This window comes from Streptomyces sp. NPDC014656 (assembly GCF_043084305.1).
In the GTDB taxonomy this organism is placed as follows: domain Bacteria; phylum Actinomycetota; class Actinomycetes; order Streptomycetales; family Streptomycetaceae; genus Streptomyces.
Genome location: NZ_JBIBZN010000016.1, coordinates 1 through 57,148 on the forward strand (window position 1 = coordinate 1; position 57,148 = coordinate 57,148).

Annotated in this window: 51 protein-coding genes and 5 tRNA genes (1 of these 56 cut by a window edge); 38 read left to right on the plus strand and 18 right to left on the minus strand. The window is 72.6% G+C overall.

Features of this window, described 5'->3' with window-relative positions; translation table 11 throughout:
• Window positions 1-301 precede the first annotated feature (301 nt).
• A complete protein-coding gene (locus ACF1ED_RS29675) occupies window positions 302-1,885 on the plus strand; it encodes an acyl-CoA carboxylase subunit beta (protein ID WP_391765626.1) in 1,584 nt (527 codons plus the stop codon).
• Between the two features lie 24 nt (window positions 1,886-1,909).
• Entirely contained in the window at window positions 1,910-2,113 is a 204-nt protein-coding gene (locus tag ACF1ED_RS29680; RefSeq protein WP_391765628.1) for an acyl-CoA carboxylase subunit epsilon, read from the plus strand.
• Between the two features lie 89 nt (window positions 2,114-2,202).
• Here the strand turns inward: ACF1ED_RS29680 and ACF1ED_RS29685 are convergent, their stop codons facing one another.
• From ACF1ED_RS29685 to ACF1ED_RS29720, 8 genes are all read right to left on the minus strand, one after another.
• Entirely contained in the window at window positions 2,203-2,784 is a 582-nt protein-coding gene (locus tag ACF1ED_RS29685; protein ID WP_226651380.1) for an ATP/GTP-binding protein, read from the minus strand.
• Complete coding sequence (locus tag ACF1ED_RS29690) at window positions 2,765-3,298, minus strand: DUF742 domain-containing protein (protein ID WP_391765630.1); 534 nt, start codon at window positions 3,296-3,298, stop codon at window positions 2,765-2,767. Before ACF1ED_RS29690 ends, ACF1ED_RS29685 begins: the two co-directional genes overlap by 20 nt.
• 92 nt (window positions 3,299-3,390) lie before the next feature.
• Complete coding sequence (locus tag ACF1ED_RS29695) at window positions 3,391-3,804, minus strand: roadblock/LC7 domain-containing protein (protein WP_030496939.1); 414 nt, start codon at window positions 3,802-3,804, stop codon at window positions 3,391-3,393.
• Between the two features lie 7 nt (window positions 3,805-3,811).
• On the minus strand, window positions 3,812-7,042 hold the full coding sequence (locus tag ACF1ED_RS29700; protein WP_391765632.1) for a nitrate- and nitrite sensing domain-containing protein: 3,231 nt from the start codon (window positions 7,040-7,042) through the stop codon (window positions 3,812-3,814).
• A 351-nt stretch (window positions 7,043-7,393) separates the two neighbouring features.
• On the minus strand, window positions 7,394-7,975 hold the full coding sequence (locus tag ACF1ED_RS29705; RefSeq protein ID WP_383465335.1) for an ATP/GTP-binding protein: 582 nt from the start codon (window positions 7,973-7,975) through the stop codon (window positions 7,394-7,396).
• Window positions 7,956-8,366: a DUF742 domain-containing protein gene (locus ACF1ED_RS29710; protein ID WP_030496941.1), complete on the minus strand. Its 411-nt coding sequence runs from the start codon at window positions 8,364-8,366 to the stop codon at window positions 7,956-7,958. Before ACF1ED_RS29710 ends, ACF1ED_RS29705 begins: the two co-directional genes overlap by 20 nt.
• A 157-nt stretch (window positions 8,367-8,523) precedes the next feature.
• Window positions 8,524-8,937 (minus strand): roadblock/LC7 domain-containing protein, encoded by a 414-nt coding sequence (locus tag ACF1ED_RS29715; RefSeq protein ID WP_030496942.1) that lies wholly within the window; start codon window positions 8,935-8,937, stop codon window positions 8,524-8,526.
• A 9-nt stretch (window positions 8,938-8,946) separates the two neighbouring features.
• Window positions 8,947-12,924, minus strand: coding sequence for a nitrate- and nitrite sensing domain-containing protein (locus tag ACF1ED_RS29720; RefSeq protein WP_391765635.1), 3,978 nt, complete (start codon window positions 12,922-12,924; stop codon window positions 8,947-8,949).
• Between the two features lie 571 nt (window positions 12,925-13,495).
• Here ACF1ED_RS29720 and ACF1ED_RS29725 point away from each other — a divergent pair.
• The 9 genes from ACF1ED_RS29725 to ACF1ED_RS29765 all read left to right on the plus strand — a co-directional run bounded on the left by ACF1ED_RS29725 (window position 13,496) and on the right by ACF1ED_RS29765 (window position 18,118).
• On the plus strand, window positions 13,496-13,693 hold the full coding sequence (locus ACF1ED_RS29725; protein ID WP_391765637.1) for a hypothetical protein: 198 nt from the start codon (window positions 13,496-13,498) through the stop codon (window positions 13,691-13,693).
• Window positions 13,694-13,805: 112 nt separating this feature from the next.
• Window positions 13,806-14,591, plus strand: coding sequence for a fumarylacetoacetate hydrolase family protein (locus tag ACF1ED_RS29730; protein ID WP_391765639.1), 786 nt, complete (start codon window positions 13,806-13,808; stop codon window positions 14,589-14,591).
• A complete protein-coding gene (gltX, locus tag ACF1ED_RS29735) occupies window positions 14,584-16,059 on the plus strand; it encodes a glutamate--tRNA ligase (RefSeq protein WP_391765641.1) in 1,476 nt (491 codons plus the stop codon). Before ACF1ED_RS29730 ends, gltX begins: the two co-directional genes overlap by 8 nt.
• Before the next feature lie 710 nt (window positions 16,060-16,769).
• A complete protein-coding gene (locus tag ACF1ED_RS29740; RefSeq protein WP_391765643.1) occupies window positions 16,770-17,495 on the plus strand; it encodes an HAD family hydrolase in 726 nt (241 codons plus the stop codon).
• A 92-nt stretch (window positions 17,496-17,587) separates the two neighbouring features.
• Window positions 17,588-17,659: transfer RNA gene (locus tag ACF1ED_RS29745), tRNA-Gln, on the plus strand.
• 41 nt (window positions 17,660-17,700) lie between these two features.
• Window positions 17,701-17,773 (plus strand) — tRNA-Glu (locus tag ACF1ED_RS29750).
• Between the two features lie 61 nt (window positions 17,774-17,834).
• Window positions 17,835-17,907 (plus strand) — tRNA-Glu (locus ACF1ED_RS29755).
• 22 nt (window positions 17,908-17,929) lie between these two features.
• Window positions 17,930-18,001: transfer RNA gene (locus ACF1ED_RS29760), tRNA-Gln, on the plus strand.
• 44 nt (window positions 18,002-18,045) lie between these two features.
• Window positions 18,046-18,118, plus strand: a tRNA-Glu gene (locus tag ACF1ED_RS29765).
• Between the two features lie 149 nt (window positions 18,119-18,267).
• Here ACF1ED_RS29765 and ndgR read toward each other — a convergent pair.
• On the minus strand, window positions 18,268-18,984 hold the full coding sequence (gene ndgR / locus ACF1ED_RS29770; RefSeq protein ID WP_017235973.1) for an IclR family transcriptional regulator NdgR: 717 nt from the start codon (window positions 18,982-18,984) through the stop codon (window positions 18,268-18,270).
• Between the two features lie 139 nt (window positions 18,985-19,123).
• Here ndgR and leuC point away from each other — a divergent pair, with 139 nt between their 5' ends.
• From leuC to ACF1ED_RS29790, 4 genes are all read left to right on the plus strand, one after another.
• Window positions 19,124-20,548 carry a 3-isopropylmalate dehydratase large subunit gene (gene leuC / locus ACF1ED_RS29775; RefSeq protein WP_391765645.1) on the plus strand — a complete coding sequence of 475 codons (1,425 nt, stop codon included), beginning with the start codon at window positions 19,124-19,126 and terminating at the stop codon, window positions 20,546-20,548.
• Between the two features lie 6 nt (window positions 20,549-20,554).
• Window positions 20,555-21,148: a 3-isopropylmalate dehydratase small subunit gene (gene leuD, locus ACF1ED_RS29780; RefSeq protein ID WP_391765647.1), complete on the plus strand. Its 594-nt coding sequence runs from the start codon at window positions 20,555-20,557 to the stop codon at window positions 21,146-21,148.
• A gap of 104 nt (window positions 21,149-21,252) precedes the next feature.
• Window positions 21,253-21,480: a hypothetical protein gene (locus ACF1ED_RS29785; protein ID WP_391765649.1), complete on the plus strand. Its 228-nt coding sequence runs from the start codon at window positions 21,253-21,255 to the stop codon at window positions 21,478-21,480.
• Between the two features lie 143 nt (window positions 21,481-21,623).
• Window positions 21,624-22,319 carry an HU family DNA-binding protein gene (locus ACF1ED_RS29790; protein ID WP_391765651.1) on the plus strand — a complete coding sequence of 232 codons (696 nt, stop codon included), beginning with the start codon at window positions 21,624-21,626 and terminating at the stop codon, window positions 22,317-22,319.
• An 86-nt stretch (window positions 22,320-22,405) separates the two neighbouring features.
• Here the strand turns inward: ACF1ED_RS29790 and ACF1ED_RS29795 are convergent, their stop codons facing one another.
• Together ACF1ED_RS29795 and cofC are read right to left on the minus strand one after the other, a co-directional pair.
• Window positions 22,406-22,615 (minus strand): hypothetical protein, encoded by a 210-nt coding sequence (locus ACF1ED_RS29795; RefSeq protein WP_391765653.1) that lies wholly within the window; start codon window positions 22,613-22,615, stop codon window positions 22,406-22,408.
• 10 nt (window positions 22,616-22,625) lie between these two features.
• The gene (gene cofC / locus ACF1ED_RS29800; RefSeq protein WP_391765655.1) at window positions 22,626-23,273 is read right to left on the minus strand and encodes a 2-phospho-L-lactate guanylyltransferase; all 648 of its coding nucleotides are present in this window, start codon (window positions 23,271-23,273) and stop codon (window positions 22,626-22,628) included.
• A 127-nt stretch (window positions 23,274-23,400) separates the two neighbouring features.
• On the opposite strand from cofC, the gene ACF1ED_RS29805 reads away from it, so the two are divergent.
• The 3 genes from ACF1ED_RS29805 (at window position 23,401) to ACF1ED_RS29815 (ending at window position 26,388) form a co-directional block, all read left to right on the plus strand.
• Window positions 23,401-24,153, plus strand: coding sequence for a lysophospholipid acyltransferase family protein (locus ACF1ED_RS29805; RefSeq protein ID WP_391765657.1), 753 nt, complete (start codon window positions 23,401-23,403; stop codon window positions 24,151-24,153).
• The gene (locus ACF1ED_RS29810; protein WP_391765659.1) at window positions 24,150-25,151 is read left to right on the plus strand and encodes an NAD(P)H-dependent glycerol-3-phosphate dehydrogenase; all 1,002 of its coding nucleotides are present in this window, start codon (window positions 24,150-24,152) and stop codon (window positions 25,149-25,151) included. The genes ACF1ED_RS29805 and ACF1ED_RS29810 overlap by 4 nt, the downstream gene beginning before the upstream one ends.
• Before the next feature lie 97 nt (window positions 25,152-25,248).
• The gene (locus ACF1ED_RS29815; protein ID WP_391765661.1) at window positions 25,249-26,388 is read left to right on the plus strand and encodes a D-alanine--D-alanine ligase family protein; all 1,140 of its coding nucleotides are present in this window, start codon (window positions 25,249-25,251) and stop codon (window positions 26,386-26,388) included.
• Between the two features lie 43 nt (window positions 26,389-26,431).
• Here ACF1ED_RS29815 and ACF1ED_RS29820 read toward each other — a convergent pair whose 3' ends face one another.
• Together ACF1ED_RS29820 and ACF1ED_RS29825 are read right to left on the minus strand one after the other, a co-directional pair.
• Window positions 26,432-26,920, minus strand: a complete 489-nt coding sequence (locus tag ACF1ED_RS29820; protein WP_391765663.1) for a DUF3515 domain-containing protein — start codon at window positions 26,918-26,920, stop codon at window positions 26,432-26,434.
• 20 nt (window positions 26,921-26,940) lie between these two features.
• Window positions 26,941-27,174, minus strand: a complete 234-nt coding sequence (locus ACF1ED_RS29825; RefSeq protein WP_030496958.1) for an Lrp/AsnC family transcriptional regulator — start codon at window positions 27,172-27,174, stop codon at window positions 26,941-26,943.
• A 233-nt stretch (window positions 27,175-27,407) separates the two neighbouring features.
• Between ACF1ED_RS29825 and ACF1ED_RS29830 the strand changes: the two genes are divergently transcribed.
• Entirely contained in the window at window positions 27,408-28,370 is a 963-nt protein-coding gene (locus ACF1ED_RS29830; protein WP_351108858.1) for a thiamine-phosphate kinase, read from the plus strand.
• A complete protein-coding gene (gene thiD / locus ACF1ED_RS29835) occupies window positions 28,367-29,167 on the plus strand; it encodes a bifunctional hydroxymethylpyrimidine kinase/phosphomethylpyrimidine kinase (RefSeq protein ID WP_391765666.1) in 801 nt (266 codons plus the stop codon). Before ACF1ED_RS29830 ends, thiD begins: the two co-directional genes overlap by 4 nt.
• Before the next feature lie 137 nt (window positions 29,168-29,304).
• Here thiD and rpmB read toward each other — a convergent pair whose 3' ends face one another.
• Entirely contained in the window at window positions 29,305-29,490 is a 186-nt protein-coding gene (gene rpmB / locus ACF1ED_RS29840) for a 50S ribosomal protein L28 (RefSeq protein WP_003957616.1), read from the minus strand.
• Window positions 29,491-29,721: 231 nt separating this feature from the next.
• Here rpmB and ACF1ED_RS29845 point away from each other — a divergent pair, with 231 nt between their 5' ends.
• The 9 genes from ACF1ED_RS29845 (at window position 29,722) to mutM (ending at window position 39,785) form a co-directional block, all read left to right on the plus strand.
• A complete protein-coding gene (locus ACF1ED_RS29845; protein WP_391765668.1) occupies window positions 29,722-31,401 on the plus strand; it encodes a DAK2 domain-containing protein in 1,680 nt (559 codons plus the stop codon).
• 61 nt (window positions 31,402-31,462) lie between these two features.
• Complete coding sequence (locus tag ACF1ED_RS29850) at window positions 31,463-34,678, plus strand: helicase-related protein (RefSeq protein ID WP_391765670.1); 3,216 nt, start codon at window positions 31,463-31,465, stop codon at window positions 34,676-34,678.
• 68 nt (window positions 34,679-34,746) lie between these two features.
• Entirely contained in the window at window positions 34,747-35,328 is a 582-nt protein-coding gene (gene rsmD / locus ACF1ED_RS29855; protein WP_391765672.1) for a 16S rRNA (guanine(966)-N(2))-methyltransferase RsmD, read from the plus strand.
• A 26-nt stretch (window positions 35,329-35,354) separates the two neighbouring features.
• Window positions 35,355-35,834, plus strand: a complete 480-nt coding sequence (gene coaD / locus ACF1ED_RS29860) for a pantetheine-phosphate adenylyltransferase (protein ID WP_391765892.1) — start codon at window positions 35,355-35,357, stop codon at window positions 35,832-35,834.
• 110 nt (window positions 35,835-35,944) lie between these two features.
• Entirely contained in the window at window positions 35,945-36,979 is a 1,035-nt protein-coding gene (locus tag ACF1ED_RS29865; protein WP_391765674.1) for an ATP synthase F0 subunit B, read from the plus strand.
• 148 nt (window positions 36,980-37,127) lie between these two features.
• Window positions 37,128-37,766 (plus strand): YceD family protein, encoded by a 639-nt coding sequence (locus tag ACF1ED_RS29870; protein ID WP_391765894.1) that lies wholly within the window; start codon window positions 37,128-37,130, stop codon window positions 37,764-37,766.
• A 2-nt stretch (window positions 37,767-37,768) separates the two neighbouring features.
• Entirely contained in the window at window positions 37,769-37,942 is a 174-nt protein-coding gene (gene rpmF / locus ACF1ED_RS29875; RefSeq protein ID WP_043229344.1) for a 50S ribosomal protein L32, read from the plus strand.
• A gap of 20 nt (window positions 37,943-37,962) precedes the next feature.
• Window positions 37,963-38,766, plus strand: coding sequence for a ribonuclease III (gene rnc / locus ACF1ED_RS29880; RefSeq protein ID WP_391765677.1), 804 nt, complete (start codon window positions 37,963-37,965; stop codon window positions 38,764-38,766).
• A 155-nt stretch (window positions 38,767-38,921) separates the two neighbouring features.
• Window positions 38,922-39,785 (plus strand): bifunctional DNA-formamidopyrimidine glycosylase/DNA-(apurinic or apyrimidinic site) lyase, encoded by an 864-nt coding sequence (mutM, locus tag ACF1ED_RS29885; protein ID WP_391765679.1) that lies wholly within the window; start codon window positions 38,922-38,924, stop codon window positions 39,783-39,785.
• 4 nt (window positions 39,786-39,789) lie between these two features.
• On the opposite strand, the gene ACF1ED_RS29890 is transcribed toward mutM, so the two are convergent.
• Both ACF1ED_RS29890 and ACF1ED_RS29895 read right to left on the minus strand, forming a co-directional pair.
• Window positions 39,790-40,185: a winged helix-turn-helix transcriptional regulator gene (locus tag ACF1ED_RS29890; protein ID WP_391765681.1), complete on the minus strand. Its 396-nt coding sequence runs from the start codon at window positions 40,183-40,185 to the stop codon at window positions 39,790-39,792.
• Between the two features lie 31 nt (window positions 40,186-40,216).
• Window positions 40,217-41,182, minus strand: a complete 966-nt coding sequence (locus ACF1ED_RS29895; RefSeq protein ID WP_391765683.1) for a CAP domain-containing protein — start codon at window positions 41,180-41,182, stop codon at window positions 40,217-40,219.
• A gap of 227 nt (window positions 41,183-41,409) precedes the next feature.
• Here ACF1ED_RS29895 and ACF1ED_RS29900 point away from each other — a divergent pair, with 227 nt between their 5' ends.
• The 4 genes from ACF1ED_RS29900 (at window position 41,410) to ACF1ED_RS29915 (ending at window position 47,674) form a co-directional block, all read left to right on the plus strand.
• The gene (locus tag ACF1ED_RS29900; protein ID WP_391765685.1) at window positions 41,410-41,691 is read left to right on the plus strand and encodes an acylphosphatase; all 282 of its coding nucleotides are present in this window, start codon (window positions 41,410-41,412) and stop codon (window positions 41,689-41,691) included.
• A gap of 419 nt (window positions 41,692-42,110) precedes the next feature.
• Entirely contained in the window at window positions 42,111-42,326 is a 216-nt protein-coding gene (locus ACF1ED_RS29905; protein WP_043229353.1) for a hypothetical protein, read from the plus strand.
• A gap of 256 nt (window positions 42,327-42,582) precedes the next feature.
• Window positions 42,583-46,134 (plus strand): chromosome segregation protein SMC, encoded by a 3,552-nt coding sequence (gene smc / locus ACF1ED_RS29910; protein WP_391765688.1) that lies wholly within the window; start codon window positions 42,583-42,585, stop codon window positions 46,132-46,134.
• Window positions 46,135-46,240: 106 nt separating this feature from the next.
• Window positions 46,241-47,674, plus strand: a complete 1,434-nt coding sequence (locus ACF1ED_RS29915; protein ID WP_391765690.1) for a sugar porter family MFS transporter — start codon at window positions 46,241-46,243, stop codon at window positions 47,672-47,674.
• Window positions 47,675-47,685: 11 nt separating this feature from the next.
• On the opposite strand, the gene ACF1ED_RS29920 is transcribed toward ACF1ED_RS29915, so the two are convergent.
• Complete coding sequence (locus tag ACF1ED_RS29920; protein WP_391765692.1) at window positions 47,686-48,657, minus strand: LLM class flavin-dependent oxidoreductase; 972 nt, start codon at window positions 48,655-48,657, stop codon at window positions 47,686-47,688.
• A gap of 148 nt (window positions 48,658-48,805) precedes the next feature.
• Here ACF1ED_RS29920 and ftsY point away from each other — a divergent pair, with 148 nt between their 5' ends.
• Complete coding sequence (ftsY, locus tag ACF1ED_RS29925; protein ID WP_391765694.1) at window positions 48,806-50,032, plus strand: signal recognition particle-docking protein FtsY; 1,227 nt, start codon at window positions 48,806-48,808, stop codon at window positions 50,030-50,032.
• Window positions 50,033-50,122: 90 nt separating this feature from the next.
• On the opposite strand, the gene ACF1ED_RS29930 is transcribed toward ftsY, so the two are convergent.
• Window positions 50,123-50,776, minus strand: a complete 654-nt coding sequence (locus tag ACF1ED_RS29930; protein WP_391765696.1) for a bifunctional DNA primase/polymerase — start codon at window positions 50,774-50,776, stop codon at window positions 50,123-50,125.
• Window positions 50,777-51,215: 439 nt separating this feature from the next.
• On the opposite strand from ACF1ED_RS29930, the gene ACF1ED_RS29935 reads away from it, so the two are divergent.
• From ACF1ED_RS29935 to ACF1ED_RS29950, 4 genes are all read left to right on the plus strand, one after another.
• Complete coding sequence (locus tag ACF1ED_RS29935) at window positions 51,216-52,691, plus strand: hypothetical protein (RefSeq protein ID WP_391765698.1); 1,476 nt, start codon at window positions 51,216-51,218, stop codon at window positions 52,689-52,691.
• A gap of 355 nt (window positions 52,692-53,046) precedes the next feature.
• Window positions 53,047-54,393, plus strand: coding sequence for an ammonium transporter (locus ACF1ED_RS29940; protein WP_391765700.1), 1,347 nt, complete (start codon window positions 53,047-53,049; stop codon window positions 54,391-54,393).
• Window positions 54,390-54,728 carry a P-II family nitrogen regulator gene (locus tag ACF1ED_RS29945; RefSeq protein WP_015036464.1) on the plus strand — a complete coding sequence of 113 codons (339 nt, stop codon included), beginning with the start codon at window positions 54,390-54,392 and terminating at the stop codon, window positions 54,726-54,728. Before ACF1ED_RS29940 ends, ACF1ED_RS29945 begins: the two co-directional genes overlap by 4 nt.
• 74 nt (window positions 54,729-54,802) lie before the next feature.
• Window positions 54,803-57,148, plus strand: partial view of a [protein-PII] uridylyltransferase gene (locus ACF1ED_RS29950; protein WP_391765702.1) — the 5' portion only. The gene runs 105 nt beyond the window's last position; only the first 2,346 of its 2,451 coding nucleotides appear in the window; it begins with the start codon at window positions 54,803-54,805; its stop codon lies beyond the right edge, outside the window.

The following is a 57,148-nucleotide window of genomic DNA, read 5'->3' on the forward strand; positions in this document are numbered from 1 at the left end:
ACGGCTCCCCGCAGTGGAAGTCCGGCGCCGGCAACGTCTACGCCGACGAGGGCAACCACTGGGACGTGACCTTCTACAACTGCGGCGGCTGCTGAACCACGCCCCACCACCGCGCGCGGGCCCCCGTCACCCCGGGGGCCCGCGTCCTGCGTTTGTAGGCCCTCCACAAGCAAAGGGGGCTCCCGGCTGTCGACTCGCTCCGGTGGCCCCCAGGTTCTGTCCGTCCCCACCAGGAATCGACACGCGAGACTGTACGGAGTCGACGGCGGGGTTTCCTTGGTCGAGTTCGTAGGGTCGGTACATGACCCTTGTCGACGAGATCCCGAGCGAGCCCACCGACGCACGTGGCCGCGTCGCCGAACTCCACGTCCTGCGCGAGCGGGCACTGGCCGGCCCCAGCGAGCGCGCGACCGAGGCCCAGCACGCGAAGGGCAAGCTGACCGCGCGCGAGCGCATCGAGCTGCTCCTCGACCCGGGTTCCTTCAACGAGGTCGAGCAGCTCCGCCGGCACCGCGCCCAGGGCTTCGGCCTGGAGGCGAAGAAGCCGTACACCGACGGCGTCGTCACCGGCTGGGGCACGGTCGAGGGCCGCACCGTCTTCGTCTACGCGCACGACTTCCGGATCTTCGGCGGCGCCCTCGGCGAGGCCCACGCCACCAAGATCCACAAGATCATGGACATGGCCATCGCGGCCGGTGCCCCGCTGGTCTCCCTGAACGACGGCGCCGGCGCCCGCATCCAGGAGGGCGTCTCCGCCCTCGCCGGCTACGGCGGCATCTTCCAGCGCAACACCCGGGCGTCCGGCGTCATCCCGCAGATCAGCGTGATGCTCGGCCCGTGCGCCGGCGGCGCGGCCTACAGCCCCGCCCTCACCGACTTCGTCTTCATGGTCCGCGAGACCTCGCAGATGTTCATCACCGGCCCGGACGTCGTCAAGGCGGTCACCGGCGAGGAGATCAGCCAGAACGGCCTCGGCGGCGCCGACGTGCACGCCGAGACCTCCGGCGTCGCGCACTTCGCGTACGACGACGAGGAGACCTGCATCGCCGAGGTCCGCTACCTCCTGTCGATGCTCCCGCAGAACAACCGCGAGAACCCGCCGACCGTCGCCTCCGAGGACCCGGCCGACCGCCGCTCCGACGTCCTGCTCGACCTCGTGCCCGCCGACGGCAACCGCCCGTACGACATGCACAAGGTCATCGAGGAGCTCGTCGACGACGGCGACTACCTGGAGATCCACGAGCGCTGGGCGCGCAACATCATCTGCGCGCTGGCCCGCCTCGACGGCCAGGTCGTCGGCATCGTCGCCAACCAGCCCCAGTCCCTCGCCGGCGTCCTCGACATCGAGGCCTCCGAGAAGGCCGCGCGCTTCGTCCAGATGTGCGACGCCTTCAACATCCCGATCATCACCCTTCTGGACGTCCCCGGCTTCCTGCCCGGCGTCGACCAGGAGCACGGTGGAATCATCCGGCACGGCGCCAAGCTGCTCTACGCCTACTGCAACGCCACCGTGCCCCGGATCTCCCTGATCCTGCGCAAGGCGTACGGCGGTGCCTACATCGTCATGGACTCCCAGTCGATCGGCGCCGACCTGACGTACGCCTGGCCCACCAACGAAATCGCGGTCATGGGCGCCGAGGGCGCCGCCAACGTGATCTTCCGCAAGCAGATCGCCGAGGCCGAGGACCCCGAGGCCATGCGCGCCCGCATGGTCAAGGAGTACAAGGCCGAGCTGATGCACCCGTACTACGCGGCCGAGCGCGGACTCGTCGATGACGTCATCGACCCCGCCGACACCCGCCAGGTGCTCGTCCGGTCCCTCGCCATGCTCCGCACCAAGCACGCCGACCTGCCGTCCCGCAAGCACGGCAACCCGCCTCAGTAAGACCCGGCACAAGGAGTCCACGAAGTGACCACGCCTGCCACAGCCAACCTTCTCCGCGTCGAGAAGGGCCACGCCGACCCCGAGGAGCTGGCCGCCATCACCGCGGTCCTGCTCGCCCGCGCCGCCGCGCAGCCCGAGCCGGCCGCCGCCCACCACGGCCGCACCGCCGCCGGCTGGCGCCGCCTGGAGCGCGAGAGCGGCTTCCGCGCCCCGCACAGCTGGCGCTGACGCCCCGGACAGACGGGAAAGGGCCCCCGCTCCTTCGAGGAGCGGGGGCCCTTTCCCGTGGCGGTGCTGCCGACGAGCCGTCGGGACGGTTACCGCAGGCGGGCCATGAGGGCGTGCTCGACGAGGGTGATGAGCGCGCTCTTGGCGTCCGCGCGGTGGCGGGCGTCGGTGGTGATGATCGGGGTGTCGGGCCCGATCTGGAGGGCCTCGCGGACCTCCTCCGGGTTGTAGGGCTGGTTCCCGTCGAAGCCGTTGAGGGCGATGACGAAGGGGAGGCCCGAGTTCTCGAAGTAGTCGACGGCCGGGAAGCAGTCGGCGAGGCGGCGGGTGTCGACGAGGACGACGGCGCCGATGGCGCCGCGGACCAGGTCGTCCCACATGAACCAGAAGCGGTCCTGGCCGGGGGTGCCGAACAGGTACAGGATCAGGTCCTGGTCCAGCGTGATGCGGCCGAAGTCCATGGCGACGGTCGTCGTCGTCTTGTCGCCGGTGTGGGTGAGGTCGTCGATGCCCGCGGACGCGGACGTCATGACGGCCTCGGTACGCAGCGGGTTGATCTCCGAGACGGCGCCGACGAACGTGGTCTTGCCCACGCCGAAGCCACCCGCCACCACGATCTTCGCGCTGGTGGTTGAACGGGCCGCGCCGCCGCTAGAGCTTGCGAAGTCCACTGAGCACCCTTTCGAGCAGTGTCACGTCTGGCTGACCGCCGGCGGCCTCGTCGCCGCCGGGCTGGTGAATGGCTACGAGTCCGGCCTCGGCCAGGTCGGCGACGAGGATCCGGGCAACGCCGAGGGGGATGGAGAGGAGGGCCGAGATCTCCGCGACCGACTTGATCTCGAAGCACAGTTGGCAGATCCGCTGGTGCTCGGGCAACTGCCCCTGCAGCCGGGCCGGTTCGGCCGTGGTGCTGACCAGCGCCTCGATGGCGAGCTGGTAGCGCGGCCGGGTCCGGCCGCCGGTCATCGCGTACGGGCGCACGAGCGGGTTGTGCCCGCCGCCGGAGCTCGACGAGCCCGCGGCGCGAGGTGCCACCGGCTGCGCCTGCGGCTGTCCGTAGGAGGGGGGGACACCCTGTCTGCTGGGTGCGGAAGGGAAGTTGTACCGGTTCTGCGCGGCGTCGCCCAGCGACGCCTGATGCGCGTCGAATCCGTTGTAGGGGTTCGCCCCCGGGGGTGTTCCCACGTCTCCTCCTCCTACTGCCTCGCGGCCCATGTCCCTTGAGCCGCGTCACCGCACCCTAACGGTGCGGTGACGAGAAACGCACTCCGTGTCTGTTAGTTGAGAAGGCTTCCCTGGAGTTCCGCCCGCAGGTCCGGGGTGAGGACGGAGCCCGCGCGGTCCACGAGCAGGGCCATCTCGTAGCCCACGAGGCCGATGTCGGACTCGGGGTGGGCGAGGACGGCCAGCGAGGAACCGTCCGAGACCGACATGATGAAGAGGAAGCCGCGCTCCATCTCCACCACGGTCTGGTTCACCGCGCCGCCCTCGAAGATCCGGGACGCGCCCGCGGTCAGCGAGGTCAGTCCGGAGGCGACGGCCGCCAGCTGGTCGGCACGGTCCCGGGGGAACCCCTCGGACATCGCCAGCAGGAGTCCGTCGGCGGAGACCACCACCGTGTGCGACACCCCGGGGGTGTTGTCCACGAAGTTGGTGATCAACCAGTTCAGATTCTGCGCCGCCTGGCTCATGCTCACACTAACGCTCCTGGTTGTAGGTACTACCCGGGCCGAAGCCCGATCCGTTCGTGTCCGTCCCCGCGGTGCGTCCCTGCTGGACGCCGCGGCGCAGGTTGCTCAACCTGCCCCGCACGTCCTCGGGCGCGCGGGAGACCTGGGGGCCGCCCTGCGGGGTCTGCTCCGCGGTGCCCTCGACCAGGTTGGCCTTGGGGACGCGCCGGGGGAGACCGGACGGAGTGACCCCGCCCGCCTTCGGCTCGCGGAGCTTCTTGGCCTGCTCCCAGCGCTCGTCATTGGCCGAGCGCCATTCCTCGGAGCCTTCGTTCTGCTGCTGCTCGTCCTGTCCCGCCGGCTGGGCGGGCTGGGCCGGCGGCACGGGCCGCTGCGCCTGGGACGCCTGCGGGGCGACACCGCCGCGGCGCGGCAGACCGGCGTCGGTCAGTCCGTGGCCGGTGTCCGGAGCGGGACTGGGAGCCGGAGCCGGACGGTCGAAGCCTACGCGCTCGGCGCCCTGTTCGGGAGCGGCCTGCGAAGATTCCGATTCCGGCCGGTAACCCTGGTCGAAAGCGCCCTGGTAGGAGCTCTGCTCCGGCCACCCGCCCTGGTGGGACTGGGGTTCGAACGCCTGGTCGTATCCGGTGGCGGCCGGGTCCTGGGCGCCGTACGCCGCTTCCGGATACGCCTGCTGCGGGTACGCCTCGCCCTGTGCGCCGTACCCCTCGTAGCCCTGCTGCTGGGGGTAGCCGTAGCCGTCCTGCGGCTGCTGCTCGTACCCCTGCTCCTGGGCGTACCCGGAGTCGTAGGCCTGGCCCTGCTCGTACCCCTGGGCGGGGTACTCCTGGCCGTAGCCCTGCTCCTGGGGGTACTCCGAGCCGTACGCCGGGGCCTGCTCGGGCTCCTCGCCGTAGAGCTGGCCGTCGGCGCCCTGCACCTGGGCCTCCAGGGCCGCGCGGCGCTCCTCGCGCATCAGCGAGCGGTTGACCGGGTCCAGCTGCTGGCCCTCGCCCGGCTGCTCGTAGCGCGAGTCGTCGAAGCCGAGCTCGGCAGCGGTCCGCATCGGGGCCACCGCGGGGTCGAAGCCGCCCTGCTGCTGGTTCGGGATGATCTGGGAGACCGTGAAGTCGTCCTGGACCGGCTGCTCGCCACCGCCACCGTGGGTGATCGCGTCCGGCAGCATGACCAGCGAGGTGGTGCCGGCCTGCTCGCCCGAGGGACGGAGCTGGACGCGGATGCCGTGCCGGTCGGAGAGCCGGCCGACCACGAAGAGGCCCATGCGCTGCGAGACGGCCGCGTCCACGGTGGGCGGGTTCGCCAGCTTGTGGTTGATGTCCGCGAAGTCCTCGGCGGTGAGGCCGATGCCCTTGTCGTGGATCTCGACCATCACCCGGCCGTCGGGGAGACGGGTCGCGGTGACGCGGACCTTGGTCTGCGGGGAGGAGAACGTGGTGGCGTTCTCCAGCAGCTCGGCGAGCAGGTGCACGAGGTCGGTCACGGCCTGGCCGTGGATCTCGGCGTCCGGCACGCCGGCGATCTCGATGCGCTCGTACTGCTCCACCTCGGAGGAGGCGGCGCGCAGCACGTCGACGAGCGGGACCGGCTGGTCCCAGCGGCGGCCCGGCTCCTCGCCGGCGAGGACCAGGAGGTTCTCGCCGTTGCGGCGCATGCGGGTCGCGAGGTGGTCCAGCTTGAAGAGGTTCTCCAGCTGGTCGGGGTCGGCCTCGTTGTTCTCCAGGTCGGTGATGAGGGTCAGCTGGCCCTCGATCAGCGACTGGTTGCGGCGCGAGAGGTTGGTGAAGATCGCGTTGACGTTGCCCCGCAGCATGGCCTGCTCGGCGGCGAGCCGCACGGCCTCGCGGTGGACCTGGTCGAAGGCGCGGGCGACCTCGCCGATCTCGTCCTGCGAGTCGATCGGGATGGGCTGCACCCGGGTGTCGACCCGGCCCGGCTCGGTGCGGGAGAGCTGGTCGACCAGCATCGGCAGGCGCTGCTCGGCGATGCCGAAGGCCGCGGTGCGCAGCTCGCGCATCGAGCGGCTCATCTGCCGGGCCATCATCCCGGCGAGGATGAAGGCGGCCAGCAGGGCCAGGACGACGCTGGCGCCGGTGACCCAGGCGTCCGTCTGCGCCTCGGAGGAGATGTCGGTGGCCTCGGCCACGGCCTTGTCGACGAGGACCTTCTCGACCTCGCTGTAGCCGTCGAACTTGGCGGTGGCGATCGCCATCCAGGTCTCGGCGGTGATGCCCTTGGCCCGCAGGGCCTTGATCGCGTCCGCGTCCTCGGCGGTGCCGATCAGACCGGCGACGCCGGTGTAGACCGAGCCGTCCTTGCCCTTGGGCAGGGTGACGTCGGCGGCCTGCATCTTCTTCTCGCCCTCGGCCGCCTTGCCGGCCATGACCTTCTTCAGGCGCTCGACGTCCTCGGCGGTGCCACCGGAGTTGTACTCGCCGAGGGCGATCTGCTCCAGGTAGTTGTACGAGTTGAACGCGACCGACTGCTGGGCGAAGACGGCGTCCTTGGCGCTGGGCCGGACGAGCAGGTGGGTGCCGATGGAGCGCTGGAGCGAACCGGCGGCCTGCGCGAGCTGGATGGCGTAGACGGTCCGGCCGTAGCTGGTGATGTTGCCGGTGCCCAGGCCGAGCTCGTTGGAGAACTCCATGAGGTAGTGCTGCACGCCGGTGTAGCCGAGCTGGGTGTTCACCGGGTCGAGCGCGGCCGTGTAGGCGGACTTGCGGAGCGCCGCGAGCTTGGGCTCCTCGTTCTTGAACGCCTGCAGACGGCGCTCCAGGCCCTGGCCCGAGGGCATGTTCCGGACGGCCTCGTCGAACTTGGCGCGGGCCGCGTCGGTCGCCGCGTAGGTCCGGGTGATGTCCTCGCCGGCCCGGTCCTTGCCGGCGAGCAGCGGGGCCGCCGTCAGGTCGCGCTCGTTGAGGAGGGCGGTGGAGTACTCCGAGGCGGCGCGCACGATGAGCGCCGTCTTCTCGGCGTCCTGGGCCTCCTGCCAGGTGTCGATCGACCCCTTGACCTGGAAGCCGCCCATGACGAGGCCGACGAGCACGGGTATGAGGAGGATCGCGTTCAGCCGGGTGGGCACGCGCCAGTTGCGCGGGGACAGCTTGCTGGAGCTGCCCCGGGGGGCGGGCGCGGGCACGGGAGTCACCGGTACGTCCGCGGGCGACACGGCGCCGCGCGACGGCGGGGTGAAGTTGCCCCGCGTCTCCTGCTCCGCGGAGCCATCCATGCTTCGCCTCACTCGACCAACAACCTCTCCGCGTCGGCACCTACGTCGTGCCGGTGTTTCGTTCAGGGCCGTACTACTCGGGAGTTCATGAATTGCAGCACGTGAAGGGGGTCCGTTCCAAACAGTGGGACCGGGCCGCTTCCAGTGGTCCACGCCTCACGTAAAACGGGCATAAAGAGCGAGCCCCGCCAAATGGCGGGGCTCACGTGAGCGCAGTGACACTGATCGGATGCGTCGGGTGTCCGAGGCGCCCGAATTCTCTGTCGAAATGTTATGAAGCCCCGGGAGGGCCGTGTCGAAGGCCACAGACCGCCTCCGGCCGCCCCGGTGCGGCGGCCCCGGACAACTGTCCTGGCGAAAAACCTACTTGAGGCGGGCCATGAGGGCGTGCTCGACGAGGGTGATGAGCGCGCTCTTGGCGTCCGCGCGGTGGCGGGCGTCGGTGGTGATGATCGGGGTGTCGGGCCCGATCTGGAGGGCCTCGCGGACCTCGTCCGGAGTGTACGGCTGGTGGCCCTCGAAGCCGTTGAGGGCGATGACGAAGGGGAGGCCCGAGTTCTCGAAGTAGTCGACGGCCGGGAAGCAGTCGGCGAGGCGGCGGGTGTCGACGAGGACGACGGCGCCGATGGCGCCGCGGACCAGGTCGTCCCACATGAACCAGAAGCGGTCCTGGCCGGGGGTGCCGAACAGGTACAGGATCAGGTCCTGGTCCAGCGTGATGCGGCCGAAGTCCATCGCGACCGTGGTGGTGGTCTTGCCACCGGTGTGGGTCAGGTCGTCGATCCCGGCGGAGGCCGCGGTCATCACGGCCTCGGTACGCAGCGGGTTGATCTCCGAGACGGCGCCGACGAACGTGGTCTTGCCCACGCCGAAGCCACCCGCCACCACGATCTTCGCGCTGGTGGTCGATCTGGCCGCGCCGCCGTTAGAGCTTGCGAAGTCCACTGAGCACCCTTTCGAGCAGTGTCACGTCCGGCGTGCCGCCGGCTTCTCCGTTGCCGGGCTGGTGAATGGCCACCATGCCGGCCTCGGCGAGGTCGGCCACGAGGATCCGGGCGACACCGAGCGGCATCGACAGCAGGGCGGACACCTCGGCCACCGACTTGACCTCACGGCACAGGTGGCAGATGCGCTGGTGCTCGGGGAGGAGCGTGGCGAGGTGCGCCGGGTCGGCCGTGGTGCTGACCAGCGCCTCGATGGCGAGCTGGTAGCGCGGCCGGGTCCGGCCGCCGGTCATCGCGTACGGACGGACCAGCGGCTGGTCGCCCTCATGACCGTACGGATCGTCCAGGGACGAGCCGCCGTACGGATCGTGAGTGGCGGGGGGCGGGGTCATGAATCCTCCGGGCGTGACAGCAAGACTTCTGCCGTCTGATGGGGCCGGTGGGGGGCCGGATGGGGCGGCCGGACGATGAACGGTGCCGGGGGCGGTACGGAATGGGGGGTGTACCGCCCCGTCGAGGGGGGGCAGGTGCCGCGGGCGGGTGGGGCCGCTAGTGCAGCAGGCTGCCCTGGAGCTCCGCACGGAGATCCGGGGTGAGAACGCTGCCGGCCCGGTCGACCAGCAGCGCCATCTCGTAGCCCACGAGGCCGATGTCGCACTCCGGGTGCGCGAGCACGGCGAGCGAGGAGCCGTCCGAGACCGACATGAGGAAGAGGAAGCCGCGCTCCATCTCCACCACGGTCTGTGCCACGGGACCGCCCTCGAAGATCCGGGAGGCGCCCGCGGTCAGCGAGGTGAGCCCGGACGCGACCGCCGCCAGCTGGTCGGCACGATCGCGGGGGAATCCTTCGGACATGGCCAGCAGAAGGCCGTCGGCGGAGACCACCACCGTGTGGGACACCCCGGGGGTGTTGTCCACGAAGTTGGTGATCAACCAGTTCAGATTCTGCGCCGCCTGGCTCATCGCGCTCAACTATCGCTCCTGCTGGTGGTTCGGACCGAGGTGGAAGCTACCCGTGGTCGAGTTGCCCGCCTGCCGGCCCTGCTGGATGCCGCGGCGCAGGTTGGTGAGCCGGCCGCGGACGTCGTCGGGTGCACGCGAGACCTGGGGGCCGGCCGTGTGGGCCTGCTCCTGTGCGGTCCCGGGTACGAGGTTGGCCTTCGGCACACGGCGCGGAAGACCGGAGGTGGTGACCCCGCCGGCGGAGGGCTTGCGCGCCCGCTCGGCCTGGCGCACCAGATCGTCGTTGGGCGAGGGCCGCCAGTTGGCCGGCCGTCCGCCGTCGGGGGCCTGGCCGGGGGCCGGGCGCTGCGCCGCCGGAGCGGGCTGCTGGACGACCGGGGTCTGCATGGTCCGGTCGACCTCGGGCGCCCGCTGCTGCTGCGCCTGCGGGGCCGGGGCCTGGGCCTGCTGCTGACCCTGGTCCTGGTGGAACCAGTTGGTCTCCAGCGTGTCGTACAGCGGGGTGCGCCCGTCGCCCGCGGTCGGCGCCGGGGGCAGGGCCTCCGGACGGCGCGGCCGGCCGAGCTGCGGCTGGCGCGGCTCGGGAGCCTGCGGCGCGGCCTGCTGCGGGCCGGCCTGCGCGAAGCCGGGCTGCGGCGCGGCGAACTCGTTGCCGGTGCGCTGGCGCGGGGCCGGGGGCTGCGGGGCCTGCTGCTGGTGCTGCGGCTGCGGAGCCATGGGCGCCTGCGGTACGAAGGGCTGGCCGCCGTACGACGGCTGGGCCTGGTACTGCGGGGCCTGGGGCTGGGGCGCCTGCGGGGCCTGCGGGGCACCGAAGTCCGGCCGCGGGAACTGGCCCGTGGAGCCCGGACCCTGCGGAGCCAGGGGCGCCTCGTAGTCCGGCCGCGCGAACTGCGCGGTGGACGCCGGGTCCTGGTACTGCTGGGCCTGGTACTGCGGGGCCTGGGGGACCTGCGGGGCCTGGGGCGCCTGCGGCGCACCGAAGTCGGGGCGCGGGAACTGGCCCGTCGAACCCGGGCCCTGCGGGGCGCCGGGCGCGGCGAACGAGCCCGTGGTCTCCGGGTCCTCGTGGCCGCGCGGGGCGTCCAGCGGCGTCATGTCCTGCTGCGGGCGGCGCACCGGCTGCTGCTGGGCCGGGTCGCTGCCCCAGCTCGCGGCCTGCGGGCGCTGCGGCTGGGGGTTGCCGCCGGGCAGCTCGGCGCGCGGGAAGCCGTTCGGCGCGCCCAGCGGGTCCTGCTGCTGCGGGGCCTGCGGGGCCTGCTGGTTCGGAGCCTGCTGGTTCTGCGGGCTGCCGCCCCACACGTCCGTACGGGACGGGATGGCACTGGCGGCACCGCCGATGAGACCGGCGCCGGGGCCGGGCTGCGGAGGCTGGGGGAGCTGCGGCAGCTGACCGGTCTGCTCCAGCTGGGCGTTGGCCGGCTGGGGCTGCTGCGGCCGCTGCGGGGCCTGGGGCGCGCCGTCGCGGGCGGGCAGCGCGGTGCGCGGTCCGCCACCCGCCGGGCCGACCTGCGGACGCGCGGCACCCGGGCCGGCGCCGAGGCGGCCGGCCGCGGCCGGGGGGCCGCCGAGGCCCGGACGTCCGGCACCGGGACCGCCGGCACCCGGGGCGCCGGGGCCGCCGGCCGCGCCGGGACCGCCGGGAAGCCGCCCGCCGGGGGCGTTGCCGCCCTGCGGAGCGGCGCCCTGGGAGCCGGGACCGGCCTTCGGGGCCGGCTTGCGGCCGCCCTGGGCGACGTCGACCGGGAGCATGACGAGCGCGGTGGTGCCGCCCGAGTCGGACGGGCGCAGCTGGATGCGGATGCCGTGTCGCAGGGACAGGCGGCCGACCACGAAGAGGCCCATGCGGCGGGAGACGGAGACGTCCACGGTGGGCGGCGAGGCGAGCCGCTCGTTGATCGCCGCGAGGTCCTCGGGGGACAGGCCGATGCCGGTGTCGTGGATCTCGACCAGCACGCGGCCGTCGGGCAGCGCGTGACCGGTGACCCGGACCTTGGTCTGCGGGGAGGAGAACGAGGTGGCGTTCTCCAGCAGCTCGGCGAGGAGGTGCACGAGGTCGTTGACGACCCGGCCGGCGACGTCGGTCGCCGGGACCGCGGCCAGCTCGATGCGCTCGTACTGCTCCACCTCGGAGGCGGCGGCGCGAAGGACGTCGACCAGCGGGACCGGGCGGGTCCAGCGGCGGCCCGGCTCCTCGCCGGCGAGGACGAGGAGGTTCTCGCCGTTCCGGCGCATGCGGGTCGCGAGGTGGTCGAGCTTGAAGAGCGAGGAGAGCTGGTCCGGGTCGGCCTCGCGGGACTCCAGCTCGGAGATGAGCGAGAGCTGGCGCTGGATGAGGCCCTGGGAACGGCGCGAGAGGTTGGTGAACATCGCGTTGACGTTGCCCCGGAGGAGGGCCTGCTCGGCGGCGAGGCGGACGGCCTCGCGGTGCACGTCGTCGAAGGCCGCGGCCACCTGGCCGATCTCGTCCCGGGAGTGCACGCCGACGGACTCGACGGAGGTGTCGACGTCCTGCGGGTCGGACTCGGAGAGCTGCTTGACCAGCTCGGGCAGGCGTTCCTGGGCGACCTTGGTGGCGGTGTCCTGGAGCCGGCGCAGCGAGCGGATCATGGACCGGGCCACGACGAAGGCGCCGACGAGCGAGACGCCGAGGACGAGCAGGATCAGCGCACCGTTGATGATGGCCTCGCGCTGCGACTCCTGCCGCAGCTCACGGGCCATCGTCTCCATCTCGCCGAGGAGCTGGTTCTCGATGCGGCTCATCGCCGCGATCTTGGTCTCGTACTCGTCGGTGAAGTTGAGGTAGCCGCGCCGCGGGCCGCCCGGCATGGTCTCGTCGGCCTTGAGCACGCGCTCGGCGTACTTCTCGGCGTCGACGATGGTCGGGTTGCCGGAGTGCAGCGAGTCGGTGAGGTCGGTGGCGTCGCCGCCGGTCGCCTCGTAGATCGCCGTGAAGGACTTGAAGGCGTTGCTCTCGCCGTTGAGCGCGGCCTCGCCGTAGAGGCGGTCACCGGGCTGGATCCGGCCGGAGGTCTTGTCGCTGGCCGGCAGGGCGCCCGCGATGATCGCCTGCTGGATGGAGGCGTACTCCTTGGCGGACGAGAACGCGGCGAGCGCGCGGGTCCGCTTGATCATGTCCGGGTTGCTGGTCGCCTGGGCCATGTCCTGGGACAGGCTGAGCAGCGAGCGGATGAGACGGCTGTACGCCTCGACCGTCACCGAGTGCGAGACGCCCTTCTTGTAGGCGCTCGTCCGGATGTTGTGGAGGTCGATGACCTGCGACGCGATCGTGTTGACGTTGGAGCGGATGCTCCGCAGCGCCTCGTCGTCCTGGCCGTTCGGGATGGCCCGGGTGGCGTCGAGGAAGGCGTCGTACTGGCGGTCGGTGCGGCGGCGCGGGTTGGCGACCTGGTAGTCGCTGACCGGACGGCCGTTGGCGAGCGGACCGGCGGACAGGTCGCGCTCGGCCTGGAGGGCCTGCGCGAGCGCGGTCGCCTCACGGGTCAGCTTGGTGAGCAGCTGCATGTGGTCGAGCTGCTGCATGTCCTGGAGCGACTCGCTGATGCGGATGCCGCCGAGGCTGGTGGCCGCGACCACGGGGAGGGTCAACAGCGCCACCAGACGCGTGGAGATGCGCCAGTTGCGGAGGGCTATTCGGGAGCCGGTGGAGTTCTCGGGCGTCGAGGGCGCGGTGCCCTTCTCGCCGCGTGACGCGCCGGCCGCGCCGGACTGCTCGCCGGGCGCGGCGGACGGGCCGGAACGGCGCGCGGAGCCCTCGCCGGACTCGCCGTTCGGCCGCGCGGCCTTGTTCTTGCCCTTGCCCTGGTTCCTGCCCTGGCCGCCCGGGCCGGGCGCCTGCTGGGTGGAGTGCGGGGCCGCGGGGCCGCGGTCGGTCCCGGCACGCGGTTCCTGCTCCGACGGAGCCTCCGCACGGCCCTTGCGGGCCTGGGCAGAGCCCGCGCCATCCCTCTTGAAACGTCCCTGCACTAGCGTCGCAACCTCTGGACCAGGCGTCCTTCCGGGTGGAACCGGAACGGACGGTGTCGGCGTCGTCGGGACGCGTCGGTGCGCCCCAGGTGGTCGTCGGTGACCGGCGCAGATCCCCCTTCCCCGCCACTCGGCCGGCGCTGCGTTGCGCCCCCTGCGTGCCGGCTTCGAACCCGCGGCGGTGCGTGGAATTCCAGCACAGTGCCGGAACTCCAACAAGGGCTGCGGTCTGTACCGCAGAGGGGATGACCAGCTGTGCGCGGAGGATCACGGGGCGTAGAAGATGATCGCGGAGGTTTCGGACTTTTCCCCTCCAATGACCCGGCGACCCCGAGTGTCCCAGTAGCGATGATCAGGAGCGGAATAGCGGGTTCAGTGGCGGAATGTCCCTTTCCGTGACTTGACATGCCTGTCCGTAATGACCGGAAAATCCACCCAGTGGTGAGCAAACTCACACGGGAATGGATGTCTCAGCCATGCATTCGAAGGGAACTCCTTGATTTAGCCTGACGCTTTACACCATTCTCGCGCCCGCACGGGCGCCCGTCCCGGAACAAGGTCTGCCAGCGCGATGACTGCACCCACGCCCGCCACCACGGCCAACCCGCGTCGTTCCACCCTCGCCCACCTCTCGGACGCCGCCGACCTCGGCCGCGGCGCCACCCCCGAGTACGCGGCGGAGCTCCCCGGCGCCACGGCCAACCCGCGCCGCACCGTCCTCATGCAGGCCCCCGCGCCCCACGTGCCGGCCTACCTCGTCGAGGCCTGACCGGGACTTCCGCACGCCCGTCACCGGCGACATCCGCCGATCGGCCGCCCCGCGCCGCGTTAGCCTGGAGCGTCAGACTCCAGCCAGTACCAAGTGAGGGGCGACAGCACTCGTGCGCATCGCCAGATTCTCCATCGACGGCAATGTCGCCTTCGGCGCGGTCGAGGGCGAGGGGACCGTCGAGTCCGGCGGCCTGGTCCTCGACATCATCAAGGGCATCCCGTACACCGACTTCGAGCTCAGCGGCACCAAGGTCCCGCTGAGCAAGGTACGGCTCCTGCCGCCGGTGCTCCCCAACAAGGTCGTGGGCATCGGCCGCAACTACGCGGAGCACGCCAGGGAGCTCGGCAACGAGGTCCCGGAGGTCCCGGTCGCCTTCTTCAAGCCGACCACCTCCGTCATCGGCCCCGGCGACGCCATCGAGTACCCCTCCTTCTCCAGCGAGCTGCACCACGAGGCCGAACTCGCCGTGGTGATCGGCCGCATGTGCCGCGAGGTGCCCCGGGAGCGCGTCAAGGACGTGATCTTCGGCTACACCTGCGCCAACGACGTGACCGCCCGCGACGTCCAGAAGCGCGAGGTCCAGTGGGCCCGCGCCAAGGGATTCGACACGAGCTGCCCGCTGGGCCCCTGGGTGGAGACCGACCTCGACCCGAGCGACCTCGCCGTCCAGGCCACGGTCAACGGCGAACAGCGCCAGCTCGGTCGGACGAGCGACATGATCCGCTCCATCGAGGACCTGGTCGTCCACATCTCCGAGGCCATGACGCTGCTCCCCGGCGACGTCATCCTCACCGGCACTCCCGCCGGGGTCGGCCCCCTCACCGTCGGCGACGAGGTCGCCGTCACCATCGAAGGCATCGGCACTCTCACCAACAGGGTGATCAAGCGTGGCTAACGCGAACATCCGCGTCCGTTTCTGTCCGTCCCCGACCGGCAACCCCCACGTGGGCCTGGTCCGCACCGCCCTCTTCAACTGGGCCTTCGCCCGGCACAACCAGGGCACGATGGTCTTCCGCATCGAGGACACCGACGCGGCCCGCGACTCCGAGGAGTCGTACGAGCAGCTGCTCGACTCCCTCAAGTGGCTCGGTCTCGACTGGGACGAGGGCCCCGAGGTCGGCGGCCCGCACGCCCCGTACCGCCAGTCGCAGCGGATGGACATCTACCGGGACGTCGCCGAGAAGCTGCTCTCCGGCGGGTACGCGTACCGCTGCTACTGCAACACCGCCGAGCTGGACGAGCGCCGCGAGGCCGCCCGCGCCGCCGGCCGTCCGTCCGGTTACGACGGCCACTGCCGCGAGCTGTCCGCCGAGCAGGTCGCGGCGTACGAGGCGGAGGGCCGCGAGCCCATCGTCCGCTTCCGGATGCCCGACGAGGCCATCACCTTCACCGACCTGGTCCGCGGCGAGCTCACCTTCACCCCGGAGAACGTGCCGGACTACGGCATCCTCCGGGCCAACGGCGCCCCGCTCTACACCCTGGTCAACCCGGTCGACGACGCCCTGATGGAGATCACCCACGTCCTGCGCGGCGAGGACCTGCTCTCCTCCACCCCCCGCCAGGTCGCCCTCTACAAGGCGCTGATCGAGCTGGGCGTCGCCAAGGAGATCCCGGTCTTCGGCCACCTGCCGTACGTGATGGGCGAGGGCAACAAGAAGCTCTCCAAGCGCGACCCGCAGGCCTCCCTCAACCTCTACCGGGAGCGCGGCTTCCTTCCCGAGGGCCTCCTGAACTACCTGTCCCTCCTCGGCTGGTCCTTCTCGGCCGACCAGGACATCTTCACCATCCCCGAGATGGTGGCGAAGTTCGACATCGCGGACGTCAACGCCAACCCGGCCCGCTTCGACCTGAAGAAGGCCGAGTCCATCAACGCGGACCACATCCGCATGCTGGACGTGAAGGCCTTCGCCGAGGCGTGCGAGCCCTGGCTCCGCGCCCCGCACGCCCCCTGGGCGCCCGAGGACTTCGACCGCGCGGCCTGGGAGCGGATCGCCCCGCACGCCCAGACCCGGCTGACCGTCCTCTCCGAGATCACGGCCAACGTGGACTTCCTCTTCCTGCCCGAGCCGGTCTTCGACCAGCCCTCGTGGGACAAGGCCATGAAGGGCGAGCCCGCCGCCCTCCTGACCACCGCCCGCGAGAAGCTGGTGGACGCCGACTGGAACGACCCCGAGTCGCTCAAGAACGCGGTCCTGGCCGCCGGCGAGGCCCACGGCCTCAAGCTCGGCAAGGCCCAGGCCCCCGTCCGCGTCGCCGTCACCGGCCGCACCGTCGGCCTGCCCCTCTTCGAGTCCCTGGAGATCCTGGGCGAGGAGAAGACCCTGGCCCGCATCGACGCGGCCCTGGCGAAGCTCGCCGCCTAGGCACCCGCCGTACGCCACGGGGGCGGCGACCGGACATCCGGTCGCCGCCCCCGTCGTCGTACCCGCCCCCCGGGGCCGGCGCATGTCCATGACGCCGCCCGGCCGCGTCCAGCGGTTCGCTCCGGGGGCCGTCGTCCCGGCCGGGGAGAAGGAGGACGTCCTCCTCGGCGTGCGGGAGGCGGGGGAGCCGTACCCGCCCAGCGGCCGGCTCGTCGCCCGCGACCCGATCGCCCCCTTCCGCGACCCCTCCGCGACGGCGGTGAACGGCCCGGGCCCTTCACCGCCGCCCGTCCCGCCCGGCCGCTGCCGGGCGCGGACCGCCGGGCCCGCCTTCACCCACCCGTGCGGCCACACGGTGGACGCCGCCGCCCGGCCGGTGATCCGCGACACCCCGGCGGTCCGCCGGGAGCCCTCCCCGGTCCCCGGCGCGGGCCGCTTCCTCCGCACCGTCGCCCGCCCCTCCCTCCCCGGCACCGACGACGAGTCGGGCGTCGCCCGGGACGGCCCGGACGACGGCCCGCCCCGCCCGGCCGCCTTCGCCGCCGAGGGTGAGAACGGCCACAGCGTCGCCGTCCTCGCCTCCGGCCGGGGCGACGGTCTCCGTCCGACCCGGGCCGGGTGCGACGCCGACGGCGAGCCGTCCGCTCCGCTTCACCGAGGTCCTCTGAAACCGCTCCCGACCGGCCCGCCGGCGGCGTACCGTCGGTCCCATGACCATCCGCGCCGTCCTCTGGGACGTGGACGACACGATCTTCGACTACGCGAGCGCCGATCGTGCCGGGATGCGCGCCCACCTCACCGCCGAGGGCCTGGCCGGACTGCACGGCTCCGTCGAGGACGCCCTGCGCCACTGGAAGGAGCTCACCGAGCTGCACTGGCGGCGCTACGAGGAGAGGCCCACGGACAGCTGGCAGGACCAGCGCCGCCACCGCGTCCGCGACTTCCTGGACCGCCCGGCCATGACCGACCCCGAGGCCGACGCCTGGTTCGGCCGGTACGTGGCCCACTACGAGGCCGCCTGGGAGCTCTTCCCCGACGCCCTGCCCGTCCTGGACCTGCTCGCCGCCGACTACCGGCAGGCCGTCCTGTCGAACTCCTCCCTCCACGCCCAGGAGCCCAAGCTGCGCGCCCTCGGCGTCCGCGACCACTTCGAGGCCGTCCTGTGCGCCGCCGAGCTCGGCAGCGCCAAGCCGGCCGCCGAGGCCTTCCACCTCGCCTGCGCGGCCCTGGGCCTGGCCCCGCACGAGGTGGCGTACGTGGGGGACCGCCCCGACATCGACGCCCTCGGAGCCCAGGAGGCGGGGCTCCACGGCATCTGGCTGGACCGCGTCGGCACCGGCGAGCGGCCCGGCCTGCGGCGCATCACCGACCTCCACCAGCTCCCCGCGCTGCTCCGCGGGGATACCCGTTTTGGAGCACCGTCCACCTTCGGGTAATGTTCTTCCTGCGCCGAGGGGAACAAGCCGAAAGGCAAGAGCCCGGAAAGCGCAAGCCGAGCAAGATCCCCCTGGTGGGGATGGCGCCCCGGTGGCCTATGGTGTAATTGGCAGCACGACTGATTCTGGTTCAGTTAGTCTTGGTTCGAGTCCAGGTAGGCCAGCTCGCAGAGCTCATCTGCAAACCGTGGATGGCATCCACAAAGCCCCCGTTGTGTAGCGGCCTAGCACGCCGCCCTCTCAAGGCGGTAGCGCCGGTTCGAATCCGGTCGGGGGTACAGATCCTTCCCGCGGGATCACCTGGGTAGCTCCCGGTGAACCCGATGCAGGATCGCTAGGGCCCCCGTTGTGTAGCGGCCTAGCACGCCGCCCTCTCAAGGCGGTAGCGCCGGTTCGAATCCGGTCGGGGGTACGACGCTGGTCTAACCACGTATTGGTCTATGGTGTAATTGGCAGCACGACTGATTCTGGTTCAGTTAGTCTAGGTTCGAGTCCTGGTAGACCAGCTCGGGTCTGCGGCGGTATTAATTTAACGCCTGCATGATCCAAAGCCCCCGTTGTGTAGCGGCCTAGCACGCCGCCCTCTCAAGGCGGTAGCGCCGGTTCGAATCCGGTCGGGGGTACTCGAGACGGAGAAGCCCTTCCCTTCGGGGGAGGGCTTCTTCGCTGTTCCCGTCCCCGGCGGCGCGGCCCCGGGCGCGGACACAACTCCGGCCCACCGCTGCGGCGTTGGAGCGGTGGGCCGGAGAACGTACAGGTGAACAGAGGAAGATCAGCCGTTGCGGCGCAGGGCCTCGCTGAGGCGGGCGGCGGCGTCGATGACCGCCTGGGCGTGCATCCGGCCCGGGTGGCGCGTCAGGCGCTCGATCGGGCCCGAGACCGACACGGCGGCCACCACGCGGTTCGAGGGGCCCCTGACGGGCGCGGAGACGGACGCGACGCCCGGCTCCCGCTCACCGATCGACTGGGCCCAGCCGCGGCGCCGTACGCCCGACAGGGCCGTCGCCGTGAAGCGGGCGCCCTGGAGGCCGCGGTGCAGCCGTTCGGGCTCCTCCCAGGCCATCAGGATCTGTGCCGACGAGCCGGCCTTCATCGTGAGCGTGGAGCCCACCGGGACCGTGTCCCGCAGACCGGACAGCCGCTCGGCCGCCGCCACGCAGATGCGCATGTCGCCCTGCCGGCGGTAGAGCTGCGCGCTCTCCCCGGTGACGTCGCGCAGGTGCGTCAGCACCGGACCGGCCGTCGCCAGGAGGCGGTCCTCGCCGGCCGCCGCCGCGAGCTCCGACAGCCGCGGACCGAGAATGAAACGGCCCTGCATGTCGCGGGCGACCATCCGGTGGTGTTCCAATGCCACGGCCAGACGATGGGCCGTGGGTCGTGCGAGTCCCGTCGCCGCGACCAGTCCTGCGAGGGTGGCCGGACCGGACTCCAGGGCGCTCAGGACAAGGGCTGCCTTGTCGAGAACGCCTACGCCGCTAGAGTTGTCCATGCAACGATATTCGCGTCTCACTCTGTGAAACGCAAGTTCAATTTCCCGAGGAACTTGTCACTCTGGTGAGGCGGCCGCACAACGGACCGCGAAACGGTCTCTAGTGGTGCCGGCGCAGCCGCCGGCCGGAGGGAAAGCGATGGGTAGGACACTCGCGGAGAAGGTCTGGGACGACCACGTCGTCCGGCGCGCCGAAGGCGAGCCCGACCTCCTCTTCATCGATCTTCACCTGCTGCACGAGGTGACCAGCCCCCAGGCCTTCGACGGCCTCCGCCAGAACGGCCGGCGGGTACGGCGCCTCGACCTCACCATCGCCACCGAGGACCACAACACCCCCACCCTCGACATCGACAAGCCGATCGCCGACCCCGTCTCCCGCGCCCAGCTGGAGACCCTGCGCAAGAACTGCGCCGAGTTCGGTGTACGGCTCCACCCGCTCGGCGACGTCGAGCAGGGCGTCGTCCACGTGGTGGGCCCGCAGCTGGGCCTGACCCAGCCCGGCATGACCGTGGTCTGCGGCGACTCCCACACCTCCACCCACGGCGCCTTCGGCGGCCTGGCGTTCGGCATCGGCACCAGCCAGGTCGAGCACGTCCTGGCCACCCAGACGCTGCCCATGGCCCGCCCGAAGACCATGGCCATCACCGTCGACGGCGAGCTGCCCGCCGACGTCACCGCCAAGGACCTCATCCTCGCGATCATCGCGCGGATTGGCACCGGCGGCGGCCAGGGCTACGTCCTGGAGTACCGGGGCTCCGCCATCGAGAAACTCTCGATGGAAGCCCGCATGACCATCTGCAACATGTCCATCGAGGCCGGCGCCCGCGCGGGCATGATCGCCCCCGACGAGACCACCTTCGCCTACCTCAAGGGCCGCCCGCACGCCCCCGAGGGCGAGGACTGGGACGCCGCCGTCGCCTACTGGAAGACGCTGAAGTCCGACGAGGACGCCGTCTTCGACGCCGAGGTCGTCATCGAGGCCGCCGAGCTGGCGCCGTTCGTCACCTGGGGCACCAACCCCGGCCAGGGCGCCCCGCTTTCGGCGAACGTCCCCGACCCGGCTTCGTACGAAGACCCCTCGGAGCGCCTCGCCGCCGAAAAGGCTCTGGAGTACATGGGGTTGACCGCCGGGCAGCCGCTGCGCGACATCAAGGTCGACACCGTCTTCGTGGGCTCCTGCACCAACGGCCGCATCGAGGACCTGCGCAACGCCGCCTCCCTGCTGGAGGGCCGCCAGGTCGCCGACGGCGTCCGCATGCTGGTCGTCCCCGGCTCCGTCCGGGTCGCCCTGCAGGCCGTCGAGGAGGGCCTGGACAAGGTCTTCAAGGCCGCCGGCGCCGAATGGCGGCACGCGGGCTGCTCCATGTGCCTGGGCATGAACCCCGACCAGCTGGCCCCCGGTGAGCGCTCCGCGTCCACCTCCAACCGCAACTTCGAGGGCCGGCAGGGCAAGGGCGGCCGCACCCACCTGGTCTCCCCCCAGGTGGCCGCCGCCACCGCCGTGCTGGGCCATCTGGCCTCCCCGGCCGACCTGTCCGACGCCGTCACCACCGCGGGGGTCTGAGGAACCATGGAAGCTTTCACCACGCACACCGGCCGTGCCGTCCCGCTGCGCCGCAGCAACGTCGACACCGACCAGATCATCCCGGCGCACTGGCTGAAGAAGGTCACCCGCGACGGCTTCGAGGACGGCCTCTTCGAGGCCTGGCGCAAGGACTCCGAGTTCGTCCTCAACCGCCCCGAGCGGCAGGGCGCCTCGGTCCTGGTGGCCGGCCCCGACTTCGGCACCGGCTCCTCCCGCGAGCACGCCGTCTGGGCGCTCCAGAACTACGGCTTCAAGACGGTCATCTCGGCCCGCTTCGCCGACATCTTCCGCGGCAACTCGCTGAAGAACGGTCTGCTGACCGTGGTCCTGCCGCAGGTGACCGTCGACGCCCTCTGGGAGCTGACCGAGGCCGACCCGACCGCCGAGATCACCGTCGACCTGGAGGCCCGCAAGGTCCTGGCGGCCGGGATCGACGCCGACTTCGAGCTCGACGAGAACGCCCGCTGGCGGCTCCTGAACGGCCTCGACGACATCAGCCTCACCCTTCAGAACGAAGCCGACATCGCGGCCTACGAGGCGGGCAGGCCGTCCTTCAAGCCCCGTACAATTACGGCCTGAGCAGCGCTTTTCCAAGACTGCGCCCCCCACCCTCCGGTGGGGGGCGCAGTCGCTTGTTGAGACCCTGTCGGGCGACAACTCGCCCTAGATGGCACAATCGGTGCATGGAACGCGACAACCAACTCAAGCTCTACGAGGAAGTCGCCGACCGATTGAAAGAAGCGCACTCCCGGGTGCGCGCACTGCAAGTCCCGGAGGGCGTAAGGATGGCGCTGTCCCGGAAGCTGCTGGTCATCACGGCCGCGGCGAAGCACGATCTCGCGGACGCGGCGACGCGTCTGGACCGGTTGATGAAGGACCTCGACGAGGGCCGATTCCCTGAAGACGACTGACACCAGGAACTCCGCAACGGCACTTCCGCGTTGCGGCACAAGGGTGATTAGACCGTTTCGTGTTTGATTTGCGGTATATACATGCCTAACGTGCGAAAACGCTTGAACAGTTTCGTTCCGGCAAAGTCTCCGAAGGGGAAGACGTGAACAAGGCGCAGCTCGTAGAAGCGATTGCCGACAAGTTGGGCGGTCGCCAGCAGGCCGCCGAAGCCGTCGACCACGTGCTCGACGCCATCGTGCGCGCCGTGGTCTCCGGCGACCGGGTCTCGGTCACGGGCTTCGGCTCGTTCGAGAAGGTCGACCGCCCGGCCCGCTACGCCCGCAACCCCCAGACGGGTGAGCGCGTGCGGGTCAAGAAGACCTCCGTTCCGCGCTTCCGCGCGGGTCAGGGCTTCAAGGACCTGGTCAGCGGCTCGAAGAAGCTCCCCAAGGGCGGCGAGGTCTCCGTCAAGAAGGCCCCCAAGGGCAGCCTGACCGGCGCCGCCTCCGCCACCGTCAAGAAGGCCGCGGCGAAGAAGGCCACCACGGCCAAGAAGGCCGCCGCCAAGAAGGCGACCCCGGCGAAGAAGACGACCGCCGCCGTCGCGAAGAAGGCGACCCCGGCGAAGAAGACCACCACCGCCGCCGCGAAGAAGACCTCCGCGGCCACCAAGAAGACGACGGCGGCCGCCAAGAAGACCACCGCCGCCGCGAAGAAGGCCACCCCGGCGGCCCCGGCCAAGAAGGCCACCGCCAAGAAGACCGCCCCGGCCAAGAAGGCCACGGCGAAGAAGGCGCCCGCCAAGAAGACCACGGCGCGCAAGACCACCCCGGCCAAGAAGGCCGCCGCCAAGAAGTAGGACGACCGTCGCACGTCCGCCGGGCCGGGCTCCCGCCAACGGGAGCCCGGCCCGCGGCGCGTTCCCGGTGCCGTACGGGGGACGGCTCAGAAGGTCTGCAGCGTCACCAGGGTGATCCGCGGGCCCGCGCCCGGAGCGCCCGGCTCGGTCTCGATCCGCACCCGCTGACCCGGACGGAGCAGTCGCAGCCCGCCCGCGTCGAACGCCTCCGCCCCGAACTCCACCGGGGTGCCGTCGTCGAGCAGCACGCTGCCGCTGCGCTGCTCGGGGTCGTACGTGTACGCGGTCGCCTGCATGCACCGCAGCCTATCCGGCCGCCGCCGGCCGCCGGGCCGACGTCCGCGGACCGAGGCCCAGGGAGCCCGCCGCCGCCAGGTCCTCGCCGGTGTCCACGTCCCGGCGGACGGAATCCACGCCGGCCAGCAGGATTTCCACCGCGCCCGACGACAAATGCCGGAGCCGCGACGGACCTCCGAATGCCGGTTCCAATTCCACTCCCGGCGCGGCCGAGAGGAATGTCGTACCTATTTCGGCGGCATCCGCGAGAAATGCCCTCGGGAATTGCCGGGCCACGGCGAGGACCCGCGCCAGCTCCACCGGGCGCAGCGCCGGCAGGTCCGCGTTCAGCGCCGCCACGCGCGCGTGCGGCCGCCGCTCCCGCACCGCCCGGGCCCCGTGCGCCAGCGCCGCGTTGAGTCCCGCCGCCGGCGCGTCCGGCACGACCCGGGCCCCCAGCGCGGCCAGCGCCCGGCCCGCCGCCGGATCGTCCGTGACCACCACCACGTCCCGCACCTCCGGGCACTCCAGGGCCGCCGCCACGGTGTCCTCGGCGAAGGCCAGGGCCAGCCGGGGCCGCAGCAGCTCCCCGGCCGAGGGTCCCAGCCGGCTCTTCGCCAGGGCCAGGGGCTTCAGGGGTACGACCAGGGACCAGCCGTCGTCCGCATCCGTGTTCATCGCCGCCCATTCTGTCCCGCCCGGGCGGGACCGCCCGGGCCCCGGGGCGTACGGTGTCCTCGACAGAGCAGGAGCATGGGGCGACACTTGACCCCCTGCCAGCAAGACCCGGAGAAAGGTGCCCCGAGTGCCCCGCCGCAGAATCGGCTTCTGGTACCGCCTCGCGGCGGTCATCGCCAAACCCCCCCTGGTGGTTCTGTTCAAGCGGGACTGGCGCGGCACGGAGCACATCCCGGCCGAGGGCGGCTTCATCACGGCGGTCAACCACAACTCGTACCTGGACCCGCTCTCCTACGCGCATTACCAGTACAACACCGGCCGCGTGCCCCGCTTCCTGGCCAAGGCCGGCCTCTTCAAGGCCGGATTCGTCGGCACCATGCTCCGCAACACCGGGCAGATCCCCGTCTACCGCGAGACCGCGAACGCCCTGGACGCCTTCCGCGCCGCCGTGGACGCCATCGAGCGGGGCGAGTGCGTCGCCTTCTACCCCGAGGGCACCCTCACCCGCGACCCCGACATGTGGCCCATGCCCGGCAAGACCGGCGCCGCCCGCGTCGCGCTGCTCACCAAGGCGCCGGTCATCCCGGTGGCCCAGTGGGGCGCCAACCTCGCGATGCCGCCGTACGCCAAGACCGACAAGTTCCGGCTCTTCCCGCGCAAGACGCTCGTCGTGCAGGCCGGGCCGCCGGTCGACCTCTCCCGCTTCGACGGCCTGGAGCCCACCCCCGAGGTGCTGCGCGAGGCCACCGAGACGATCATGGCCGCCATCACCGCCCTCCTGGAGGAGGTCCGCGGCGAGCAGGCCCCCGCCGAGCCGTACGACCCGCGCCGCGCCCGCCTGGCCCAGCGCCGCAAGGCCGCAGAAGGGGGCGCCAAGTGACCAGGGCCGCCGTCTTCGGGAACGGGTCCTGGGGCACCGCCTTCGCCATGGTGATGGCCGACGCGGGCTGCGAGGTGAGCCTCTGGGGCCGCCGCCCCGCCCTCGCCGGGACCATCAACGCCACCCGCACCAACCCGGACTACCTGCCCGGCGTCGAACTCCCCAAGGGCATCACGGCCACCGCCGACCCGGCCGAGGCCGCCGAGGGGGCCGACTTCGCCGTCCTCGCCGTCCCCTCCCAGACCCTGCGCGAGAACCTCGCCGCCTGGGCGCCCCGGCTCGGCCCCGACACCGTGTTCGTCTCCCTCATGAAGGGCATCGAACTCGGCACCGCCAAGCGGATGAGCGAGGTCATCACCGAGGTGGCCGACGTCCCCGCCACGCGCGTGGCCGTCCTCACCGGCCCCAACCTGGCCCGCGAGATCGCCGCCCGGCAGCCCGCCGCCGCCGTCGCCGCCTGCGTCGACGAGACGGTCGCCCAGCGGCTCCAGGCCGCCTGCATCACCCCGTACTTCCGTCCCTACACCAACACCGACGTCGTCGGCTGCGAGCTCGGCGGCGCGGTGAAGAACGTCATCGGCCTCGCCGTCGGCATCGCCAACGGCATGGGCCTCGGCGACAACTCCAAGGCCACGCTCATCACCCGCGGCCTCGCCGAGACCACCCGCCTCGGCCTCGCCATGGGCGCCGACCCGCTCACCTTCTCCGGCCTCGCGGGCCTCGGCGACCTCGTCGCCACCTGCTCCTCGCCGCTCTCCCGGAACAACACCTTCGGCACCAACCTCGGCCGCGGGATGACCCTCCAGGAGGCCGTCGCGGCCACCCGGCAGACCGCCGAGGGCGTCAAGTCCTGCGAGTCGGTGCTCGACCTGGGCCGCCGGCACGGCGTCGACATGCCCATCACCGAGACGGTCGTCTCCATCGTCCACGACGGCAAGCCGCCGACGGTCGCCCTCAAGGAACTGATGTCGCGCAGCGCCAAGCCCGAACGGCGCTGAACCGGCCCGCGCCGGACCGGCACCGCTGGTCCGGACGGGCGGGACGGCACGCGGGGCGCTCAGGAGTTCGGACACCGCAAGGTACGCTCATCGCGATATGAGCGAGAACACCCAGAGCCCCCGCAAGCCGCGCGTGGCCGTCGTCTTCGGCGGACGCAGCTCCGAGCACGCCATCTCCGTCGTCACCGCCGGCGCCGTCCTGAAGGCGATCGACCGGACCAAGTACGACGTGCTGCCCATCGGCATCACCCGGGAGGGGCGCTGGGCGCTGACCGCCGACGCCCCCGAGCGGATGGCGATCACCGAGCGCTCCCTGCCGGACGTCGCCCAGCTCGCCGAGTCGCCGACCGGCGGCGTGGTCCTCCCGGTCGACCCGGCGGACCGCGAGGTCGTCCTCCACGAGCCCGGCTCCCTGCCGAAGGCCCTCGGCGAGGTCGACGTCGTCTTCCCCGTGCTCCACGGCCCCTACGGCGAGGACGGCACCCTGCAGGGCCTCCTGGAACTCTCCGGCATCCCGTACGTCGGCGCGGGCGTCCTCGCCTCCGCCGTCGGCCAGGACAAGGAGTACATGAAGCGGGTCTTCGTCTCCTACGGCCTGCCCGTCGGCCCGTACGAGGTGATCCGGCCGCGCGAGTGGGACCGCAACCCGGCCGAGGCCCGCAAGAAGATCGTCGAGTTCGCCGCCGACCACGGCTGGCCGCTCTTCGTGAAGCCGGCCCGGGGCGGCTCCTCCGTCGGCATCACCAAGGTCGACGACCTCTCCGGCCTCGACGAGGCCGTCGAGGAGGCCCGCCGCTACGACCCGAAGATCATCGTGGAGGCGCTGCTGCGCGGCCGCGAGATCGAGTGCGGCGTCCTGGAGTTCGAGGACGGCCCGCGCGCCAGCGTGCCCGCCGAGATCCCGCCGGTCACCGACCACGACTTCTACGACTTCGAGGCCAAGTACATCGACTCGGCCTCCGGTCTGGTGCCCGCCCCGATCGGCGACGAGGCCACCGCCGAGGTCCAGCGCCTGGCCGTCGCCGCCTACGAGGCCGTCTCCTGCGAGGGCCTGGTCCGCGCCGACTTCTTCCTCACCGAGGACGGCGACTTCGTCATCAACGAGATCAACACCATGCCCGGGTTCACCCCGATCTCCATGTACCCGCGCATGTGGCAGGAGAGCGGCGTGAGCTACCCCGAGCTGGTCGACCGGCTCGTCCAGGCCGCGCTGACCCGCTCCACCGGCCTGCGCTAGCGCCGGAAGGGCCCGGCCGGGGGGACCGGGCCCGCCGCGCGGCCTAACGGCACTCGGGCTCCAGGGCGCACGGCACCGCCCGGTCCACCGGAGCGGCCAGATCGACCAGCGGCGCGATGTCGTGGGCGTACCGCTCGTCCAGGGCGACCTCGACGTACGTCTTCCGGTACACCGAGGTGAAACGGGGGCCGCCGGCCTCCGGCTGCTCCAGCATCCAGCGGACGTTCTCGGCCGAGACGGCCCGCGCCTGGGGATCGCTCATCTTTTCGGGCCGGGGAACCCCGCAGCGCAGTACGATCGCTCCGTCACCCCACCCGGCGGTCAGCTCCGAGTCGGGGGACGGATCGCTCCGCTCCTGCCCCGCCACGGTGTCCGGGAGCTCCTTCGCCAGCGCACGGCAGAGCGCCGCCTCCGCCGCGGGCGGCGTCGGCACCGGTACCGACGCCTGGGCGCCGGCGGAGCAGCCGGTGACGGCCAGCAGCAGGACGGCGGCCGGGACGGGCAGGCCGAGAGGCCGGTGGGAAGAGGTCACCGGCCAAGGGTAGACGGGGGCTACAGATGGACGACCGGGCAGGTCAGGGTGCGCGTGATGCCGTCCACTTGCTGGACTTTCGCGACCACCATGCGACCGAGCTCGTCGACCGTGTCGGCCTGGGCCCGCACGATCACGTCGTACGGTCCGGTCACGTCCTCTGCCTGGATCACCCCCGGGATCTTGGCGATGGTGTCGGCGACGGTCGACGCCTTGCCCACCTCGGTCTGAATCAGGATGTACGCCTGTACCACGGAACCTCCAGGGCGGCCACGAGGATCTTGTGGGAGAAAGAGACGCCACGGTACCGCGTCGCCGCGAGCCGCGGGGAGACCCGCGCCTTCCGGGGCGCCCGGGGTGTGGCGTACACAGGACAGAAGTTGACGGTCAACTTGACGGTACCCAGCACGGTGACGGCCCGCGACCCGCGGCGCGCACGGACGCTCCGCCGACCGCCGGCCGGCACGACGACACGAGGTGAGACGCGGTGAAGGGCACAGTCGGAGAACTGGGCGAGTTCGGGCTCATCAAGGAGCTCACGTCCCGGCTCACCTCCACCCCGGCGGTACGGATCGGGCCCGGCGACGACGCCGCCGTGGTCTCCGCCCCGGACCGGCGCGTGGTGGCCAGCACGGACATCCTGCTCGAAGGACGTCACTTCCGGCGCGACTGGTCGACGGCCTACGACGTCGGCCGCAAGGCCGCCGCGCAGAACCTCGCCGACATCGCGGCCATGGGCGCGGTCCCCACCGCGCTCCTCCTCGGCCTCGTCGTCCCCGCCGAACTCCCGGTCACCTGGCCCACGGAACTCATGGACGGGCTGCGCGACGAATGTCAGGTCGCCGGCGCCGCGGTGGTCGGCGGAGACGTCGTCCGCGGCGACACGATCATGGTCTCCATCACCGCCCTCGGCGACCTCCGCAACGCCGACCCGGTCACCCGGGGCGGCGCCCAGCCCGGCGACGTCGTCGCCTACACCGGCTGGCTCGGCTGGTCCGCCGCCGGCTACGCGGTCCTCTCCCGAGGCTTCCGCTCCCCGCGCGCCTTCGTCGAGGCCCACCGCCGACCCGAACCCCCCTACCACGCGGGCCCGGCCGCCGCCGGGCTCGGCGCCACCGCCATGTGCGACGTCAGCGACGGCCTCATCGCCGACCTCGGCCACATCGCCGAGGCCAGCAACGTCCGCATCGACCTGCGCTCCGGACTCATCGACATCCCCGGCCAGATGCACGACATCGGCCAGGCCGTCGGCGTCGACCCGCTCCAGTGGGTCCTCACCGGGGGCGAGGACCACGCGATCGTCGCCACCTTCCCGCCGGACGTGAAGCTGCCCGCCCGCTGGAAGGTCATCGGAGAGGTCATCGCCCCCTCCGCGCTGCCCCAGGTGACCGTCGACGGCGCCCCCTGGCACAGCGCCGGCGGCTGGGACCACTTCGGGGAGACCGAGTGACCACCCCGCCGCCCCTGGTGCTCACCGTCGCCGGATCCGACTCCGGCGGCGGCGCCGGCATCCAGGCCGACCTCAAGACCATGCTCGCCCTCGGCGTCCACGGCATGAGCGTGGTCACCGCCGTCACCGCCCAGAACTCGCGGGGGGTGCACGGCGTCTGGGAGCTCCCCGAGGAGGCGGTCCGCGCCCAGTACCGGGCCGTCGTCGACGACATCGGCGTCCACGCCGTCAAGACCGGCATGCTCGCCACCGCCCCGCTCGTCGAGACCGTCGCCGAACTCCTCGCGGGCACGGACGCGCCCGTGGTCGTCGACCCGGTCGGCGTCTCCAAGCACGGCGACCCGCTGCTCGCGGCCTCCGCCCTGGAGTCCGTACGGAAACGGCTGCTGCCGACCGCGACGGTCGCCACGCCCAACCTGGACGAGGTGACCCAGCTCACGGGCATCGTGGTCGAGGACGAGGACGGGATGCGCCGGGCCGCCGACGCGATCCTCGGCCACGGACCGCGCTGGGCGCTCATCAAGGGCGGCCACCTGCCCGGGGACGCCGCCGAGGTCGTGGATCTCCTCACCGACGGCACCGAGGAGCACTGGCTGCACGCCCCCCGGTACGACAACCGGCACACCCACGGCACCGGCTGCACCCTCGCCTCGGCGGTCGCTTCGGGCCTGGCCAAGGGGCTGCCCGTGCCGCAGGCCGTACGGGAGGCGAAGGCGTACGTGACCGGCGCCATCGCCGCGGGCTTCGCCCTGGGGGAGGGCATCGGGCCCGTGGACCACGGGTGGCGCCGCCGCTGACACGGCGAAGGGCGGGCCCGGCCCCGAGGCCGGACCCGCCCTCCGTCACACGGGCAAGGCGAAAGGCCGGTCCACCGAGGTGGACCGGCCTTTCAAGGCAACCGCAGGGGCTGCGCTACGACTCGGAAACGTCGCGATTAGCGCGAGACCTTGCCGGCCTTGATGCACGAGGTGCAGACGTTGAGCCGCTTCGGCGTCCGACCGACCACGGCACGCACACGCTGGATGTTCGGGTTCCAGCGACGAGACGTACGGCGGTGCGAGTGCGAAATGTTGTTGCCGAAGCCCGGCCCCTTGCCGCAGACGTCGCAGTTGGCAGCCACGGGTCACTCCAAAGACTTCAGATTTACAGTGAGATCCGGCGCACCGGAATCAGGAGTCTGAAGTGGCTTGCCGGGGATGGCCCGGCGAGTGCCGGGCAACCGAAGCAGCATACAACGACCGCTCCGGTGGAACGAAACTACCACGGTCCGGTCCGACTCCGTCCCGGCCCCCGGAGCCGACGGGCCCCGGTCTACCCTGCGGGGAGCTTCACCGCCGAAGGAGGACCCCCGTTGTCGCGAGCCCCGCAGCCCTTCGACCCCGCCGCCCGGAGTGACGAGCGTCTCGTCCTCGACGCCGGGGCGGTCCGGGCCTGGAGCGCGCGGACGGCCGAGGCGCTCGGGCGGGAGCGGGCCGCGATCGACGCCATCAACGTCTTCCCCGTCGCCGACGGCGACACCGGCACCAACCTGCACCTGACCGCCGACGCCGCCCACCGGGCCGTCGAGGCCGTCTTCGCCGCCCCCGGAGCCTCCGCCCCCGACACCGCGGACGCCGTCCGGGCCATGGCCCACGGCGCGCTCCTCGGAGCCCGCGGCAACTCCGGCACCATCCTCTCCCAGCTGCTGCGCGGCATGGCCGGCGTGCTCGCCGAGGGCGCCGACGGCGACCACCTGGCCCGCGCCCTCGCCGCCGCCGCCGTCTCCGCGCGCGAAGCCGTCGCCCGCCCCGAGGAGGGCACCATCCTCACCGTCGCCACCGCCGCCGCGGCCGGCTGCGCGGACGGCGGGACCCTCCCCGACGTGGCCAGGAGGGCCTACGAGGGGGCCAGGACGGCCCTGGAGGCCACCCCCGGCCAGCTGGCCGTGCTGGGCCGCGCCGGGGTCGTGGACGCGGGCGGACAGGGCCTGGTGGCCGTCCTCGGCGCACTGGTGGAGACGGTGACCGGACGGGCGCCGGAAACCCTGCCGCCGTCCCCCGCCCCCGCCCGGGCTCCCGCCCCGGAGGAGACCTGCGGGCCCGGCGGCGAGGGGCCCGGCTACGAGGTCCTGTACCTCCTGGAGGCCGAGGACGCCGCCGTCGAACTCCTCAGGGCCCGGCTGGACGCCCTCGGCGACTCCCTCGTCGTCGTCGGCGGCGACGGGCTCTGGAACGTCCACGTCCACGTCGACGACGCGGGCGCCGCCGTCGAGGCCGGGATCGAGGCGGGCCGCCCGCACCGGATCCGCATCACCCACTTCGCGAGCGCCGCCCCCGCGCCGGAGGCCGACCGCCCGGACGGGGCACCCGCACGCGCGCGTGGGGAACGCGCCCACCGGGCCGTCGTCGCCGTCCTCCCCGGCGAAGGACTCGCCGGGCTCTGCGCCGAGGCCGGCGCCACCACCGTCCAGGCCCGGCCCGGCGAACCGCCCGCCGGCGACGACCTCCTCGCCGCCGTCCGCCGCGCCCACGCGCGCGAGGTCGTCCTCCTGCCCAACGACACCGACCTGCGGTCCGCCGCCGCGGCCGCCGCCGAACGGGCCCGCGCCGAGGGCATCCGGGTCGCCCTCATCCCCACCCGGGCCGCCGTCCAGGGCATCGCCGCCCTCGCCGTCCACGAACCCGACCGCAGCTTCGACGAGGACGTCGTCGCCATGACCGCCGCCGCCGGCGCCACCCGCTACGCCGAACTCGCCGTCGCCGAGCGCCAGTCCTTCACCAGCGCCGGCGTCTGCCAGGCCGGCGACGTCCTCGGCCTCATCGAGGGCGACGTCGCCGTCATCGGCCAGGACCTCACCGACACCGCCCGCACGGTCCTCGACCGGATGCTCCAGGCCGGCGGCGAACTCGTCACCCTCGTCGTCGCCGACGGCACCCCGCCCGGCCTCGCCGCCCTCCTGGAGACCCACGTCCGGCGCGGCTACCTCGCCGTCGACACCGTCACCTACCACGCGGGCGAAGGCGCCCCGCCGCTGCTCATCGGCGTCGAGTAGCCGGAGCCCTCCGGAAGGCCGTCCACGGGCCTCGCCCCGATTGTCGGCGTCGTGGTGTGCAATGGGACGCGTGTCCGCGCTCGACGAACCCCTCAAGAAATCCCTCAGCCCCGCCACCGTCAAGGTCCTGGCCGAGGCCCTCGACCTGCACACGGTCGGCGACCTCCTCCACCACTACCCCCGGCGGTACGCGGAGCGGGGCGAGCTGACCACCCTCTCCGACCTCCCCCTCGACGAGCACGTCACGGTCGTCGCCCAGGTCGCCGACGCCCGGGTGCACACCTTCAACGGACCCAAGGGCCGCAACCAGCGCCTCGAAGTGACCATCACCGACGGCTCCGGCCGCCTCCAGCTGGTCTTCTTCGGCAAGGGCGTCCACAAGCCGCACCACGACCTGGTGCCCGGCACCCGCGCGATGTTCTCCGGCAAGGTCTCGCTCTTCAACCGCCGCCTCCAGCTCGCCCACCCCGCCTACGAACTCCTGCGCGGCGAAGGCGACGTGGCGGTGGACACCTGGGCCGGCGCCCTCATCCCGATCTACCCGGCCACCACCAGGATGGAGTCCTGGAAGATCGCCAAGGCCGTCGACGCCGTCCTGCCCGGCGCCGCGGACGCCGTCGACCCGCTCCCCGAGGCGCTCCGCGAGGGCCGCGGCCTCGTCGGACTCCCCGAGGCCCTGAACCTGATCCACCGCCCCCGCACCAAGGCCGACGTCGCCGCCGCCCGCGACCGCCTCAAGTGGGACGAGGCCTTCGTCCTCCAGGTCGCCCTCGCCCGCCGCCGGCACGCCGACACCCAGCTCCCCGCCGTCCCCCGCCGCCCCGCCGCGGACGGCCTCCTCACCGCCTTCGACGCCAAGCTCCCCTTCACCCTCACCGACGGCCAGAACAAGGTCTCCCGGGAGATCTTCGACGACCTCGCCACCGACCACCCCATGCACCGCCTCCTCCAGGGCGAGGTCGGCTCGGGCAAAGCGCAGCCCCTCGACGCCCTCGTCCTCACCCCCGCGGGGTTCAGGACGATGGGAGAGATCTCCCCCGGCGACGAGATCGTGGTCCCCAGCGGAGAGATCAGCACGGTCGACGGCGTCTACCCCCAGGGGGAGCGGGACGTCTGGCGTCTCGTGCTCTCGGACGGCACCTCCGTCGAGTGCGACGACGAGCACCTGTGGATCGTCGGGACGAGCTGCGCCTGGGACCGGGGGCAGGAGCCGAAGGTCATGACGACCCGCGAGATCCGCGCGGACACGTCCAAGGCCGACGGTTCGTCGAAGTGGTACCTCCCGGTGGCCACCCCCGTGGACCTCGGCGACGGCACGGAACCGCCCCTCGACCCCTACGTCTTCGGGGTGCTGCTGGGAGACGGGTCCTTCCGGCGCGACCTGCGGCTCTCGACGGCGGACGAGGAGATCCTGACCGCGGTGACTTCCGCTCCGGCTCAGGACCGCGTCGTCGTGCCCGTCCCCGGCTCGCGCTTCGACCACACCATCGGAACGCAGGCCCCGGAAGGGGGAATCCGGCGCAATCCGGTGATCGGCGTCCTGCGGGAACTGGGCCTCTGGGGGGTCTCGCCGCACGACAAGTTCCTGCCGGCCCCCTTCAGGAACACCTCGGTCAAGAACCGTCTCGCGGTCCTGCAGGGACTCATGGACACGGACGGCACCGTGGACGCCCAAGGGCTGAGCGTGTCGTTCTGCTCGGCTTCCAGAAGGCTCGCCGACGACGTGGCCTGGCTGGTCCGCTCACTGGGCGGCCGGGCACGCGTGCTGCCGGAGCGCGAGGCGTTCCACGTCTCGATCGCGCTCCCGGAGGACCACCCGCCGTTCCGGCTCGCCCGGAAGGCCCGCCGGATGGGCCCGAGGCCGAAGTACGACAGCTTCCGGCGGGCGATCCGCGCGGTCGAGCACGTCGGCCGCAAGCCTGTGCAGTGCATCAGCGTCGCCCATCCCAGCCACGCCTACGTGACCGATCACTTCACCGTGACGCACAACACCATGGTCGCCCTGCGGGCCATGCTCGCCGTGGTCGACGCCGGGGGACAGGCCGCGATGCTCGCCCCCACCGAGGTCCTCGCCCAGCAGCACCACCGGTCGGTCACCGAGATGATGGGCGAGCTCGCCGAGGGCGGCATGCTCGGCGGGGCCGAGCGGGCCACCAAGGTCGTGCTGCTCACCGGCTCCATGGGCACAGCCGCACGCCGGCAGGCCCTGCTCGACCTGGTCACCGGCGAGGCCGGGATCGTCATCGGGACGCACGCGCTCATCGAGGACAAGGTCAAGTTCCACGACCTCGGCCTCGTCGTCGTCGACGAGCAGCACCGCTTCGGCGTCGAACAGCGCGACGCGCTCCGCGGCAAGGGCAAACAGCCCCCGCACCTCCTCGTCATGACGGCCACCCCGATCCCCCGGACGGTCGCCATGACCGTCTTCGGCGACCTGGAGACCTCCGTCCTCGACCAGCTCCCCGCCGGCCGTTCCCCGATCGCCAGCCACGTCGTCCCCGCCGCCGACAAGCCGCACTTCCTCACCCGCGCCTGGGAGCGGGTCCGCGAGGAGGTCGGCAACGGGCACCAGGCGTACGTGGTCTGCCCCCGCATCGGGGACGAGGAGGACCGGAAGAAGGCCGCCAAGCGCAAGCCCTCCGCCGAGGACGAGGCCGAGAAGCGGCCCCCGCTCGCCGTCCTCGACGTCGCCGAGAAGCTCGGCGCGGGCCCCCTCGCCGGCCTCCGGATCGCCGTCCTGCACGGGCGCATGCACCCCGACGACAAGGACGACGTCATGCGCCGCTTCGCCGCCGGCGAGCTCGACGTCCTCGTCGCCACCACCGTCATCGAGGTCGGCGTCAACGTGCCCAACGCCACCGCCATGGTGATCATGGACGCCGACCGCTTCGGCGTCTCCCAGCTCCACCAGCTCCGCGGCCGGGTCGGCCGCGGCTCCGCCCCCGGCCTCTGCCTCCTCGTCACCGAGATGCCCGAGGCGAGCCCCGCCCGGCAGCGCCTCGCCGCCGTCGCCGCCACCCTCGACGGCTTCGAGCTCTCCCGCATCGACCTCGAACAGCGCCGCGAGGGCGACGTCCTCGGCCAGGCCCAGTCCGGCGTCCGCTCCTCCCTCAGGGTCCTCACCGTCATCGAGGACGAGGAGGTCATCGCCGCCGCCCGCGAGGAGGCCACCGCCCTCGTCCTCGCCGACCCGGACCTCGACGCCCACCCGGGGCTGCGCACCGCCCTGGACGCCCTGCTCAGCGAGGAGCGGGAGGAGTACCTGGAGAAGGGCTGACCGGGCCCCCGGCCCGTACGGCCATATCCTGGGGCGTACGCACTGGACGACGCAGGACGAGGAAACCGATGACCCGCGTGATCGCCGGCACCGCCGGCGGACGGCGCCTGGCCGTGCCCCCGGGCAACGGCACCCGCCCCACCTCCGACCGGGCGCGCGAAGGCCTCTTCTCCACCTGGGAGGCGCTCCACGGCATCGAGGGGGCCCGGGTCGCCGACCTGTACGCCGGCTCCGGAGCCGTCGGCCTGGAGGCGCTCTCCCGCGGCGCCGCCCACGCGCTGCTCGTCGAGGCCGACGCCCGCGCCTCCCGCACCGTCCGGGAGAACGTGCGGACCCTCGGCCTGCCCGGCGCCGAGGCCAGGACCGGCAAGGCCGAGCAGGTCGTCACCGGACCGGCCCCGGCCGAGCCGTACGACCTGGTCTTCCTCGACCCGCCCTACGCGGTCCCGGACGACGAACTGCGGGAGATCCTCCTCACACTGCGCTCAGGGGGCTGGCTGAGCGAGGATGCCGTCGTCACCGTGGAGCGCAGCACCCGAGGCGGCGCCTTCGGCTGGCCGGACGGCTTCGAACCACTGCGGTCCCGTCGCTACGGCGAGGGAACGTTTTGGTACGGTCGCGCCGCCTCTACGTGCGAAGACGCACGATGACCGGACCGGAGAGCGAGGGAACCAGGGTGCGCCGCGCCGTCTGCCCGGGGTCGTTCGACCCCATCACCAACGGACATCTCGACATCATCGCCCGCGCCTCCAAGCTGTACGACGTCGTGCACGTCGCGGTGATGATCAACCAGTCCAAGAAGGGCCTGTTCGCGGTCGACGAGCGGATCGAGCTGATCCGCGAGGTCACCGCCGACTTCGGCAACGTCGAGGTGGAGTCCTTCCACGGCCTGCTCGTCGACTTCTGCAAGCAGCGGGACATCCCCGCCATCGTCAAGGGCCTGCGCGCGGTCAGCGATTTCGACTACGAGCTCCAGATGGCCCAGATGAACATCGGCCTCTCGGGCGTCGAGACGCTGTTCGTGCCCACCAACCCGACGTACAGCTTCCTGTCGTCCTCGCTGGTCAAGGAGGTCGCCGCCTGGGGCGGGGACGTCTCCCACCTGGTGCCCGCGCCGGTCCTCGGCCGGCTGACCGAGCGGCTCCGCGGGAAGTGACGCGCGGCCACCGCCGCTGACGCTCCGTCACCTGGTGTCGGACGGGCCACGACTGCCCTTACAGTCGTCCCGTCCGTCTCCATCCAGCTGTAGAGAGTGGCGAGCACCCGGTGGACGTGCAGAAGAAGCTCGACGAGATCGTCGCGACCGTACAAGGCGCCCGCTCGATGCCCATGTCGGCCTCCTGCGTGGTCAACCGCGCCGATCTGCTCGCCCTCCTCGCCGAGGTGCGGGACGCCCTGCCGAACTCCCTCGCCCAGGCCCAGGAGCTCATCGGCGGCCGCGAGCAGATGGTCGAGCAGGCCCGCCAGGAGGCCGAGCGGATCATCGAGGCCGCCCACGCCGAGCGCGGCACGATCGTCTCCGACACCCAGATCGCCCGGCAGTCCCAGGAGGAGGCCGACCGGATCCTCTCCGAGGCCCGCCGGGAGGCCGAGGAGGTCCGGGCCGAGGCCGACGAGTACGTCGACTCCAAGCTCGCCAACTTCGAGGTCGTCCTCAACAAGACCATCGGCTCCGTCGACCGCGGCCGCGAGAAGCTGCTCGGCCGCGGCCCCGGCCTGGACGAGCACGGCTACGCCGACGAGGACGCCCCCGAGTACAGCGCGGACCCGCAGACCCTCATCGCCCGCGCCGACGAGTACGTGGACGCCAAGCTGGGCGCCTTCGAGGCGGTCCTCTCCAAGACCCTGGAGGCCGTCGGCCGCGGCCGGCAGAAGCTGCACGGCCGGATCGCCACCGACGACCTCGGCGAGCACATGGCCGCCCAGGACGGCCTCGGCCACTCCGTGCACACCAGCGACGCCGACTACCTCGCCGGCCTCGCGGAGCTCGCCGACCCGGCGCCGGCCGCCCCCGTCGCCGCCCCCGCCCCCGTCGCCGCGCAGATCCCGGCCCAGCAGGACCCGTACGGCTACCAGCAGCCCCAGCAGGCGGACCCGTACGGCTACCAGCAGCAGGACCCCTACGCGTACCAGCAGCCGCAGCAGGCGGACCCGTACGGCTACCAGCAGCAGGATCCGTACGGCTACCAGCAGCAGCCCCAGGTCCAGCCCCAGCCGGCCGCGCTCGACGAGACCAGCTTCTTCGACACGAGCATGATCGACCTGGAGCAGCTGCGCCGCTACGAGCAGGGCCAGCAGTAGCCGGAGGGCGCCGGAGGGGCCGGATTGGGCCCTGGGCGAAGCGTCCAGTATCCTGGCTCTTCGGTCGCGTGTATGCCCGCGATCCCTGCTGCCCGCAAGCGGCAGCCCCTGAACTTGCGACGCGAACGATCCGAAAGCAGGAAGAACCCTGAGCACGCGCCTCGACCACCGCAACCCCCTCGTGTTCGACACGCACGAGCTGGGGCGGCGTCCCGGTGCCCTCCAGCGGATCTCCCGCACGGTCGACGCGCCCGCCGATCTCGGCGTCGCCGGGGTCGTCGGAGTGCCCGAGGGCGCTCCGGTGGAGATCGAGCTCCGACTCGAGTCGGTCATGGAAGGGGTGCTTGTCACAGGCACCGCCCGTGCATCGGCCGAGGGGGAGTGCGTAAGGTGTCTGGAGCCCGTCGAGCTGGAGCTCGACGCGGACTTCCAGGAGATGTTCTCGTACCCCGACTCCGACGACCGGGGCCGTGTCAAAGCGGTCGCGGACGACGAGGACGATGAAGACGAGAGCATGACCCCCCTCGAGGACGGCATGTTCGACCTCGAACCCGTGCTGCGTGACGCCGTGGTGCTCGCTCTGCCGATGCAGCCGGTGTGCCGGGAGGACTGTGCGGGTCTGTGTTCCGAATGCGGAATCAACCTGAACGACCACCCCGACCACCACCACGACGCCACCGACATCCGTTGGGCGGCACTGCAGGAACTCGCCGGTTCGCTGGGAGCCGACGAGAAGGACAACATGAGCGACGCCGCTACCGGTGTCGACGAGAAGCAGGAGAAGTAGCCGTGGCTGTTCCGAAGCGGAAGATGTCGCGCAGCAACACGCGCCACCGCCGGTCGCAGTGGAAGGCTGCGGTCCCCACCCTGGTTTCGTGCGAGCGTTGCCAGGAGCCGAAGCTGCAGCACATCGCGTGCCCGAGCTGCGGCACCTACAACAAGCGCCAGGTCCTCGCGGTCTGAGCGGGCTGGTGAGAGGCACGATGTCTGACAACATCAACAGCGCCTCGTCCCACACGCTTCTGGAAGGGCGGCTCGGGTATCACCTCGAGTCCGCCCTTCTGGTGCGTGCGCTGACCCACCGCTCGTACGCGTACGAGAACGGCGGTCTGCCCACCAACGAGCGGCTGGAGTTCCTCGGGGACTCCGTGCTCGGCCTGGTGGTCACCGACACCCTCTACCGCACCCACCCCGATCTGCCCGAAGGCCAGCTGGCCAAGCTTCGGGCCGCGGTGGTCAACTCGCGTGCGCTGGCGGACGTCGGGCGCGGCCTCGACCTGGGCTCCTTCATCCGGCTGGGCCGGGGCGAAGAGGGCACGGGCGGCCGGGACAAGGCATCCATCCTCGCCGACACCCTCGAAGCGGTGATCGGCGCGGTCTATCTCGACCAGGGCCTCGACGCGGCGTCCGAGCTGGTGCACCGGCTCTTCGACCCGCTCATCGAGAAGTCCTCGAACCTCGGTGCCGGCCTGGACTGGAAGACCAGTCTCCAGGAACTCACCGCGGCCGAAGGGCTCGGTGTCCCGGAGTACCTCGTCTCCGAGGAGGGCCCGGACCACGAGAAGACCTTCACTGCTGCCGCCCGCGTCGGTGGTGTCTCGTACGGCACCGGCACCGGCCGCAGCAAGAAGGAAGCGGAGCAGCAGGCCGCCGAGTCCGCGTGGCGCGCGATCCGCGCCGCCGCGGACGAGCGGACGGCGGCGGCCAAGGCCGCCGCCGACGCCGGCGCGACCGGCGAGGCCGGCGAGCAGGACCGGACGGACGGGGCCACCCCGGCCACCGCCTGACCGCACCTCGCGCCGGCGGCCTCCCGCCTCCTTCAGCGGAATCCCACCGCCCGCCCCCGCCAGGGGCGGGCGGAGCCGTTTCCGGAGAGCCCCGGCCGCCGTCCGCCGGCGGTAGGCTGCGAGGACCACCACCCGTACCCCTCCGGAGGAGTCCCGTGCCCGAGCTGCCCGAGGTCGAGGTCGTCCGGCGCGGACTGGAGCGCTGGGTCGCCGGCCGGACCGTGGCCGCCGTCGAGGTGCTCCACCCCCGGGCCGTGCGGCGCCACCCGGCGGGCGGCGCGGACTTCGCCGCACGGCTCACCGGGCACCGCTTCGAGCCGGCCCGGCGCCGCGGCAAGTACCTGTGGCTGCCGCTCGCCGACGCCGGCACCTCGGTCCTCGGCCACCTCGGGATGAGCGGGCAGCTCCTGGTGCAGCCGGAGGACGCCCCGGCCGAGAAGCACCTGCGGATCCGCATCCGTTTCGACGACGCGACCGGTACGGAGCTCCGCTTCGTCGACCAGCGCACCTTCGGCGGGCTCTCGCTCCACGACACGGCCCCCGACAGCACCGACGGGCTGCCGGACGTCATCGGGCACATCGCCCGCGACCCGCTGGACCCCGCCTTCGACGACGCCGCCTTCCAGGCCGCGCTCCGGCTGCGGCGCACGACGATCAAGCGGGCGCTCCTCGACCAGTCGTTGATCAGCGGCGTCGGCAACATCTACGCCGACGAGGCCCTGTGGCGGGCGAAGCTGCACTACGACCGGCCGACCGCCACCCTCACCCGCCCGCGCTCCGCCGAACTCCTCGGCCACGTCCGCGACGTGATGAACGCGGCGCTCGCCGCCGGCGGCACCAGCTTCGACAGCCTCTACGTGAACGTGAACGGCGAGTCCGGCTACTTCGACCGCTCGCTCGACGCCTACGGGCGGGAGGACGAGCCCTGCCGCCGCTGCGGCACGCCGATGCGCCGCCGCGCCTGGATGAACCGCTCCAGCTACTTCTGCCCGCGCTGCCAGCGCCCGCCGCGCGTCTGAGCGGTCAGCCCGTGACGGCCCGGCCGGTGGCGGCGCGCTCGGAGTCGTACGTCGCCCGCGCCGCGACGACCTCCGGCATCCGCCCCTCCACCAGCGCGATCAGACCGACCAGACGCTCGGCGACGTCCCGCCCGAGCGGGGTCAGCCGGTAGTCGACCCGGGGCGGATTGACCGGCTGCGCCTCGCGGTGCACCAGCCCGTCCCGCTCCAGCGCGTGCAGCGTCTGCGCCAGCATCTTCTCGCTGACGCCGTCCACCCGGCGCCGCAGCTCGTTGAAGCGGAAGGACCCCTCGTGCAGGGCGCCCAGGGTGAGGCTGCCCCACCGTCCCGTGACGTGCTCCAGCGTCACCCGCGAGGCACACCCCCGCGCGAAGACGTCAAAGGCGAGATCGTCGGTCATACCTCCCACGGTAACCGTGGGAGGGGCCGGTTCAGTAGCCGAAGTCCTGGGTCCACCACGGGCCGCCGTCGCCGAAGTGGACGCCGACGCCGAGGGTGGTGAAGTCGCAGTTCAGGATGTTGGCGCGGTGGCCGTCGCTGTTCATCCAGGAGACCATCACGGCGGTCGCGTCGACCTGGCCGCGGGCGATGTTCTCGGCGCCGAGGCCGGTGATGCCGGCCGCCTGGGCGCGGGACCAGGGGGAGGTGCCGTCGGGGTCGGTGTGGTCGAAGAAGTTCCGGGCGGCCATGTCGGCGCTGAAGGCGCCGGCCAGCCGGGCGAGGCCGTCCGAGGGCTGGATCGGGGAGCAGCCGGCCTTGCCGCGCTCGACGTTCACCAGGCGCAGCACCTCGGCCTCGGCCGCGTCCGCGCGGTCGGCGGTGGAGCCGGCGGCCGTCGCCTCCTCGGCCGGGGCCTCGGTGGTGGGGTCGGGCGCCGGGGCGGCGGCCCGGGTGGTGGCCGGGGCCTTCGACGGCTCCGGCTCCGGCTTCGGCTTCGGCTTCGCCGGGGTGGTGGCGGGCGCGGGGGCCTCGGTGCGCGTCTTCGACGGCGTGGGGGAGGGCGTCGCGGTCTTGGTGGGGGTGGGCGTGGCCTTGGGGGAGGCCGGAGCCGCGGACTTCTTCGGGGCCGGCGTGCCCGTGCCCTTGCCCGTACCGGTCGTCGCGTCGGCCGGGGTGCGGGTCGCGCCGCCCTGGGTGGTCAGCTCCGGGGCCTGCCGGGTCTCCGTGGCGGCGGGCCTGCTGCTGCCCACGCTGCCGGCGGTGAGGGTCTCCCCGCCGGGGAGGAGTCCGGTGGCGACCGCGACGGCGCCGACGGCGACCGCCGCCGAGGCGCCGATCAGTCCGGTACGGACCGGGCGGCCGCGCCGCTTGCGACGGGCACCCCCGTGATCGCGGTCGGCGCCGGTCGCGTAGTCTGCCTCGGCGGGCGCGGCGCCGGAGCGACGGTGGCGTCCCATCTGCCTGCCTCCCTGAGCTGGCTCTCTGCTGGATCTTCGGAGCGGCGCTCTCGAAGCCGGATCTTTGCGGCCTTTGCTTTCGGCATGGTTCTCCGTGGAGCGTGACGCTGCGTACGGACGGCCGAGAGGTGTGCACCCGTGCGGGTGAGGCGCATTCCGTCGGACTGTACGCCATGGGAAGCCGCCGCGACGTGCTGTTCGGGCAATCCGCCCGCTAGCGTGCAGCCATGAGCGACGACGTACGGATGACCGCCTGGGTGCGCGGACGGGTACAGGGAGTGGGCTTCCGCTGGTTCACCAGGGCAAACGCCCTGGAGATCGGCGGCCTCAGCGGCTTCGCCCTGAACCTCGACGACGGCCGGGTGCAGGTGGTGGCGGAGGGCCCGAGTGACAATTGCCACCGCCTCCTCGACTGGCTGCGGACCGGTGACACGCCCGGCCGCGTGGACGGTGTCACCGAGATATGGGGCCTCCCCCGAGGTGGATACGACGGCTTCGCCATCCGCTGACCCCCGCTCCCGGGAACCCTCCGCGCCCCGTGCCGGCCCGCCCTCCGGACACCCCGGCGGGCACCGGCCGGAGAGCGGGTTTCGGGTGGGTGAACAGGAGAAGCACCTGGTGGTTGCCAAGATTCGACACTCGTGCAAGGCTGCCCGGGTAAGGATGATCGCCACGCCCCGGAGCCACGGGTCGAGAGGCGCCGCCGCCTGCGAAGCGGCCGCGAACTCCCCGTGTGCCACACCGATCGGGGCGTGATCGTGTTGACCGTCAAACTTTTTGGTGAGACTCTGGAAGCCCCGCGCACCTTAGCTGTGTGGCAGTAGAACACCGGCACGACTCAGGTACTGCCGAGCACCGCGGGTGCGAATCCATCCCTCACGACCCACACCGCAATCGGTCGGTCACTCAGTGTGGAGGACCACTCATCATGGCAAAGGCGCTTCTCGGTTACGTCGGCGGCTCCGACCCGCGACTCCTCGCCGAGATGCGACGGCTTCAGCAGCGCGTCCAGGATCTGGAATCCGAGCTCGTACGGATCCAGACCGAGAACGACGCGCTCGCCGCTGCCGCCGCTCATCAGGGCGAGTCGCTGCTCGACCGCATCGACCTCGACGTACCCCAGGCGGAGCCTGCGCTCACCTGACACCCATGGTTCCGACGGGCTCAGGTGAGAACAGCTGAATAGGCAAGGGGCGCTTCGGCGTCCCTTCTTTTCTTCCCCCGCGGCCGTCCCCGCGGTCAGCCCCGCGACCGTCTTCCCGACGACCGTCGCGCCCTTCGCGACCCCTTCTTCCCCTCGCGGACACCTCTCGTCCCCCCGGCGTCACACCCCTCCTCACCCGAGGGTCTGCCCTGCGCGATCACCGGCGAAACGCGACGCCCCGGGTAGAGTCCCGGGGGTGCACCTCAAGGCCCTCACGCTCCGCGGATTCAAGTCCTTCGCCTCCGCCACCACGCTGAGGTTCGAGCCCGGGATCACCTGCGTCGTCGGCCCCAACGGCTCCGGCAAGTCCAACGTCGTGGACGCGCTGTCCTGGGTCATGGGCGAGCAGGGCGCCAAGTCGCTGCGCGGCGGCAAGATGGAGGACGTCATCTTCGCCGGCACCACCGGGCGGCCCCCGCTCGGCCGCGCCGAGGTCTCCCTCACCATCGACAACTCCGACGGCGCCCTGCCCATCGACTACGCCGAGGTGACGATCACCCGGATCATGTTCCGGGGCGGCAGCAGCGAGTACCAGATCAACGGCGACACCTGCCGGCTCCTCGACATCCAGGACCTCCTCTCCGACTCCGGCATCGGCCGCGAGATGCACGTCATCGTCGGCCAGGGACAGCTCGACTCGGTGCTGCACGCCGACCCGATGGGCCGGCGCGCCTTCATCGAGGAGGCCGCCGGCGTCCTCAAGCACCGCAAGCGCAAGGAGAAGGCGCTGCGGAAGCTCGACGCGATGCGGGCCAACCTCGCCCGCGTCCAGGACCTCACCGACGAACTCCGCCGGCAGCTCAAGCCGCTCGGCCGCCAGGCCGCCGTCGCCCGCCGCGCCGTCGTCATCCAGGCCGACCTGCGCGACGCCCGCCTCCGCCTCCTCGCCGACGACCTCGTCCGGCACCAGCGCGCCCTGCGCGCCGAACTCGCCGACGAGGCCGCCCTCCTGGCCCGCAAGGAGACCACCGAGGAGGAGCTGCGCACCGCGCTCGCCCGCGAGGCCGCCCTGGAGGCCGAGGTCCGCGCCCTCGCCCCCCGCCTGGAGCGCGCCCAGCAGAGCTGGTACGCCCTCTCCCAGCTCGCCGAACGGGTCCGCGGCACGGTCTCCCTCGCCGACGCCCGCGTGAAGAGCGCCACCGATGCCCCCGCCGAGGAGCGCCGCGGCCGCGACCCCGAGGACCTGGAGCGCGAGGCCGCCCGCGTCCGCGAGCAGGAGGCCGAGCTGGAGGCCGCCCTGGAGGCCGCCGAACGGGCCCTGGAGGACACCGTCGACCACCGGGCCGAGCTGGAGCGGGCCCTCGCCGCCGAGGAACGCCGCCTCAAGGACGCCGCCCGCGCCCTCGCCGACCGCCGCGAGGGCCTCGCCCGGCTGCACGGCCAGGTCAACGCCGCCCGCTCCCGCGCGGCTTCCGCCCAGGCCGAGATCGACCGGCTGACCGCCGCCCGCGACGAGGCCGCCGACCGCGCCGTCGCCGCCCAGGAGGAGTACGAACAGCTCAGGGCCGAGGTCGACGGCCTGGACGCCGCCGACACCGAGCACGCCGAACGGTACGAGGAGGCCCGCCGGGCCCTCGCCGACGCCGAGACCGCGCTCGGCGCCGCCCGCGAGGAGGCCGCCACCGCCGAGAGCCGCCGGGCCGCCACCCGCGCCCGGCACGACACCCTCGCGCTCGGGCTCCGCCGCAAGGACGGCACCGGCGCCCTGCTCTCCGCCGGCCCCGCCGGGCTCCTCGGCCCCGCCGCCGAACTCCTCACCGTCGCCCCCGGCCACGAGGTCCCCGTCGCCGCCGCGCTCGGCGCCGCCGCCGACGCCCTCGCCGCCGACGGCCCCGCCGCCGCCGTCGAGGCCCTCCGCCTCCTGCGCAAACAGGACGCCGGCCGCGCCACCCTGATCCTCGCCGCGCCCCCCGGCCCCGACCCGGCCCCGCGCCCCCTGCCCCCCGGCGCGGTCGCCGCCGCCGCACTGGTCTCCGGCCCCGACGGCCTGCTGGACTCCGTCCGCCGGCTGCTCGACGGCATCGTCGTCGTCGACGGCCTCGACGAGGCCCGCGACCTCGTCCGCGCCCACCCCGGACTCACCGCCGTCACCGCCGAGGGCGACCTGCTCGGCACGCACCACGCGCAGGGCGGCTCCGCCGGCGCGCCCAGCCTCCTCGAAGTCCAGGCCCAGGTGGACGAGGCCGCCGCCGAACTCGCCGAACTGGCCGTCCGGTGCGAGGAGGCGGCCCGCGCCAAGGAGGAGACCGCCGAGCGCCGCCGGGCCGCCGCCGCCCGCGCCGAGGAGCTCGACGCCCTCCGGCGCACCGCCGAGAAGGAGAAGGCGTCCGTCGCCCAGGCCCTCGGACGGCTCGCCGGCCAGGCCAGGGGAGCGGCCGGCGAGGCCGAACGGACCGCCGCCGCCGTCGCCCGCGCCCAGGAGGCCCTCGAACGCGCCCGCACCGAGGCCGAGGAACTGGCCGAACGGCTGCTCGTCGCCGAGGAGGCACCGGCCGAGGAGGAGCCCGACACCTCCGTCCGCGACCGGCTCGCCATCGACGGCTCCAACGCCCGCCAGACCGAGATGGAGGCCCGCCTCCAGGTCCGCACCCACGAGGAGCGGGTCAAGGGCCTGGCCGGCCGCGCCGACTCCCTCGACCGGGCCGCCCGCGCCGAACGCGACGCACGCGCGCGTGCCGAGCGGCGCCGGGCCCGGCTCCGCCACGAGGCCCGGGTCGCGGACGCGGTCGCCGCCGGAGCCCGCACCCTCCTCGCCCACATCGAGGTCTCGCTGGAGCGGGCCGAACGCGAGCGCGCCGCGGCCGCCGCCGCCCGCGCCGACCGCGAGCAGGGGCTCGGCACCGCCCGCGCCCGGGGCCGCGAGCTCAAGGCCGAACTCGACAAGCTCACCGACTCCGTCCACCGCGGCGAGGTCCTGGGCGCGGAGAAGCGGCTGCGGATCGAACAGCTGGAGGCGAAGGCCCTGGAGGAGTTCGGGGTCGAGACGGGCGCGCTCACCGCCGAGTACGGCCCCGACCAGCCCGTGCCGCCGTCGCCGCCCGCCGAGGGCGAGACCCTGCCCGAGGACCCCGACGATCCCCGCAACCGGCCGCGCCCCTTCATCCGTTCGGAGCAGGAGAAGCGACTGAAGGCGGCCGAGCGCGCCTTCCAGCAGCTCGGGAAGGTCAACCCGCTCGCCCTGGAGGAGTTCGCGGCCCTGGAGGAGCGGCACCGCTTCCTCTCCGAGCAGCTGGAGGACCTGAAGAAGACCCGGGCCGACCTCCTCCAGGTCGTGAAGGAGGTCGACCAGCGCGTCGAGCAGGTCTTCACCGAGGCGTACCACGACACCGCCCGCGAGTTCGAGGGCGTCTTCTCCCGCCTCTTCCCCGGCGGCGAGGGCCGCCTGGTGCTCACCGACCCCGACAACATGCTCACCACCGGCGTCGACGTGGAGGCCCGGCCGCCCGGCAAGAAGGTCAAACGGCTCTCGCTGCTCTCCGGCGGAGAGCGCTCGCTGACCGCCGTGGCCCTGCTGGTCTCGATCTTCAAGGCCCGGCCGAGCCCCTTCTACGTCATGGACGAGGTCGAGGCGGCGCTCGACGACACCAACCTCCAGCGCCTGATCCGGATCATGCGGGAGCTCCAGGAGTCCTCACAGCTCATCGTGATCACCCACCAGAAGCGGACGATGGAGGTCGCGGACGCGCTGTACGGGGTCTCCATGCAGGGCGACGGCGTCTCGAAGGTGATCAGCCAGCGGCTCCGCTGAAGTGGTGGGGGGACGGAAGGTGTGCGCCACTGGAAATCCTGGGTAACCGGATGCCTCCCGGGATCCCGGGAAGAGGACCGAAGGACCGCCACACCGAGGAGTCCATGTGACCGACACCGCGCAGGAACCGACGCCGCCGCCCTCCGAAGGCAGGGCGGCGCATCCGGACCACCTCGGCCACGTCATCTTCATCACCGCCTCGGCCGCCATGGGCGGCTTCCTCTTCGGCTACGACAGCTCGGTCATCAACGGCGCCGTCGAAGCCATCCGCGACCGCTACGACATCGGCTCCGCGACCCTCGCCCAGGTCATCGCCATCGCCCTGATCGGCTGCGCCATCGGCGCCGCGACCGCCGGCCGGATCGCCGACCGCATCGGCCGCATCCGCTGCATGCAGATCTCCGCCGTCCTCTTCACCATCAGCGCCGTCGGCTCCGCCCTCCCCTTCGCGCTCTGGGACCTCGCCTTCTGGCGGATCGTCGGCGGCTTCGCCATCGGCATGGCCTCCGTCATCGGCCCCGCCTACATCGCCGAGGTCGCCCCCGCCGCCTACCGCGGCCGGCTCGGCTCCTTCCAGCAGGCCGCCATCGTCATCGGCATCGCCATCTCCCAGCTCGTCAACTACGGCATCCTGCAGCTCGCCGACGGCGACCAGCGCGGCGAGATCGGCGGCCTGGAGGCATGGCAGTGGATGCTCGGCGTGATGGTCGTCCCCGCCCTCCTCTACGGGCTGCTCTCCTTCGCCATCCCAGAGTCCCCCCGCTTCCTCATCTCCGTGGGGAGGACCGAGCGGGCCAAGGAGGTGCTCTCCGAGGTCGAGGGCAAGGGCGTCGACCTCGACCACCGGGTCGCCGAGATCGAGAACGCCATGCGCAGGGAGCACAAGTCCACCTTCAAGGACCTGCTCGCCCCCGGCAGCCGCTTCCGCCTGCTGCCCATCGTCTGGGTCGGCATCGGCCTCTCCGTCTTCCAGCAGCTCGTCGGCATCAACGTCGCCTTCTACTACTCCTCGACGCTCTGGCAGTCCGTCGGCATCGACCCGTCGGGCTCGTTCTTCTACTCGTTCACCACGTCGATCATCAACATCATCGGCACCGTGATCGCGATGGTCCTGGTCGACCGGGTCGGCCGCAAGCCGCTCGCCCTCGTCGGCTCCGTCGGCATGGCGATCGCGCTGGCCTTCGAGGCCTGGGCCTTCTCCGCCGACCTCGTCGACGGCAAGCTCCCCGAGACCCAGGGCGTCGTGGCCCTCGTCGCCGCCCATGTCTTCGTGCTCTTCTTCGCCCTCTCCTGGGGCGTGGTGGTCTGGGTCTTCCTCGGCGAGATGTTCCCCAACCGGATCCGCGCCGCCGCCCTCGGCGTCGCCGCCTCCGCGCAGTGGATCGCCAACTGGGCCATCACCGCCAGCTTCCCGTCCCTCTCGGACTGGAACCTCTCCGGCACCTACGTCATCTACACCGTCTTCGCCGTGCTCTCGATCCCCTTCGTGCTCAGGTACGTCAAGGAGACCAAGGGCAAGGCGCTGGAGGAGATGGGCTGACCTCGGACGACTTACGGCCCGAGGCGGGGCAGCACCTCGTCGCAAAACAGCCGCAGGCTCCGCCACCCCTCCTCCACCGGCATCCCGCCGCACAGCGGATGCAGCACCAGGCTCTCCAGGCCGAGCTCCGCGCACTCCCCGGGCGTCACCACCCGGTACACCCCCTCCGCGCGGAGCTCCGCCACGCTCGACGCCGCCGACCGCACCGCCGAGCGGATGTCCTTCGACTGCCAGGAGGCGTAGGTCCGCGCCTCGTGCAGGAAGTGCTCGCCGTACTCCGCCCAGGTCCGGTCCGGGTCCTCCGAGACGTGCAGCAGCGGCGTCACCGGCCCCGGCATCATCGTCCAGCCCTCCGTCCCGTACTCCGCGCACCGCTCCCGGTAGTACGCCTCCAGCTCCGGCAGGTGCGCCGACGGGAAGAACGGCAGCCCCAGCCGGGCCGCGCGCCGCGCCGCCGCCTTCGACGAACCCCCGACCAGCAGCAGCGGATGCGGCCGGGTGAAGGGCCGCGGGGTGATCCGTACCGTACGGCCCCGGTACGCGAAGGGCTCGCCCGTCCAGGCGGCGAGCAGGGTCTCCAGGAGCTCGTCCTGGAGCTTCCCGCGCCGCCCCCAGTCGACCCCGCGCTCCTCGTACTCCTCCGGCCGGTAGCCGATCCCCGCCACCGTCATCAGCCTGCCGCGGCTCAGCAGGTCGAGCACCGCGATGTCCTCCGCCAGCCGCAGCGGGTCGTGCAGCGGGCCGATGATCGCGGAGACCGTGACCGCGATCCGGCGGGTGGCGCCGAAGACCGCGCCGGCGAAGACGAAGGGGGAGGGGAGCCAGTTGTTCTCCACCCCGTGGTGCTCCTCGGTCTGCACGGTGTCCACCCCGTGCCCGTCGGCGTAGGCCGCCATCTCCAGGGCGGCGCGGTAGCGCTCCGCGAGGGATTCGGGGGTGGCGCGCGGGTCGACCAGGTTGAGGCGTACGACGCTGAAGGCCATGGGATCCCCTCCGCGGGTGGGCAGCCGGCGAGGGGCGACCATAGCTGACGGAGTGTCAGATGAGAACGGCCGGGCGGCCCCGACCCGCGACCCACGCTGCGTGCGTACGGCGTCACCGGGCGGCTCGTGTCCGATACTGGATGACGTTATGGAACTCATCCTTGCTGTAGTCATCGCTCTGGTCGTCGCGGTCGCCGTGACCAGCGGACTCGTGATCAGCGGTCGCAAGAAGAAGCAGCTGCCGCCGGCCGAGCCGCCGTCCACCACGCCGACCATCACCGCTCCGCCCGCCGAGCCGCACGTCGGCGACGAGGCGGAGACACCGCGGGAAGAACCACGCCGCACCGTCGAGGAGGTCGGCCTCCCGACCGCCGAGGAAGCGGTCGGGACCCCCGCCGCCGTCGAGGACCCGGTCGTCGCCGAGGCCCCGCCCGCGCCCGAGATCGAGGTGCCCGAGCCCACCGCCGGACGCCTCGTCCGCCTCCGGGCCCGGCTCGCCCGCTCCCAGAACTCGCTAGGCAAGGGCCTGCTGACCCTGCTCTCCCGCGAGCACCTCGACGAGGACACCTGGGAGGAGATCGAGGAGACCCTCCTCACCGCCGACGTCGGCGTCGCCCCCACCCAGGAGCTGGTCGACCGGCTGCGCGAGCGCGTCAAGGTGCTCGGCACCCGCACCCCCGACGAGCTGCGCGGCCTGCTCCGCGAGGAGCTGATCGCCCTCCTCGGCGACTACGACCGCACCGTCCACACCGAGAGCCCCGAGGACGTCCCCGGCGTCGTCATGGTCGTCGGCGTCAACGGCACCGGCAAGACCACCACCACCGGCAAGCTCGCCCGGGTCCTGGTCGCCGACGGCAGGTCCGTCGTCCTCGGCGCGGCCGACACCTTCCGCGCCGCCGCCGCCGACCAGCTCCAGACCTGGGGCGACCGGGTCGGCGCCCGCACCATCCGCGGCCCCGAGGGCGGCGACCCCGCCTCGATCGCCTTCGACGCGGTCAAGGAGGGCATCGCCGAGAAGGCCGACGTCGTCCTGATCGACACCGCCGGCCGCCTGCACACCAAGACCGGCCTCATGGACGAGCTCGGCAAGGTCAAGCGCGTCGTCGAGAAGCACGGCCCGCTCGACGAGATCCTCCTCGTCCTCGACGCCACCACCGGCCAGAACGGCCTCATCCAGGCCCGCGTCTTCGCCGAGGTCGTCGACATCACCGGCATCGTCCTGACCAAGCTCGACGGCACCGCCAAGGGCGGCATCGTCGTCGCCGTCCAGCGCGAGCTGGGCGTCCCGGTCAAGCTCGTCGGCCTCGGCGAGGGCCCGGACGACCTGGCCCCCTTCGAGCCCGCCGCCTTCGTCGACGCCCTCATCGGCGACTGACCCCGCGACGGCACGGACAAGGGCCCCCGCTCCTCACGAGCGGGGGCCCTTCCTCGTGCCGGTCCGACGGCTTCGCCGTCCGCGGACGGGTCAGCCGTGCGTCCGATGGCACATGTACGCCAGCGTGCCGAGCAGCAGCCGGGCCTGCGGCGGCGCCCCCGCCGTGTCCAGCGTCGGCGGCCGCAGCCAGCGCACCGGACCCAGCCCGCCGAGGTTCGACGGGGGAGCGGTGATGTGGCTGCCCGGCCCCAGACAGTGCAGGTCCAGATCCGCGTCGTCCCAGCCCATCCGGTACAGCAGCCGCGGCAGCTCCGCCGCCGCGCCCGGCGCGACGAAGAACTGCGCCCGGCCGCTCGGCGTCGCGCAGACCGGCCCCAGCGGCAGCCCCATCCGCTCCATCCGGACCAGCGCCCGCCGCCCCGCCGCCTCGGCCACCTCGATCACGTCGAAGGCGCGGCCCACCGGCAGCAGCAGCGCCGCCCCGGGATACTCGGCCCACGCCTTGGTCGCGTCGTCGAGCCCCGCGCCGGCCGGCACGGGCGACGCGAAGGAGAGGGGATGCGCGCCCGGGGCCGTGCAGGCCCGGTCGCCGCAGGAGCACTGGCCGGAGACGGCCCGCGCGCCGGGCTGGACGTCCCAGCCCCAGAGTCCGGTGTACTCGGCCACCGCGGTGCACTCGGTGGTGCGTGCGCGGCGCCGTGAGCCGGACCGCATCTCACGGATGCCGCCGATCGTGAAGCCCATGCCCCCTCCAACGGGTCGGACGCGCCGGTGGTTACGACTCGAAGCACCCGCGTCACGGACGGTGACGCCCCGCCCGGGATCCGTCGCCCAGGGTGGCGCACGGTCGCGAGTGGGGTGGTGCGCACGGTGGCGCGCGCCTCTCCGCGCTTCCGTCCGCCGACTCCGGGTCGTCGCATGTCAAGTGAATCGTGTGGAGCCCCCGGCGAGTTCATTCGAAGGGGTGGCGAATGGTGGCGTTTCTTGTGACGCCCTCACGGCAGGGGTGATCGTAGGATTACTTTCGGTACCCGAAGCCCCGGAGGGGCGTGCACGGGTGGGTATGCCGGAGGCAAGCCGGTTTCCCGTTCGAAGGAGTCGGAACACCGAGCGGAGAGCCGCGGGACGCGGCATTCTGATAGGGGTTCGCACGACAGGCAATCAGGTGGATGGGGGCGTTCCAGTGGGCGGCAGCGGCACGGACGGTACGAATGCCGGCAAGCGCCCCAACGAGCGGCTCGGCTCGTGGTTCGTGCGCAGCGGCTGGTCCAAGGGCGAGCTCGCCCGCCAAGTGAACCGCAGGGCCCGCCAGATGGGCGCGCACCACATCTCCACCGACACCTCCCGGGTGCGCCGCTGGCTCGACGGCGAACAGCCCCGCGAACCCATCCCGAGAATCCTCTCCGAGCTGTTCTCCGAGCGCTTCGGCTCCGTCGTCGCCATCGAGGACCTCGGACTGCGCACCGCCCACCAGACCCCCTCCGTCTCCGGCGTCGACCTCCCCTGGGCCGGACCGCAGACCGTCTCGCTGCTCAGCGAGTTCTCCCGCAGCGACCTCATGCTCGCCCGGCGCGGCTTCCTCGGCTCCTCGCTCCAGCTCGCCGCCGGCCCCGCCCTCATCGAGCCCATGCAGCGCTGGCTGGTGCCCACCCCCACCGGCGAACCCGGCCCCGCCGACCCCGCGTCCGACGGGCGCCGCCCCCGCCGGCTCTCCGAGATCGAGCTCGACCTCCTCGAATCCACCACCGCCATGTTCCGCAAGTGGGACGCCCAGTGCGGCGGCGGACTGCGCCGCAAGGCCGTCGTCGGCCAGCTCCACGAGGTCACCGACCTCCTCCAGGAGGCCCAGCCGGCCCCCACCGCCAGGCGCCTGTTCACCGTCGCCGCCGAACTGGCCGAACTCGCCGGCTGGATGAGCTACGACGTGGGCCTCCAGCCCACCGCCCAGAAGTACTTCGTCCTCGCCCTGCACGCCGCCAAGGAAGCCGGCGACAAGCCGTTGGGCTCGTACATCCTCTCGTCCATGAGCCGGCAGATGATCCACCTCGGCCGCCCCGACGACGCCCTCGAACTCATCCACCTGGCCCAGTACGGCAGTCGGGACTGCGCCACCCCCCGCACCCAGGCCATGCTGTATGCGATGGAGGCCCGCGCCTACGCCAACATGGGCCAGCCCTCCAAGTGCAAGCGGGCCGTCCGGATGGCCGAGGACACCTTCGCCGACGCCACCTTCGAGGGCGGACCCGAGCCCGACTGGATCCGCTTCTTCACCGAGGCCGAGCTCAACGGCGAGAACTCCCACTCCTACCGCGACCTCGCCTACGTCGCCGGACGCTCCCCGAGCTACGCCTCGCTGGCCGAACCCGTCATGGAGCGGGCCGTCGAACTCTTCGAGAAGGACCCCGACCACCAGCGGTCGTACGCCCTCAACCTCATCGGCATGGCCACCGTCCACCTGCTCAAGCGCGAACCCGAGCAGTCCGTCGTCCTCGCCGAGAAGGCCCTCGGGGTCGCCCGCTCGATCCGCTCCGAACGGGTCAACAACCGGCTCCGCAAGACCGTCGACACCGCCGCCCGCGACTTCGGCGACGTCGCCGAAGTCGTCGACCTCACCGACCGGCTCACCCTGCTCCTGCCCGAGTCCGCCGAGGCCGTCTGACCGCCCCGCCGGCCCCCGCGAGCCCCACGACCCCGGCCGCGCCGGACGTCCCGTACTGCCCGACTCGGCTCCCCCGCCGCACAGGTCACACGGACGCCGGCGCGGCCGGTCCGCGTCCCGGCCCCGGACCGCTCCCCGCCCGCCCGGCCGGGAGAGTACCCCGTTACCTCCCCGTGACCCGCGTGTTCACGGTCACGTAACACGCCCCCGTCCTTCGTCACTGCCCCGAAACATCGAGCGGCATCGTCGGAAACCGCGCTGCGCGAATCTCTGGCGCATAACCGGCCACCCCTCAGGCCGCCGCTCACCGCCGGCCCCGCCCCGCACAGGCCGCACCGACGACGAGGAGACGCCGATGGCACCAGCCATCACGACCCTGGCAGCAGACGCCCCCGCGCTGTCCGCCGCCAACACCGGGTTCATGCTCATCTGCTCCGCCCTGGTCATGCTGATGACCCCGGCCCTCGCCTTCTTCTACGGAGGCATGGTCCGAGTGAAGTCCACCCTCAACATGCTGATGATGAGCTTCATCAGCCTCGGGATCGTCACGGTCCTGTGGGTGCTGTACGGCTTCAGCCTCGCCTTCGGCACCGACTCCGGCGGCCTCGTCGGCTGGTCTTCCGACTACCTCGGCCTCAGCGGCATCGGCGTCACCGAACTCTGGGACGGCTACACCATCCCGGTGTACGTCTTCGCCGTCTTCCAGCTGATGTTCGCCATCCTCACGCCCGCCCTGATCAGCGGCGCCCTCGCGGACCGGGTCAAGTTCACCGCCTGGGCCCTCTTCATCACCCTCTGGGCCACGATCGTCTACTTCCCCGTCGCCCACTGGGTCTGGGGCACCGGCGGCTGGCTCTTCGAGATGGGCGTCATCGACTTCGCCGGCGGCACGGCCGTCCACATCAACGCCGGCGCGGCCGCCCTCGGCGTCATCCTCGTCATCGGCAAGCGCGTCGGCTTCAAGAAGGACCCGATGCGCCCGCACAGCCTCCCGCTGGTCATGCTCGGCGCCGGCCTCCTCTGGTTCGGCTGGTTCGGCTTCAACGCCGGCTCGTGGCTCGGCAACGACGACGGCGTCGGCGCCGTGATGTTCGTCAACACCCAGGTCGCCACCGCCGCCGCCATGCTCGCCTGGCTCGCCTACGAGAAGCTGCGCCACGGCTCCTTCACCACCCTCGGCGCCGCCTCCGGCGCGGTCGCCGGCCTCGTCGCCATCACCCCCTCCGGCGGCTCCTGCTCCCCGCTCGGCGCCATCGCCATCGGCGCCGTCGCCGGTCTCGTCTGCGCCATGGCCGTCGGCCTCAAGTACAAGTTCGGCTACGACGACTCCCTCGACGTCATCGGCGTCCACCTCGTCGGCGGCGTCATCGGCTCCCTCCTCGTCGGCTTCTTCGCCACCGGCGGCGTCCAGTCCGAGGCCAAGGGCCTCTTCTACGGCGGCGGCCTGGAGCAGCTCGGCAAGCAGGCCGTCGGCGTCCTCGCCGTCCTCGCCTACTCCCTGATCGCCTCCGCGGTCCTCGCCCTGGTCATCGACAAGACCATGGGCATGCGGGTCAGCGAGGACGACGAGGTCTCCGGCATCGACCAGGTCGAGCACGCCGAGACCGCCTACGACTTCAGCGGAGCCGGCGGCGGCGCCTCCGGGCGCACCACCGCCGCCGCCGCGCCGGTTGTCACGGAGAACAAGAAGGTGGACGCATGAAGCTCATCACCGCGGTCGTGAAGCCGCACCGGCTCGACGAGATCAAGGAGGCCCTCCAGGCCTTCGGGGTCCACGGCCTCACCGTCACCGAGGCCAGCGGATACGGACGCCAGCGCGGCCACACCGAGGTCTACCGCGGCGCCGAGTACACCGTCGACCTCGTCCCCAAGATCCGCATCGAGGTCCTGGTCGAGGACGAGGACGCCGAACAGCTCATCGACGTCGTCGTGAAGGCCGCCCGCACCGGCAAGATCGGTGACGGAAAGGTGTGGAGCGTCCCGGTCGAGACCGCCGTCCGCGTCCGCACGGGCGAGCGCGGCCCCGACGCCCTCTAGGAAGCACGGCCCGACGGACCCCACCGGTCCGCCGGGCCGTTTCCGCAGCCCCATCCGCGAAGAAGGAGCCGCCGGTGACCACCCTCGAACCGCAGGACGCGACCGAAGACCGGGGATCCGGCTACGCGGCGGCCCGGCTGCGGCTCCTCCAGGAGAAGACGCCATCCGGACCGGAGCGCCGCACCGCCCTCGCCCGCCTCACCGACGACTGGCTCGCCGGACTCTTCGCCGCCGCCGCACCGCCCCCGGGGGTCGCCCTCGTCGCCGTCGGCGGCTACGGCCGCGCCGAGCTCTCCCCCCGCAGCGACCTCGACCTCCTCCTGCTCCACGACGGCAGCGCCCCCGAGGAAGCCGTCTCCGCCCTCGCCGACCGCCTCTGGTACCCCGTCTGGGACCTCGGGATCGCCCTCGACCACTCCGTCCGCACCCCCGCCCAGGCCCGCGCCACCGCCGCCGAGGACCTCAAGGTCCAGCTCGGCCTCCTCGACGCCCGGCCGCTCGCCGGGGACACCGCCCTCGCCGCCGCCCTGCGCTCCACCGCCCTCGCCGACTGGCGCAACCAGGCCGTCCGCCGCCTCCCCGAGCTCGCCGAACTCTGCCGCGACCGCGCCGAACGGGCCGGCGAACTCCGCTTCCTCCTCGAACCCGACCTCAAGGAGGCCCGCGGCGGCCTCCGCGACGCCCAGGCCCTGCGCGCCGTCGCCGCCTCCTGGCTCGCCGACGCCCCCCGCGACGGCCTCGACACCGCCCGCCGCCGCCTCCTCGACGCCCGCGACGCCCTCCACCTCGCCACCGGCCGCACCACCGACCGCCTCGCCCTCCAGGACCAGGACGCCGTCGCGAAGGAACTCGGACTCCTCGACGCCGACACCCTGCTGCGCGAGGTGTACGAGGCCGCCGGCACCGTCACGTACGCCTCCGACGTCACCTGGCGCGAGGTCGGCCGCGTCCTCAAGGCCCGCTCCGCCCGCCCCCGGCTCCGCACCCTCCTCGGCCGCGCCGGCGAACGGAAACAGCCCGCGGAACGCACCCCGCTCGCCGAGGGCGTCGTCGAGATGGACGGCGAGGCCGTCCTCGCCCGCTCCGCGCGCCCCGAACGCGACCCGGTCCTCCCGCTCCGCGCCGCCGCCGCGGCCGCCCAGCACGGCCTGGTGCTCTCCCCGCACGCCGTCCGGCACCTCGCCGCCACCGCCAAGGCCCTGCCCGTCCCCTGGCCCGCGGAGGCCCGCGAGGCCCTCGTCACCCTCCTCGGCGCCGGCGCCCCCGCCGTCCCCGTCTGGGAGGCCCTGGAGGCCGAGAGGATCGTCACCCGGCTGCTGCCCGACTGGGAACGCGTCCGCCACCGCCCCCAGCGCAACCCCGTCCACACCTGGACCGTCGACCGCCACCTCGTGGAGACCGCCGTCCGCGCCGCCTCCCTCACCCGCCGCGTCGGCCGGCCCGACCTCCTCCTCGTCGCCGCCCTCCTCCACGACATCGGCAAGGGCTGGCCCGGCGACCACTCCGTGGCCGGCGAGACCATCGCCCGCGACCTCGCCGCCCGCGTCGGCTTCGACCGCACCGACACCGCCACCGTCGCCACCGTCGTCCGCCACCACCTCCTCCTCGTCGACACCGCCACCCGCCGCGACCTCGACGACCCCGCCACCGTCCAGTCCGTCGCCGCCGCCGTCGGCACCGTCGGCACCCTCGAACTCCTCCACGCCCTCACCGAGGCCGACGCGCTGGCCACCGGACCCGCCGCCTGGTCGGCCTGGCGCGCCTCCCTCGTCGCCGACCTCGTCAAACGCGTCACCGGCGTCCTCGCCGGCGAGCCGCTGCCCGACCCCGAGGCCGCCGCCCCCAGCGCCGAACAGGAACGCCTCGCCATCGAGGCCCTGCGCACCGGAGAACCCGTCCTCGCCCTCCACACCCAGGGCGAACAGCCCCTCGACCCGGACGAGCCCGAACCCGTCGGCGTCGAACTCGTCATCGCCCTGCCCGACCAGCCCGGCGTGCTGCCCGCCGTCGCCGGCGTCCTCGCCCTCCACCGGCTCACCGTCCGCGCCGCCGACCTGCGCGCCGTCGAACTCCCCACGGAACTGGGCTCCGCCCCCGGCTCCGTCCTCGTCCTCGACTGGCGGGTCGCCGCCGAGTACGGCTCCCTGCCCCAGGGCCACCGGCTCCGCGCCGACCTGCTGCGCGCCCTCGACGGCTCCCTCGACATCGCCGCCCGCCTCGCCGAGCGCGAGGCCGCCTACCCGCGCCGCCGCGGCGTCCAGGCCCCGCCGCCCCGCGTGACCGTCGCCCCCGCCGAATCCCGCCTCGCCACCGTCCTGGAGGTCCGCGCCCAGGACGCCCCGGGGCTGCTCCACCGGATCGGCCGCGCCCTGGAGGGAGCGGCGGTGCGCGTCCGCAGCGCCCACGTCTCCACGCTGGGC

Bases quoted from the DNA above. Each gene is read 5' to 3' on its own strand.
- ACF1ED_RS29900 (WP_391765685.1), top strand. From the start codon at position 41,410: ATGAGCGACGACGTACGGATGACCGCCTGGGTGCGCGGACGGGTACAG.
- ACF1ED_RS29710 (WP_030496941.1), bottom strand. From the start codon at position 8,366: ATGACCCCGCCCCCCGCCACTCACGATCCGTACGGCGGCTCGTCCCTG.
- cofC (WP_391765655.1), bottom strand. From the start codon at position 23,273: ATGAACACGGATGCGGACGACGGCTGGTCCCTGGTCGTACCCCTGAAG.
- ACF1ED_RS29740 (WP_391765643.1), top strand. From the start codon at position 16,770: ATGACCATCCGCGCCGTCCTCTGGGACGTGGACGACACGATCTTCGAC.
- ACF1ED_RS29930 (WP_391765696.1), bottom strand. From the start codon at position 50,776: ATGGGCTTCACGATCGGCGGCATCCGTGAGATGCGGTCCGGCTCACGG.
- ACF1ED_RS29940 (WP_391765700.1), top strand. From the start codon at position 53,047: ATGGCACCAGCCATCACGACCCTGGCAGCAGACGCCCCCGCGCTGTCC.
- ACF1ED_RS29890 (WP_391765681.1), bottom strand. From the start codon at position 40,185: ATGACCGACGATCTCGCCTTTGACGTCTTCGCGCGGGGGTGTGCCTCG.
- ACF1ED_RS29895 (WP_391765683.1), bottom strand. From the start codon at position 41,182: ATGGGACGCCACCGTCGCTCCGGCGCCGCGCCCGCCGAGGCAGACTAC.
- ACF1ED_RS29695 (WP_030496939.1), bottom strand. From the start codon at position 3,804: ATGAGCCAGGCGGCGCAGAATCTGAACTGGTTGATCACCAACTTCGTG.
- ACF1ED_RS29850 (WP_391765670.1), top strand. From the start codon at position 31,463: ATGGGACGCGTGTCCGCGCTCGACGAACCCCTCAAGAAATCCCTCAGC.
- ACF1ED_RS29945 (WP_015036464.1), top strand. From the start codon at position 54,390: ATGAAGCTCATCACCGCGGTCGTGAAGCCGCACCGGCTCGACGAGATC.
- leuC (WP_391765645.1), top strand. From the start codon at position 19,124: ATGGGTAGGACACTCGCGGAGAAGGTCTGGGACGACCACGTCGTCCGG.
- ACF1ED_RS29715 (WP_030496942.1), bottom strand. From the start codon at position 8,937: ATGAGCCAGGCGGCGCAGAATCTGAACTGGTTGATCACCAACTTCGTG.
- ndgR (WP_017235973.1), bottom strand. From the start codon at position 18,984: ATGGACAACTCTAGCGGCGTAGGCGTTCTCGACAAGGCAGCCCTTGTC.
- ACF1ED_RS29815 (WP_391765661.1), top strand. From the start codon at position 25,249: ATGAGCGAGAACACCCAGAGCCCCCGCAAGCCGCGCGTGGCCGTCGTC.
- ACF1ED_RS29675 (WP_391765626.1), top strand. From the start codon at position 302: ATGACCCTTGTCGACGAGATCCCGAGCGAGCCCACCGACGCACGTGGC.
- rnc (WP_391765677.1), top strand. From the start codon at position 37,963: ATGTCTGACAACATCAACAGCGCCTCGTCCCACACGCTTCTGGAAGGG.
- ACF1ED_RS29795 (WP_391765653.1), bottom strand. From the start codon at position 22,615: ATGCAGGCGACCGCGTACACGTACGACCCCGAGCAGCGCAGCGGCAGC.
- rsmD (WP_391765672.1), top strand. From the start codon at position 34,747: ATGACCCGCGTGATCGCCGGCACCGCCGGCGGACGGCGCCTGGCCGTG.
- ACF1ED_RS29920 (WP_391765692.1), bottom strand. From the start codon at position 48,657: ATGGCCTTCAGCGTCGTACGCCTCAACCTGGTCGACCCGCGCGCCACC.
- leuD (WP_391765647.1), top strand. From the start codon at position 20,555: ATGGAAGCTTTCACCACGCACACCGGCCGTGCCGTCCCGCTGCGCCGC.
- ACF1ED_RS29725 (WP_391765637.1), top strand. From the start codon at position 13,496: ATGACTGCACCCACGCCCGCCACCACGGCCAACCCGCGTCGTTCCACC.
- ACF1ED_RS29905 (WP_043229353.1), top strand. From the start codon at position 42,111: ATGGCAAAGGCGCTTCTCGGTTACGTCGGCGGCTCCGACCCGCGACTC.
- ftsY (WP_391765694.1), top strand. From the start codon at position 48,806: ATGGAACTCATCCTTGCTGTAGTCATCGCTCTGGTCGTCGCGGTCGCC.
- ACF1ED_RS29785 (WP_391765649.1), top strand. From the start codon at position 21,253: ATGGAACGCGACAACCAACTCAAGCTCTACGAGGAAGTCGCCGACCGA.